Genomic DNA, 56,302 nt, shown 5'->3' on the forward strand with positions numbered 1-56,302 from the left:
CGCCCGGGCCGGGGCGGCGGCGCGCGCCGCAGCAGCGGCCTGCGGCACGTCGAACCCGCGCCGGGCGAGCAGCGCCTGCGCCGCGTCCTCGCCGCCGTGGAACTCGTCGGCGCCGGCGAGCCGCCCGGTCGCGAACCGGTGCGCGACCCCGAGGATCGCCGTCGCCGGGTAGGGGCGGTCCTCGTGGAGGAAGAAGCCGCCGCCGGCGGGGAAGCCGTAGACGCCGAGGAAGGCCTCGGCCCCGCGGGAGTCGTGCTCGGCGATGGCCTGGAGGATGTGCGCGCGCGTCACGGCGGAGAAGGTCGCCACGTCGCACGAGCCTACGTCGTCCGCCGGCACCGGACCCCGGCGGAGGGCCCAGGACCGCTGTGACGTCGCCCGCACCCGGCGGACGGCGACGCCCGCGCCGCCGGGGGACGGACGGCGCGGGCGTCGGGACCGCGGGGCTGGTGCGGCGTCAGCAGCCCGACGGCATCTCCGGGAAGTCGTCGGCCGGGACCTCGAAGTTCTTCTCGTAGAGCGCGGCGAGCCCCCCGCCCGTCTGCTGCTCGCAGAGAAAGCCGTCCAGCGCCTCGACGAGGGCGGTGTTGCCCTTCTGGACGGCCCAGGAGCCGTAGCCGATGTCGAGCGGCTCGGGCAGCTCCGCCTTCTGGACCTGGCCCGGGTTGGCCTTCATGTACTGGGCGAGGATGTAGTCCTCCAGCACGGACGCCTGCGCGCGGCCGGTGGCGACCTCGAGCAGAGCGGCGTTCTGGTCGGGGAAGCCGGACACGGTCGCGTTCGGGAACGTCGCCGTCGCCAGCTGCTCGCCGGAGCTGCCCTGCAGCGCGGTGATCACGGTCCCGCTGACGTCGACGTCCTCGACGGACGACACCGCGTCGTCGCCGTCCGCCACCGCGAGCACGCTGGTGTACGGCACGTACGCGCGGGAGAAGTCGACGACCTGCTTGCGCTCGTCGGTGGCGGTGAGGCCGACGGACACCAGGTCGAACTGCCGGCTCTGCAGGCCGGGGATCAACCCGTTGAAGTCCAGGTTCTGGATCTCGAGCTCGAGGCCGAGCTCGTCGGCCAGGGCGTTCAGCAGGTCGACGTCGTAGCCGGCGGGCTCGCCCTCCTCGTCGAGGTACATCTCCGGGGGGAACTGCAGGTTCATGCCCACGGTGAGCGTGCCGTCGGCGAGCAGGCCGAGGTCGTCGCCCGCGGCGGCGGACCCGCCGTCGGAGGACCCGGCGTCGGCGGTGCCGCCGCACGCGGCGAGCAGGCCGGCCAGGGCGAGCGCGGCACCGAGGGCGCCGGCGCGTCGGGTGTGGCGTGAGGTCGTCAGTCGCACGGAGGGGATCCCTTCTCGGCCCGGCGCCGCGGGGGTCGGCGCCGGATGGGGTCAGACCGTCGCGGGCTCGCGAGGGCCGGGGGTGGCGCTGGTGGTGGCGATGAGCTCCTCGACGCGGGCGCGCCGCCGGGCGCGCAGGGCGCGGGCGAGCCGGCCCTGGGGCGGGCTGGACAGCAGCTTCTCGACGAGGCGGAACAGGAAGTCGACGACGAAGGCCGCGACGACGTAGATGCCGGCGGCCGCGGTGTAGAGCACGAACGGCTGGAAGGTGGTGCTGACCAGGTTCTGCGTGACGCGGACGACCTCGAGCAGGCCGATGACGGTGAAGGTGGAGGTGTCCTTCACCATGCCGATGAACATGCTGCCGATGTTCGGCAGCGCGATCTTGCCGGCCTGCGGCAGCACGACGGAGAAGAAGATCCGGCTCGGCCGGAGCCCCAGCGCCTGGCCCGCCTCCCGCATGCCCGGCGGGACGGCGGTGAGGGCGGAGCGGAAGATCTCCGCGAGGAACGCGGAGTAGAGCAGCGACAGCGCGATGACGCCGGCCTGGTAGACGGTGAACGAGACGTCGAAGGCGAGCGAGACGCCGAAGTACACCCAGATGACGCTGACCAGCGCGGGGATGCCGCGGAAGACGTTGATGTACGTCGCGGCGATCCACGAGAACGGCGCCCGCGCCATGCGTAGCAGCGCCAGCAGCATGCCGAGCACCACGGAGACCACGAGCGCCGTCGCGGAGACCCGGATCGCGACGAGGAGCCCGTCGACGAGCTGCTGCCGGTACTCCCAGACGAGGGACCAGTCCATCACTTCACCGCCTGGAGGAAGTCACGTGCGCGCTGGCTGCGGCACTCGGTGTAGAACTCCCGGCCGCCGGTCTCGACGACCTGGCCGTGCTCCAGGAAGACCGTGTGGTCGCCGATCTCGCGGGCGAACCCGATCTCGTGCGTGACGACGACCATGGTCATGCCGGACTCGGCGACCTCGCGGATGGTGCGCAGCACCTCCCCGACGAGCTCGGGGTCGAGGGCGGAGGTGGGTTCGTCGAACAGCATCACCTGCGGGTCGAGCGCGAGGGCGCGGGCGATCGCGACCCGCTGCTGCTGCCCGCCGGACAGCTGCGCGGGGTAGTGCCCGGCGCGTGCCAGCAGGCCGACGCGGTCGAGGTCGCGCGCGGCGCGCTCCTCCGCCTCCCGGCGCCGCATGCCGCGGACGGAGCGCAGCGGCAGGGCGACGTTGTCGAGCGCCGTGAGGTGCGGGAACAGGTTGAACTGCTGGAACACCATGCCGACGGTGCGCCGGAGCTGCAGGGCGCTGCCCCGGGGGTGCGCGGCGCCGGGCAGGGCGGTCCCGTACTCGTGGCCGTCCACGACCAGCGACCCGCCGGTCGGGCGCTCGAGCAGGTTGATGCTGCGCAGCAGGGTCGACTTGCCGGACCCCGACGGGCCGAGCAGGACGACGTGCTCGCCGGGGTGCACGTCGAGGTCGATGCCGCCGAGCACCTCGAGCGGCCCGAAGGACTTGCGCAGGCCGCGCAAGGAGATGACCGGCGCGCGGCCGGGGTCGGTCGCGTGCGCGGCGGGCGCGGGACGGGTGTCGGTCACGGTGGCTCCCTGGGTCATCGCAGGCCTCCACCGGTCGCCGCGTGCCACGCGGCGAACCGGTCGACCCCGGCGGTCAGGTCCTCGGCCGAGGACGCGAGGGACAGCCGCAGGTGGCTGCGGGCGGTGCGGCCGAACGCGGTGCCGGGGGCGAGAGCCACGCCGTGGTCGACGAGGTCGAGCGCGGCGGCGCGCGCGTCGGCGCCCTCCGCGAGCGGCAGCATGAGGTAGAACGCGCCGGCAGGCGCGTCGACGGGGATGCCGGCCGCGGCGAGGCGGCCGACGACGAGGTCGCGCCGGTCGCGGTAGGTGGCGACCATGCGGCCGACGGCGTCCTGGGGGCCGCGCAGCGCGGCGAGCGCCGAGGCCTGGGAGGCGGCGGACACCGAGGACAGCAGCGGCTCCTGGACCCGGGCCAGGGTGGGCGCGAGCCAGGCGGGGGCGGTGAGGTAGCCGACGCGCGACCCGGTCATCGCGTAGGTCTTCGAGAAGCTGAAGACGCTCACCACGTCGTCCGGGGCCATCGCGGCGGCGTTCGCGTGCACGCCGTCGAAGACGATCTCGTCGTAGACCTCGTCGGCGACCACGGTGACGCCGTGCTCGACCGCGGCCTCGACCAGCGACCGGACGAGGACGGGCTCCAGCACCGCGCCGGTGGGGTTCGACGGGGTGTTCAGCACGAGGGCCCGGGTGCGCGGGGTGATCAGCGACGCGACCTCGGCCGGGTCGGGCCGGAAGCCGCGCTCGGGCCGCAGCGGGTAGTGCACCGGCACGCCGCCGAGCAGCAGGGTCTGCATCTCGTAGTTCGGCCACGCGGGGTCCGGGACGAGCACCTCGTCCCCCGGCTCCACGAGCACGGCGAGCACGGCGGCAAGCCCCTGGACCGCACCCTGGCTGACGATCACGCGCTCCGGGTCGTCGGTCACGCCGTACCGGCCGTGCAGCCGCTCGGCGATCGCGGCCCGCAGCGCCGGGACCCCGGCGCTCGGGGTGTAGCGGTTGGCGGTGGCGAGGGCCGCGTCGCCGGCCGCGACGACGTGCGACGGGGTCGCGAAGTCGGGCTCGCCGATCTCCAGGTGCACCACGTCGGTCCGCCCGTACGCGAGCATCACGATCTCGCGGATGCCCGAGCCCGGCACCGCCGCAGCGGTGGCGGCGAGCCGCCGCGCGCGGTCGAGCGTGGCGGCCGGCATGGTCGGCGTGGTCGGCGCGGTCACGACCGCGCTCCGTGCGAGTCCATCGGTTCTCTTCTCTCCCCCGGCGTGCGCCGGCCACCCGGTCCGGGCGGCGAGCGCGCTGTCGATCGCCCCGACGGTAGCCACGCCGCGTTACGTCGGAAGTCGTGGACTGTTACGGACCTGCTAAGTGCTAGCCGTTCGGCGGTTGAACCTGCCGAACGCAAGTTAGGGTCCGGTCATGGTCTTGCACGACGACTCTCCGACGATCGGCTTGTGGAGCTCCCTCGCCGACCCCGCGATCCTCCGGCTGCTCGCGGCGGCGGAGCCGGGGTGGCTGGTCCTCGACGCCCAGCACGGCACCTGGTCGGACGGCGACCTCGCCGCGGTCCTGCCGCTGCTCGGCACGCCCGTGCCGACGTGGGTGCGGGTGGCCGACGACCGCGCCGCCGGGATCGGCCGGGCGCTCGACGCCGGGGCCGACGGCGTGGTCGTGCCGCTGGTCGACTCGCCGGAGCAGGCCGCCGCGGCGGTGCGCGCGTGCCGGTACCCGCCGCTCGGGCAGCGGAGCTGGGGCCCCGCGGCACCGCTCGTGGGCCGGGCCGCCCCGACCCCGGACGAGGCGAACGCCCGCGTGCGGTGCGCGGTGATGGTCGAGACGGCCGCGGCGCTCGCCGCGGCGGGCCCGATCGCCGCGACCCCGGGGCTCGACATGGTGTTCGTGGGTCCGTTCGACCTGGCGCTCGCGCTCGGGCGGACCGTCGACGACCTGCTCGCCGACGACGCGCCCGGCGCGCCGCTCCCGGAGGTGGTGGCCGCCTGCCGGGCGGCCGGGGTGCGCTCGGGGGCGTTCGCCGGCGACCACGACCGGGCGGAGCGGCTCGTCGCCCTCGGGTTCACGGACGTGGTGGTCGGGACGGACGCCGGGCTGCTCGGCGGCGCCGCCCGGGGCGCGGTGGCGCGGTGGTCGCCCCGCGGGCCGGCCGACGGCGCGCCGGACGGGGCGCGGCGCGCCGGGTACTGACCGCTCGGCCCGTCAGGCCCCGGCCGCGCGCAGCACCGCGCAGTCCGCGGCGGGGTCGCCGTGCGGGTCCGTGTCCACCACGACCTCCTGGACGCCCGCCGCGCGCAGGTCGGCCACCCGGCCCGCCACCTCCGCGCACCGCCCCGCGGAGTCCGCGACGCGCAGCACGACCCGGAGCCCCGCGGGGTCGCGGCCGGCCTCCGCGGCGTGCCGGCGCACCTCGCGGATCTCGCGGGCCAGCGCGGCCGGGTCCAGGTCGGGCGCGGACTGCTGGGCGAGCCAGCCGTCGCCGAGGGCCCCCGCCCGGCGCAGCGCCGCGGGCGAGTGCCCGCCGACCAGCAGCGGGATCGGGCGCGCCGGGGCCGGCAGGACGAGCAGGCCGTCGGGCAGGGGGTGCTCGCCCGGGGCCCAGCCCTCGGGGCGCCCCGGCGGACGGCCGGTCCAGCAGTCCCGCAGCACGCCGATGGCCGCCGAGGTCAGCCGGCCCCGGCGGTCGAAGGGCGCGCCGAGCGCGGCGAACTCCTCGCGGAGCCAGCCGGTGCCGACGCCGAGCTCCAGCCGGCCGCCCGACAGCGCGTCCAGGCTCGCGGCCTGCTTGGCCAGCAGCACGGGCTGCCGCTGCGGCAGCACCAGCACGGCGGTGCCGAGCCGGACCCGGGTGGTCACCGCCGCCGCGGTGGTGAGCGTGAGCAGGGCCTCGAGGTAGGCGACGTCCGTGGCCCAGCGGGCGACGCCGTCGGCCGCGAACGGGTACGCGGACGAGACCGCACCGGGCAGCACGACGTGGTCGCTGACCCAGATCGAGTCGAAGCCGGCCTCTTCCAGCGCGACGGCCGCGGCGCGCACCGCCGTGCCGGTCGCCGCCCCGCCGGTGTGCGGGAGCTTCGCGCCGACCGCCCAGCCCGTCATCCCGCCGCCGACCAGCCGCCGTCGACCGGCAGGCAGACGCCGGTGACGTACCCGTTCTCCGGCGCCGACAGGAACGCCACCGCCTCCGCGACGTCCTCCGGTCGCCCCGGGCGCCGCATCGGCACCCGGACCAGCAGCGCCTCCCGGCGCGCGGGGTCCCCGAGCGACCCGGCGGACATCGCGGTGTCGGTGACCCCGGGCGCGACGACGTTGACCGTGATGCCGTCGAGCGCCCAGTCGACCGCGAGCGCCCGCGCGAGCATCAGCACCGCACCCTTCGACGTCGCGTAGGCGGCCTGCCCCGGGAGCGCGCGCAGCGAGTTCACCGAGCCGACCAGCACGACCCGGCCGCCCTCGCCCTGCTGCTGGAACCGGCGCCCCGCGGCGGTCGCGACGTCGTAGGAGCCGAGCACGTTGACGGCGAGCGAGTCCCGGACCGTCGCGGTCGGCAGCGTCGACGCCGGCCCGGTGCGCTCGATGCCGGCGCTGGTCACGACCACGTCGAGCCGGCCGAACCGCTCGACCGCGCGCGCCACGACCTCGTCGCCGACCCCGTCCGCGGCCACGTCGGCCGTGACCCCGAGCCCGCCCACCTCGGCGGCGACGGCCGCGGCCGCCGCGGCGTCGCGGTCCACGCAGACGACCCGGTCCCCACGGGCGGCGAGCCGCCGGGCGATCGCGGCGCCGATGCCCGCCCCGGCGCCGGTGACGAGCGCGACCCGCACCGCCGCGGTCACGCCAGCCACCCGCCGTCGACCACGAGCACGTGCCCGGTCAGGTAGGACGCCTCGGGCGAGGACGCGAACGCCACGGCGCCGGCCACCTCGGCCGGCAGCCCGAGCCGCCCGAGCGGGATCCGGGCCGCCGCGAGCGCCGCCATCCCCTCCTCGTCGGCGCCCAGCCCCCGCATCAGCGGCGTGTCCATGGTGCCGGGAGCGACGCCGTTGACCCGGACGCCGTGCGGACCCAGCTCGCGGGCGGCCGCCTGGGTCAGCAGCTTCACCGCCGCCTTCGACATGTCGTACGCGAGCATCGGCGTCGACGACGCGGTGAACGAGGAGGTCGATCCGATCGTCACGATGCTGCCCGCCCGCCGCGGCACCATCACGGCGGCAGCGGCCTGGACGACCACGTAGGTGCCGCGGACGTTGACGGCCATCGTGGCGTCGAAGGCCGCCAGGTCGTCGTCGAACGCGGAGGTCGGCCGGGCGATGCCGGCGCAGGCGACGACGGTGGTCAGCGGCGCGGCCTCGTCGGCGGCGCGCACCGCGGCCCGGACGGCCCCGGCGTCCGTCACGTCGAGCACGACGCCCTCCGCGGAGCCGCCCGCGGCGCGGACCAGGTCGACGGTGCCGGCTACGCCGTCGGCGTCGCGGTCGGCCACCGTGACGCGGTCCCCGCGGGCGGCGAGCCGGAGGCACACGGCGCGCCCGAGGCCGCTCGCGCCGCCGGTGACGAACGAGGCGTCGGTCGAGGTCGAAGATGTCACATGCCGATGGAACCAGGCGCACGCTACGCATATGTAAAGCGCAACCGACATCCGGACTCACATATGAAACACGCGCGCCCTACGCTGCCGAGCGCATCGACACCCAGGAGGCACCGTGAAGTTCGGCGTCGGGCTCTACTGCCTGCAGGCCACCGCGAGCACGCCCCGGCACCCCACCACCCCCTACCGCGAGCTCGTCGAGGACGCGCGGCTGCTGGAGGACCTCGGCTACGAGGGCATGTGGCTGTCGGAGCACCACTTCTTCTACGACGGGTACTGCCCGGCGCTGCTCCCGGTCGCGGCCGGCCTGCTCGCCGCCACGACCCGGCTCCGGGTGGGCACCGGCATGATGCTGCTGCCGCTCCAGGACCCCGGCCGCGTCGCCCGGCTGTCCGCCGACATCGCGCGGCGCTCCGGCGGCCGGCTCGACGTGGGCGTGGGTCTCGGCTACCGCGACGTCGAGTTCGACGGCAAGGGCGTGCGCCGCCAGGACCGGGTGCCCGCGCACCGCGCGGGCCTGGCCGAGCTCCAGCGCCTCGCCGTGCCCGCCGGGGCGACCGTCTGGAACGGGTCGGCCACGCCGAAGGGCGTCGCCCGGGCGGGTGCGCGCGGGCAGGGCGTGCTGCTCTCGGGTGCCAACCCGCTGTCGCTGGTGGCCGAGCTCGCGGCCGCGCACCGGGAGGGCTGGGAGCAGGCCGGCCGGCCGGGCGGGGTCCGCCCCCGGGTGGCGGCGCTGCGCAACGTCTGGCTGACCGAGGACCGGCACGAGGCCGAGGCCGTCCTGGACTGGCAGCGCGCGAGCTACGTGCTCTACGCGGGTCTGGGCTGGAGCGTGGCGCAGCAGGAGTCGACGGAGGCGATGGACTTCCGCGCGGACCTCGACAAGGCGGTCGGCCAGGCGGTCGCGACGTCGATCGTGGGCCCGGCGGCGCTGGTCGCCGACGGCCTGCACGAGGTGCACGCCGCGGGCGTCGACGACGTCGTGTTCCGGGTCATCATCGAGGGCGCCCCGGCGCCCGCGGTGCGCCGCATGCTCGGCCGGCTGGCCGACGAGGTGCTGCCGCAGCTGGAGAACGTGGAGGCAGCATGAGGATCGGCGCCCTGCTCAGCGACCCCGCCGACGTGGCCCCGGCCGCCGCGGCCGGCGTGTTCGGCGTGCTCCTGGAGCCGCCGGCCGGCGCCGAGCGCGCCGAGACCGGGCCCGCCGACACCGGCAGCGCCGCCGCGGCCGAGGTCGCGACGACGACTCGGGACGCGCGGGTCCTGGTCCGCCTGCTGCTCGGGACCGAGAACCCCGTGACCCTCGCCGAGGAGGTCGCCGTCCTCGACCACCTCAGCGCCGGTCGCGTCGTCGCCGTCGTGGACCCGGGCGGCCTGGACGACGCGGCCGCCGCCGAGGACCTGGCGCTGCTGCGCGCGTGCTGGTCCGGCCGGCCCGTGCGGCACCGCGGCTCGCGGTGGAGCGTGCCGAGCGGCGTGATGGGCGCGGGCATGCCGACGCACGTCGCCGTGACGCCGGTCCCCGCCCAGGTGGACGTGCCGGTGTGGCTGACCCGCCCGGTGCCGGGCGCGGGGGACGGGCTGCCGGTCCTGGTCGAGGAGGCCGGCCGGGCGCGCGCCGACGTCCAGGTCCAGCCGGGCGTCGCCGACCTCACCGGCGACCTCGACCGGGACCGCGCGCTGGTCACTGCCTGGTCCGACGCCGGCGCCACCCACCTGCTGCTGCGGCCGCCCGCACCGGCGGGTCGGGAGGCCGCGGGGGCCGCCGGTACGACATTCTTCGGGCTGTACGTCGCGCGCTACCTGCAACCGGAGGTGTCCATGCCCGGGTTCCCGCGGATCATGGCGGAGGCCGACCTGCCCGCCGCGTGGACCCCGTGACACCGCGCGGTCCGGGGTCCGGGTCGGAAGCCGGCTCCGGCGAGGCCCCGCGCCGCGCCGGTCGCCGCAGGACCGCCGCGCCCGCCCCGGCACGGCGCAACTCGATGTCCGGCCTCGCCGGGTTCATCGAGCGGCAGGGACCGCCGGTGCCGCTGGACGACATCGACCGGGAGCTGGTGCGCCGCCTCGCCGCGGATCCGCGGGCGTCGCAGCGCCAGCTCGCGCGCGAGATCAGGATGTCGGGCCCGGCCGTCGGCGAGCGCATCGCCCGGCTGGAGCGCGCCGGCGTCATCCGCGGCTACACGGTGTCGGTCGACTGGGCGGCCCTCGGCTTCCCGGTGCTCGCCTACATCCCGATCAGCATCGCGCCCGGCGCGGACCTCGCCCAGATCCTCACCGACCTGCACGAGGTCCCGGAGCTCGAGGAGCTGGTCGCCGTCACCGGCACCTACGACCTCATCGCCCGGTTCCGGCTGCGGGACCACGCGCACCTCCAGGCCCTGCTGCTCGAGTCGCTGTGGCAGATCGACGGCCTCCAGCGGATCGAGACGTTCCTCAGCCTGGGCGAGGTCCGGGGGGCGAGCCTGCTCGAGCGCCTGCTCGACGACGGCCACGACGCCGGCGGCGGTCCGGCCGAGGCGGGCTGAGCCGCCGGTCGGCGCGGCCCGGGCCCGGACGCCGGGCGCCCGCTCGCCGCGCGGACCGGCGCCGCAGCCGGTAGGAACAGGGGGCATGACCACCCGCGTCGGCTTCCACAGCTCGCACGAGCAGGTCCACCCGTCCGCACTCCTCGCGGCCGTCCAGCACGCGGAGGAGGCCGGCTTCGACGCCGCCATGTGCTCCGACCACTGGGCGCCGTGGGGCACGAACCAGGGCCACTCCGGGTTCGCCTGGACCTGGCTCGGCTCCGCGCTGGCCACCACCCGGCTGCCGTTCGGCACCGTCAACGCGCCGGGCCAGCGCTACCACCCGGCGATCATCGCCCAGGCGGCCGCCACCCTCGCCGCGATGTACCCGGGGCGGTTCTGGGTCGCGCTCGGCTCGGGCGAGAACATGAACGAGCACATCACCGGCGACCCGTGGCCGCCGAAGCCGGAGCGCGACGCCCGGCTGCGCGAGTGCGTGCAGATCATCCGCGCGCTGCTCGCCGGCGAGGATGTCACGCACCACGGGCTGGTCACGGTCGACCGCGCCCAGCTGTGGACGCTCCCCGAGGTGCCGCCCCGGCTGATCGGCCCCGCCGTGACGCCGGAGACAGCCCGGGCGCACGCCGACTGGGCCGACGGCCTCGTCACGGTCAACCAGGACCTCGAGACGATGCGTCGCGTCGTCGGGGAGTACCGGGACGCGGGCGGCCGCGGGCCCGTCGCGCTCCAGGTGCACGTGTCCTACGCGTCGGACCCCGACGAGGCCTGGCGGCTGGCGCGCGAGCAGTGGGCGGGCAACGCCGCCGGGCCGCCGGCCTCGTGGGACATCGCGACCCCCGAGGCGTTCGACGAGCTGGCCGCCACCGTGGACGACGACACGCTGAGCACCGGGGTGGTGATCGAGCACGACCCCGCCCGGCTCCGGGACCGCCTGGTCGAGCTGGTCGAGGTCGGCTTCGACGAGGTCTACCTGCACCAGGTGGCCACCGACGTCCGGCCCGACCACGGCAAGCACGACGACGCCGCGCCGACGGTGACGCACCCGCCGTCGTCGCTGGACGCGTTCATCGACCTCGCCGCCGAGCACCTGCTCCCCGCGCTGCGGGCCGTGGACGCCGGCACCGAGGGGACGGACGCCGCATGAGGATCCGCGACACCGGGGACCTGTGGTGGAAGAACGCCGTCGTCTACTGCCTCGACGTCGAGACGTTCATGGACTGGAACGACGACGGCGTCGGCGACCTCCCCGGGCTGGTGCAGCGGCTCGACCACCTGGCCGACCTCGGCGTCACCTGCCTGTGGCTGATGCCGTTCTACCCGACCGCCGACCGGGACGACGGCTACGACATCACCGACTTCTTCGGGGTCGACCCGCGGCTCGGTGACGCCGGCGACCTGGTCGAGCTCATCCGCACGGCGAAGGACCGGGGCATCCGGGTGATCGCCGACCTGGTCGTCAACCACACGTCCGACCGGCACCCGTGGTTCAAGGCCGCGCGGAGCAGCCCCGACAACCCGTTCCGGGACTTCTACGTCTGGCGCACGGACGAGCCGCCGCCCACGGCGGACGAGGTGGTGTTCCCGGACCAGGAGCAGGGCATCTGGACGTACGACGAGCAGGCCGGCGCCTGGTACCGGCACCGGTTCTACCGGCACCAGCCCGACCTCAACACGGCGAACCCGCAGGTCCGCGACGCGATCGCCAAGGTCGTCGGCTACTGGGCGGAGCTCGGCCTGTCGGGGTTCCGGGTGGACGCGGTGCCGTTCATGCTCGCCGACGCCGCGAACTCCCCGCACGACGACATCGAGCACCCGCACGAGTTCCTCAAGGCGCTGCGGTCGTTCCTGAGCCGGCGGACCGGCGACGCGATCCTCATGGGCGAGGTCAACCTGCCGTACGAGCAGCAGCGGATGTTCTTCGGCGACCGGGACGGCGACGGGTCGGCCGAGGGCGACGAGCTCAACCTCCAGTTCGACTTCGTGGCCATGCAGCAGATGTACCTGGCGCTGGCCCGGCAGGACGCCGGCCCGCTGGCGCAGGCCCTGCGCGACCGCCCGCACATCCCGCACGACGCGCAGTGGGCGACGTTCGTCCGGAACCACGACGAGCTCACCCTGGACAAGCTGTCCGACGACGAGCGCGCCGAGGTGTTCGCGGCGTTCGGCCCCGACGAGGACATGCAGCTCTACGGCCGCGGGCTGCGCCGCCGGCTGCCGCCGATGCTCGACGGGGACCCGCGCCGGATCCGGATGGTCTACTCCCTGCTGTTCACGCTGCCCGGCACGCCCGTGCTATTCTACGGCGAGGAGATCGGCATGGGCGAGAACCTCGCCGCCGACGGCCGGCTCGCCGTCCGCACGCCGATGCAGTGGACGTCCGGGCGCAACGGCGGGTTCTCAGCCGCGACCCCGCGCCGGCTCGCCGGCCCGGTCACCGACGGCGGGTACGCCCCCGCGCACGTCAACGTCGCGGACCAGCGGCGGGACCCGGACTCGCTGCTGTCGTTCGTGAAGACCCTCGTCCGCCGGTACCGGGAGTGCCCGGAGCTCGGCTGGGCGGAGCGGGCCGAGATCCTCGACCAGCCGCACCCTGCGGTGCTCGCGCACCGGTCGTCCTGGCAGGACGCGTCGATGATCGCGGTGCACAACCTCGGTCCGGAGGCGGTCACCGTGCCGCTGCGGCTGCGGGACCTGGTCCGCGAGCCCGGCGACGCGGGACCCGCGGACGGGACGGCGACCGAGCGCAGCGCGGCGGGCGACGACGACCCGGTCCGCCTGGTCGACCTGCTGGAGGACGGGGCGTGCGAGGTCGACCCCGACGGCCGGGTCGAGGTCGAGCTCCCCGCGTACGGCTACCGCTGGCTCCGGGTGGTGCGCCCGGGCTCCCGCCGCCTGCTCTGAGGCGGGGCCGGCCGAGCGCGGCGGGCGCAACCGCGCCGCCCCGCGGGTCAGGGGCGGGTGACCGTCCAGCGGCCCGCGGCCAGGTCCGTCAGGCGCGGCAGGATGACGTCGCCTGCGGCGCGGAGGCCGTCGTGCAGGTACTCGTTGGTCACCCAGACCTGCGCGTTCCCGACGCCGTCCGCGGTCGCCGTCGCCAGGTCGAGGTCCACGTACGGGTCGTCGGCGTACTGCACGGCGGCGACCGGCACCTCGTTGGCCGCGAGCCGCTCCGGGTCGTACAGGGCGGGCCAGGACGTGCGGGCCGCGAGCGCCTCCGCCGCGGCCCGGAACGGCCGCAGCGCCCGGATGTCGTCGAACATCCACGGGAACACCGCCTCGCCGGTCAGCGCGAGCGGCCGGGCGTCGGGCGCGTGGTCGGGCCGGCGGTCGAGCTCGGCCTGCACGGCCCAGCCGCCCTCCCGCTCGCCCTGGTGGTAGATGACCTCCTGCAGCACCGCGTACAGCGGGTTCGCGTCGAAGCCGGTCTGCGTCTGCACCGCGAGCGCGAACGCGTCGTCGGGCGCCCCGTCCGCGTCGAGGTCGACGGTGTCGAGCAGCCAGTGCAGCGCGTCCACCCCGGTGCTCATGCCGAGCGGCATGCCGAGGGTCTGCAGCCGCCGGACGGTGAACGGGTCGCCGTCGGGCAGGGCGACGTCGCCGGCGGCGAGCCGGTCCGCGAGCGCCCCGAGCAGCTGGACGTCCTCCGGGTACCGACGCGCGAACGCGGCGACCCGCGCGGCCTGCCGCGGGAACGTCCGGGCGTAGACGTCCTCGGCCGTCGCCGTGATGCCCGGCAGGCCGCCGGTCACGTAGCAGGCGGTCAGCGCCTCGGGGTGCCGGGACAGGTAGGTCAGCGTGAGGAAGCCGCCGTACGACTGGCCGAGCGTCGACCACCGCCGCCCGCCGTACACCGCACGGCGCACCGCCTCGGCGTCCTCGACGATCGCGTCCGCCCGGAAGCACGCCAGGTAGTCGGCCGCCTCCTCGCCCGAGCCGAACCGGGCGATCGTGCGGCCGTCGACCCGGGACGACCGCCCGGTTCCCCGCTGGTCGAGCAGCACCACCCGGTGCGTGCGCAGGGCCGTCGACCACCAGCCGCCGCCGAGCGGGCGCGGGCCCATGCCGCCGGGACCGCCCTGCAGGAACAGCAGCAGCGGCAGGTCCTCGCCGTCGCGGGCCGGGTCGACCAGCTCGCGCGCGAACACCTCGAGGGTCGGGTACCGGGACGGGTCCTCGCGGTCGACGGGCACCCGCACGCGGTGGTCCCGGACCAGCACCGGCGGCACCAGGCGGGGCTCGGAGGTGCGGACGGCGGACGTGCGGGCGCGACGGCGGGCGGCCGGGGAGGCGGGGGTCACGGCAGCACCCTAGGGTGTCGCGGACCGCTCCGGACCCGGGTCGGCACCCCGACGGCGGAGGACCCCGTGCCCGGACGGACGATCGTGATCACGGGCGCCAGCGACGGCATCGGTGCCGCCGCGGCGCGCCGGCTGGCAGCCGACGGCGAGCGGGTCGTGCTCGTCGGGCGGGACCCCGCGCGCACCACCGGCGTCGCCGCGGAGCTCGGTGCCCCGCACCACCTCGCCGACTTCGCCGAGCTCGACCAGGTGCGCCGCCTGGGCGCCGAGCTGCGCGAGGCCTACCCGCGGATCGACGTCCTGGCCAACAACGCCGGCGGCATCATGGGGCTGCGCGCGGTCACCGTCGACGGGTTCGAGCGCACCCTCCAGGTGAACCACCTCGCGCCGTTCCTGCTGACGCACCTCCTCCTCCCGACGCTCGTCGCGAGCCAGGCGTCCGTGATCGCGACGTCGAGCGTCGCGGCCGCGCGCTGGGGCCGGATCGACCTCGACGACCTCGGGAACGAGCGCGGCTACCGCCCCGAGCGCGCGTACGGCGACGCCAAGCTCGCGAACGTCCTGCACACCGTCGAGCTCCAGCGCCGGTACGGGCCCGAGGGCCTCGCCGCGGTCGCGTTCCACCCGGGCATCGTCGCCACCAGCTTCGCGAAGGAGACGAGCAGCCTGATGCGGTTCGTGTACCACACGCCTCTGCGCCGGCTGCTGACGATCACCCCGGAGCAGGGCGGCGGCTACCTGGCGGCGCTCGCGGCCGGCACCCCGGGCGTCGACTGGGAGCCCGGCGGGTACCTCGAGCAGGGCCGCGCCGCGGTGCCGCCCCCGCAGGCCGCGGACCCCGACCTCGCCCGACGGCTCTGGGACGTGAGCGCGTCGCTCGTCGGCGTCTGAGGCGGCCCGGGGACGGCGGTGTTTCCGCGGCGTCACCGCCGCCGGTCCCGGGTGACACCTGCGTGAAATCCCGGGCGGGCCCTGTCCCGGCGCGCCGCGGCCCCTCGACACTCGGCTCGGGCCGCACGGCCCGGCGACGACGCGAGCACCCGGGGGCAGACCATGACGACCGACGACACGCCCGGGAGCACCGGGCTCGCGGAGCCGGACCCGCCGTTCGGGCGGCTGGCGGTCGGCGCCCCCGCCCCACGGTGGCTGCACGCCGCCCTGTGCGCGGCGTGGGGGTGGGACCCGACCCGCACGACGATCGCCCTCCTGGCGCTCTCGCACAACGCGACGTTCCGGGTCTCGGTCGGCGGCCGGCCGGTCGCGGTCACCCGGGTCGCGCCGCCCGCCTACATGGAGGACACCGCGGCGGTCGAGTCGGAGGTGGCGTGGATGACCGCCCTGGGCGAGGCGGGCGCCGTCCGGGTGCCCGTCGTGGTCCCGCCGGTGGACGGCCGGGACGTCGCCGTGGTGCCCGACGACGAGGAGCGGCACTGGGTCTGCCTGACCTGGCGGTACGTGCCCGGGCCCTCGCTGGAGGACGCGCTCGCGGGCGCGGGGCCCGGCGCCGGGTCCGACGCGCGGCCCGGTGTCTCGGACCCGGCGGCGTGGCACCGCCGCGTCGGCACCACCGCCGCCCTGCTGCACGAGCACGCCCTGGGCTTCCACCGTCCCCGCGACTTCGTCCGGCCCACGTGGGAGCCCGCGGACCTGGTCGGACCCGGGAGCCGGTGGGGGGCGTGGGAGCAGGCCCGCCTGCCCGCCGCCGACCTCGCGCTGCTGGGCCGGGCGCGCGACGCCGCCCTCGGCACCCTCCGCGAGGCGTCGCGCGCGCCCGACTCCTGGGGCCTGGTGCACGCCGACCTGCGGCCCGGCAACCTGCTGCTCGACGGCGACGACGTCACGCTGATCGACTTCGACGACTGCGGGTTCTCCTGGTTCCTCCTCGACCTGGCCGCCGCGCTGTCGTACGTCGAGCACCTGCCCGACGCGCCCGGCCGCGCGCAGGCGTGGGTGTCCGGGTACCAGGAGGTGCGGCCGCTGACCCGGCAGGACGCCCGGAACGGCTGCGCGCTGTCGCTGCTGCGCCGGCTGCAGCTGCTGGGGAGGACCGTGACCGACCCCCGCGGCGGCCCGTCGGGCGCGCTCCGTGCGGAGCAGCCGGCGGGCTCGGTCCTGGTGGCCGAGCGCTACCTGCGTTCCCCGACCTGGCTCCTCGCGTGAGCCGCTGCGCGGGCGTGCCAGGCTGAGGGCGTGACCGACGCATCGACCACCGGGGGCGGGCCCGGCGACCTCGCCCGGCTGACCGCGCTCATCCGCGAGTTCAGCGACGAGCGCGACTGGGGGCAGTTCCACGACCCGAAGTCGCTCGTCCTCGCCCTGGTCGGGGAGGTCGGCGAGCTGGCCGAGCTCGTGCAGTGGCTGCCCGCCGGCGACGCGGTGGCGCACTTCGCCGACCCCGACCGCCGGCGGCGCGCGGGCGAGGAGATCGCCGACGTCCTGGTCTACCTGCTGCGGCTCGCGGACGTGCTCGGCGTCGACGTCCTGGCCGCGACGCTCGACAAGCAGGCCGAGGCGCGGCGGCGGTTCCCCGCGGACGACGTGCGCGGGGTGGCGCCGCGGCGGGACTGAGCCCGCGTCACGCGGTCGCGCGACGCCGGGGCAGGCCGAACCGGTCCAGGTCGTGCGCCACGTGCACCGCGGCCGACCCCGCCGCGGCCCGCGCCTGCGCCCCGAGCGGCTCGAGGTCCTCGTACCGCCCGGAGAAGTGGCTGAGCACCAGCGTGCGCGCGCCGGCCCGCGCCGCGAGCGCCCCCGCCTGCCCCGCGGTCAGGTGCCGGTACTCCGCGGCGAGCTCCGCGTCCTCGTCGGCGAACGTGCACTCCGCCAGCAGCAGGTCGGCCCCCGCCGCGAGCGCCTCGGCGCCCGGGCACGGGGCCGTGTCCATGACGACCGCCACCCGCGCCGAGCCGCCCCGCGCGCTGCAGCTCACCCACCGCCGGCCCGGTGATCCCCGCCGCTGCGAGCCGGTCCGGCAGGAGCGTGCGCCCGCCGGGCTCCGCCACCCGGTAGCCGAACGTCTGCACCCGGTGCCGCAGCGGCTCCACGGACACCCCCTCCGCGACGTCGCCCGCCGCCCCGTGCGGGTGCAGCCGGAGGTCGAGCCCCGGCGTCGCGAGCCCGACCAGAGCGCGCACCACCGCCTCGCCCTCCGCCGGGTAGTGCAGGTGCACCGGGTGCTCCACCCGGTCCAGCACTATCCGCGACAGCACGCCGGGCAGGCCGTAGCTGTGGTCGCCGTGCACGTGGGTGAGGCAGATCCGGGTGATCGACGGGGGCGCGACCCCGGCCAGCGTGAGCTGGCGCTGGGTGCCCTCGCCCGGGTCGAACAGGTACGCGTCCCGGTCCCAGCGGAGCAGGTAGCCGTTGTGGTTGCGCGTGCGGGTCGGGACCTGGGAGGCCGTCCCGAGGACGACGAGCTCGCGCACCACGCGGCCAGTCTGGCGGGGCGGGCGAGTGGGCGCGAGGCCGATCCCGCCTCGCGGCGCCGCTACGTCAGGTGCTGGCACCCCCCGGTCACCGACCGCGGGACCTGGGGCCCCTCAACCCGGGCCGCGCGCCGGCCGATGAGCACCTCGACGCGGCCGCGCAGGTGCGGCCCACGGACGCAGGGGGACCACGACATGGCACGCTCTTCCGACTTCCGGCCCGCCGGCCCGGCACCCGACGCCCGCCCGACGACCGCGATCCCCGCGATGCCGCCGGCGGGGCCGCCCCCCGGGCCCGCCGCGTGGGCGCCGACGCCGGGCGGCCCGCCCGCGCCGGCGCCCGTCCGCCCCGCCGGCCGGCGGCGTGCGGTCGTGCTCGGCGTCGCCGGGCTGGTCGTGGGACTCGTCACCGGCATCGGGGTGGGCGGGGGCAGCGTGTCCGCCGCCTCCTCCGACGAGCGGGCCGCAGTCGCCGCGGAGCAGGAGCGCCTGGACGGCGTGGCCGCCGACCTGGACGCCCGCGCCGCCGACCTGGACGCGCGCGAGGACGACGCGGCGGCCCGCGAGCAGGCGCTGACCGACGGCGAGACCGCCCAGCAGACCACCGCGGACGAGCAGACTGCCCGCGCCGACGAGCTCGCGGCGCTCCAGGCGCAGCTCGACCAGCGCGGTGCCGAGCTCGACGCCACCGCCGCAGACCTCGCGGCCCGGGAGGCGGCCGTCGCGGCCAGGGAGGCCGCCGCGGCGGCTGCGCCGAGGTCCACCGGCTCCGCCGGCGGGAGCACCACCGCGTCCTCCGGTAGCGGGGCCGTCTACTACCAGAACTGCGACGCCGCCCGGGCCGCGGGCGCGGCGCCCGTCCGCGCCGGCGACCCGGGGTACCGCGCCGCGCTCGACCGCGACGGGGACGGCGTGGGCTGCGAGTAGCCGTCGGGTCGGGGGCGCCGCGTCCCGCGCCCCCGGCCCGCTCCTGGACGCGGCGTCACCACGACGCCGCGGGCGCACCCGGATGACCACAGGTGCGCGGACGGCGCGTCGTCCCCAGGCTCTCGCTCGGGTCCCCCCCGCAGCGCGGCCCGTCCGCGTCAGCCTGGAGAGACCGCGGCGCGCCGGGCGCCGCCGACCCGGGAGGCGAGCGCCGTGCCGCACGAGGCGAGCAGCACCCCGACCGCGTACCAGAGCAGGTCCGTGGCCACGAACGTCGTGCCGAGCAGGTACCGCAGCGGCGGCCACGCATCCGCTGCCGCCGCGGGGACGCCGGTGAGCTGCGCCAGCTCGACCGCCCAGCACAGCCCGACCGAGAGGCCGGCCCGGGCCGGGGTCGACCACCGGGGCACGGCCAGCCCGACGAGCAGCGTCACGAGCGCCGCGTACAGGGCGTCCCCGAGCGCGTCGCCGACGGCCCCGGAGCCGTACCGCGCGGTCGCGAGCCCCGCCGCCACGACGAGCGCGGCCGCCGCCGCGGTTCCCGCCCACGGGCGTCCGCCCTGGTCACGCCTCGTGCGCACCGCGCCACCTCCCGCACCGACGCTAGGCCGCCCGCGTGGCTCCGGGGCGGCGCGCCGAGCCGGGTCGGGAGGAGGTGTCGTGTCGGTGCCGTGTGCGACCGTTCCGCGGTGACCAGCACCACCCGCACCTCCCGCACCACCCGCTCCGCGCTCCCCGCCTCGCCGCGACGCCGGCCGCCCGCGCGGGACCGGAGGGGCCGCGCCGGCGGGCGGCTGGGCTGGGTGTGGCTGGTGCTGGTCGTCGCGGTGGCCCTCGGCGCCGGGATCCCGGTGTGGTCGGACGCCCGCGAGTCCGCGCGGTTCCCGGTCACCGCCGCCGACCTCGACCGCGCCCGCGCCGAGCTCGCCGGGCTGGACGTCAAGGGCCGCGCCCCGAAGACCGGGTACGACCGCGAGCAGTTCGGCCCCGCGTGGGCGGACGTCGACCGCAACGGCTGCGACACCCGCAACGACGTGCTCGCCCGCGACCTCACGGACGTGACGTTCGAGGACGGGACGCACGACTGCGTGGTGCTCACCGGCACGCTGGCGGACCCGTACACCGACGAGGTGATCGAGTTCGAGCGCGGCCCCCGCAGCGCAGAGGTGCAGATCGACCACGTCGTCGCGCTGTCCGACGCCTGGCAGAAGGGCGCGCAGCAGTGGGACGCGGAGACCCGCCGCCAGTTCGCCAACGACCCGGCCAACCTGCTCGCGGTCGACGGCCCGGCCAACGGCGCGAAGGGCGACGGCGACGCGGCGACCTGGCTGCCGCCGAGCACGGGGTACCGGTGCGCGTACGTCGTCCGGCAGGTCCGGGTGAAGGCGGCGTACGGGTTGTGGGTGACGCAGGCGGAGCACGACGCGATGGGCCGGCAGCTCGACGGCTGCGCGGTGGCGGCCGACTCTTCGTCGTGAGGTCGTCACCAGCGCGTGAGGTCGTCACGCAGGAGTGACGACCTCAGCGGGATGTGACGACCTCACGGGTCGCCCCGGCCTCAGAGCAGCGGCCGCTCCAGGATCCACGACCCGCCCAGCACCAGAGCCCCGCCGCACACCAGCAGGAACACCGTCACCCACACGCCGCCCGGCACCCGGGTGAGCCGGGCCAGGACGTCCGCGTCCGAGGTCCCGCGGCCGCGCGCCCGCCGGCGCTGGGACTGCATCTCCAGCACCGCGCGCGGCGCTCCGAGCAGCAGGAACCAGGTCACCGCGTACGCGACCGCGACCTGCACCGCGGCGGTCCCCCACCACGAGACGCCCACCAGCACGACGCCCGTCGCGAGCACCGCCCACAGCCCGTACCAGTTCCGGATCTGGACCAGCACGAGCACCAGCACGACGAGCAGCGCCCACAGCAGCCCGACGGCGTACCCCCGGCCGAGCAGCCACGCCGCCCCGAGGCCGAGCACCGCGGGGCCGACGTAGCCGGCGAACGCCGTCGCCACCATGCCCGGACCGCGCGGCTTGCCCACGGACACCGTGAGGCCCGAGGTGTCCGAGTGCACCCGGATCCCGGACAGCCGCCGTCCGGACAGCACCGCGACCAGGCCGTGCGCCGCCTCGTGCACGATCGTCAGCAGGTGCCGGGAGACGTGCCAGAGCGTCGGGACGGCGAGGCAGAGCAGCGCGGCGGCCAGCGTCCCGAGCAGCACGGCCTGGCCCGGCGCGGGCTGGACGGTGGTCGCGCGGTCCCAGATCTCCCCGGGCAGCGTGCGCAGGGCGTCGAGGAACCCGCTCACAGGCTGTCGAGGGTCACGTCGGCGAGCTCGACGGTCAGGTGCAGGCCGTCCGCCTCGACCACGGCGCCGGTCACCTCGGCGCCGGCCGGCAGCTGGTCGGTCACGTCGACCTCGGCGATCCGCGAGGCCAGGCCGTCGGGGAGCAGCCCGGCGTCGATCGTGAACCCGCCCAGCGACGCGCTGGTGATGGTCGCGACGAGCCCGTCGGCACCCGCGGGCGCGAGGGTCAGCGTCACGCCGACCGGGACGCCGGCGACGGCACCGGTGGCCACGAGGGCCTCGCCGTCGACCGTGAGCGCCAGGTCCCAGCCGGTGCGCTCGCGGAGCAGGGACTCCAGCGCGGCGGTCGGCACGGTCGCGGTCGCGACCACGTGCTCGGCGCCGCGCGGCTCCCGCACCGCCACCCCGGTGGCGACGACGTCGAGGTCCGTGACGTCGAGCCCGCGCAGCGTCGCGCCGGTGGCGGTGAGGTGCACGTCGTCGAGCGTGCCGCGGGCGAGCTGGGTGAGGAACGGGAAGCCGGTGACGTCGACCTGCGGGTCGGTGGCGCCGAGCTGGGACCGCACCGCGTCGGCGGCGACGTCCTCGGCGATCGAGTGGGTGACGCGGTCGGCGAGCAGGGTCCCGCCGACGAGGACGAGCACGGCGGCGGTCAGGCCGACCACGCATCCGACGCGACGGCGGGGGCTGCGGGTGCGGGTCACGCCCCGAGGGTACGGGCAGGCCACGCCGGTCGGGGCTCCGGACGACGCCCGGCGCAGGACCTTCACCCCGCCGACGCACCCCGGGCCCGCTGCCGATCGATCCGGGGCGTCGCCGGCGCCCGGTCCCCGCCCGGTTGCGGGGGTCCGGGGCCCGACGTTGACTCGTGGCAGGCATCCACCTGCGCCACGACGGGAGCGGACATGGGCATCGGGGACTTCGTCGACAAGGCCAAGAAGGCCGTCGCCGGCAACGAGGACAAGATCGCGGGCGCGATCGACAAGGCCGCCGACGCGGTCAAGTCGCGCACCTCGGACTCCACCGACCGCAAGGTCGACCAGGCCACCGCGAAGGCGCGCGACTTCCTCGAGAAGCAGAAGCGCGAGGGCACGCACGAACCGCCGGTCCGGCACCCGGAGCGCACCGACCCGCCCGCCCTCTGAGCCGCGGCATGGCACCCACGACGCCGGTCGAGACGCCGGTCCTGTTCGTCCTGCACGGCGCCCGCGGCGACCTCGCGGAGCGCATGGTCTACCCGGGCCTGGCCCAGCTCGCCTCGCGCGGGCTGCTGCCCGAGCGCTGGGCGCTCATCGGCACGGGCCGCAAGCCGATCGGCGACGACGAGCTCGCCGACCTGGTCCGGTCCTCGCTCGAGGAGCACGGCGAGCCCGGGCACGCCGACGCCCTCGACGGCCACGTGTCCTACGCGCTGACGTTCACCGAGGACGACCCGGGCGAGCTCGTCGACGCGATCCGGGACGCGCGACGCGACCTGGCGGGCGGCGACGACCGGGACGTCACCGTCGTGCACTACCTCGCGGTCCCGCCGTCGGCGTTCGCCCCCACGACGCGGGCCCTGCGCGCGCACGGCATGGCCGAGGGCGTGCGCGTCGTCTACGAGAAGCCGTACGGCACCTCCCCGGAGTCGTTCGAGGAGCTCGACGCCCTGGTGCACGAGGTCCTCGACGAGGACCAGGTGTTCCGGATCGACCACTTCCTCGGCAAGGAGGCGACCCAGAACCTGCACGTGCTCCGGTTCGGCAACGAGCTGTTCGGCGGGGTGTGGAACCGGCGGCACGTGGCGCAGGTGCAGGTCGACGTGCCCGAGACGCTGGACGTGGCCGACCGCGCGGACTTCTACGACGAGACCGGCGCCGCCCTCGACATGCTGGTCACGCACCTGTTCCAGATCGCGGCCGAGGTCGCGATGGAGCCGCCGACCGCGCTCGACGCCGACCACCTGGCGTCGGCGCGCGAGGCCGTGATCGGCTGCTTCCGGCCGCTGGACCCCCGGGAGGTCGTGCTGGGCCAGTTCGACGGCTACCGGGACATCGACGGCATCGCCGACGACTCGACGACCGACACGTTCGTCGCGGCGCGGCTGTGGGTGGACAACGACCGCTGGCGCGGCGTGCCGTTCCTGCTGCGGACCGGCAAGCGCATGGCGGTGTCGGCGCAGCGGGTCACGCTGGTGCTGAAGACGCCGGACGAGCTGTTCGGCGAGCCGGCCGGCCCGGGCCGCATCAGCCTGTCGCTGGCGGGCGACGGCGCCATCGACATCACGACGACCGTGAAGCAGCCGGGGCCGGACCTGCGGCTCGCCACGGGGACCGCGTCGCTGGGGCTGGACGACGTCGAGCCCGGCGACCCGATCGCGCCGTACGCGTCGCTGCTGCACGACGTGCTCGTGGGCGACCAGACGCTGTTCACGACGCCGCACGGGCTGGAGGCGGCCTGGCGGGCATTCGCCCCGCTGCTCGGGCCGGACCGGCCCGAGCCCGAGCCGTACGCGCCCGGTTCGTGGGGCCCCGCCCGGGCCGACGACCTGGCCGGCCCGGACGGGTGGGTCCTCACTCGTAGCTGACGGCGTCCAGCACCCGCATCCGGGCCGCCCGGGTGCCGGGCCACAGCGCGGCCAGCACCCCGACGACGACGGCCAGCCCGAGCATGCCCGCCAGGTTCCCCCACGGGATCACCAGCTCGGACAGGCCGTCGTCGGCGTACACCGACGGCAGGGCGGAGGCGAGCGCCACCCCGACCACCAGGCCGACGACGGTGCCGAACACCGCCGTGAGCACGGACTCGACGGTCACGGTGCCCGCGAGCTGGAGCCGGCCCAGGCCGACGGCCCGGAGCAGCCCGATCTCCCGGGTGCGCTCGATGACGGACAGCGCCAGCGTGTTCACGATGCCCAGCACCGCGATCACCACGGACAGCCCGAGGAGCGCGTACAGGATGACCAGCACCTGGTTGACCTGGTCGGCGATGTTCGAGACGAACTCGTCCTGGGTCAGCACCGAGATCACGACGTAGGGCGCCACCGCCGCGGTCACGGCGTCCTTGAGCGCGTCGGCGCCGACCCCGGGGGCGGCGTCGACCGCCAGGAGGTCGACCATCTGCTGCTCGGGCGGGACCAGCGCGTCCAGGACCTGGGTGCCGACCACCACCGGGGCGCCGATCACGTTGCTGGTGAACACCGCGCCGATGGTGACGTCCCGCGGGCCGGTGGCGCCGGCGATGCGCAGGGTGTCGCCCACGGCCCACCCCTGGTCGTCCGCCGTCGACTCCTGGACCGCGGCGTCGCCGTCGGCGAGCGACGCCAGGTCGCCGTCGATCGTCTCCGCCTCGATGGTGCGGTCGAACAGGTCGTCCCGGACCCCGGCGACGTACTGCGTCCCGGTCGTCCCGTCGTCGGCGGCCACCTCGAGCGGGGCGAACGCGAAGGCCGCGCTGGCCCCGACCTCCGGGAGCGCGTCGACCTCGGCGATCGCGCCCTTCGGGAGGTCCCGGGTGGCGGACTGCAGCACCACGTCGGCGTGCAGCTGCGACTCGACGACCCCGGCGACCGAGGCCTGCGCGGAGGCCGCGATCACCGACACGCCGCCGACCAGCGCCATGCCGATCATCAGCGCACCCGCCGTGTTGGCGGTGCGGCGCGGGTTGCGCACGACGTTGCCGCGCGCCAGCCGGCCGACGGGCCGGAGCAGTCGCACGAACGGCCACGCGAGCGCCCCGACGACGGTCCGCGCGAGGCTCGGCGCCAGCATGAGCACGCCGACCAGGACCGCGGCGGCGCCCGCCCCGAGGGCGGCGTCCAGCGTGTCCTCGCCGGTGTTCAGGACGGCGGCGAGGACCGCCGCGGCGCCGAGGCCGGTCAGGAGCGTGCCGAGGACCGCGCGCACCCGGATCGAGCGCTCGGGCACCGCGACGTCGTCGCGCATCGCCTCGACCGGCGGCACCAGGGCGGCGCGGCGGGCCGGCACGGCGGCGGCGAGGACGCTGACCACGGTGCCGACGACCAGCGAGACGCCGATCGTCGCCCCGTCGACCGGGATGTCCCCGGCCAGGTCCATGCCCATCGCCTCGAACACGGACTTGAGCCCCTGCACCAGGCCGAGCCCGCCGGCGATGCCGAGGGCCGAGCCGATGAGGCCGACGACGGCCGCCTGGACGAGGATCGAGGCGAACACCTGCGCCGGCGACGCCCCGACCGCGCGGAGCAGCGCGAACTCGCGCATCCGCTGCCGGACCGACATCGCGAAGGTGTTGGAGATGATGAACGCGCCCACGAACAGCGCGATCGCCGCGAACACCAGCAGGAACGTCGTGATGAAGCCGAGCATCTCGCCGATGGCGTCCTTGTTCTCGTCCCGCAGCTCCTGCCCGGTGACGACCTGCAGGTCGCCGGGGACGAGCGGGGCGATGGCGTCCACGAGCTCGGCCGGCGTGGTGCCGTCCTCGGCGTAGACCGCGATGTCGGCCACGTCGCCGTCGGGCGCGAACAGCGCGTAGCCGGTGCCGGGGTCGACCACCACGAGCGTCGCGCCGGCCATGGGCGCGCCCATGTCGAACCGGCCCACCACCTCCGCGTCCGACAGCTGCCCGCCGAGGACGACCTGCGTGGTGTCGCCGACCTCGAGGCCCGAGGACGCCAGCGTGGCCGTCTCGAGCGCGATCTCGCCCGGGCGCTCCGGGCCGCGGCCCTCGACGACGTCGAGCGACGGGTCGTCCGGCAGGTAGGAGAACACCAGGCTGGGCGCCTGGGTGCTCTGCACGGCGGTGCCGTCCGCGCCGACCAGGACGATCGAGCCCTGCGCCTCGGGGATCGCGTGGGCGACCCCGTCGAGGGCGGCGATCTCGTCCGCGAGCGACATCGGGACCGCGGGCCCGGCCGTGGTGCCCTCGACCACCGACGAGCCCTCGGCGGGCTCCGCGCGGACGTAGGCGTCGCCGGGGGTGCCGGCGTCGACGATGCCGTCGAAGGTGCTCGACATCATCGTGCGGAGCGAGAACGTGCCCGCGACGAAGGCGACGCCGAGGGCGACCGCCAGCAGGGAGAGCAGGAACCGGACGAGGTGGGCCCGGATCCCGCGCAGCGCCACCCGCAGCATCAGCGCGGCCCGTCGGCGGCGGCGACGGCGACCGGGGCGGCGGCACCGGCCGGGGCCGGGCGCAGGGCCGCGAGCGCGGCGAGGACGGAGTCCGGGGTGGGGTCGGCGAGCTCGCCGACGAGGCGCCCGTCCGCGAGGAACAGCACCCGGTGCGCGTAGGACGCCGCGGTCGGGTCGTGGGTCACCATGACGACCGACTGGCCGAGGTCGTCGACCGAGCGGCGCAGGAAGCCCAGCACCTCGCCGGACGAGGTCGAGTCGAGGTTGCCGGTCGGCTCGTCCGCGAACACCACCGAGGGCCGCGACACCAGGGCGCGGGCGCAGGCCACGCGCTGCTGCTGGCCCCCGGAGAGCTCCGTCGGCTTGTGGCCGAGCCGGTCCGCCAGGCCCACGGCCTGCACGACGGCGTCCAGGTGCGCCCGGTCGACGGGGCGGCGCGCGATGTCCAGCGGCAGCGTGATGTTCTCCAGCGCCGTCAGGGTCGGGACCAGGTTGAACGCCTGGAACACGAAGCCCAGGTGGTCCCGGCGCAGCCGGGTCAGCTTCCGCTCGTTCATCGTGCTGACCTCGAGGCCGTCCACCACCACGGTGCCGGCGTCCCCGCGGTCCAGGCCCGCCATGCAGTGCATGAGGGTCGACTTGCCGGACCCCGACGGGCCCATGATCGCGGTGAGCTCCCCGCGTGCGAAGTCGACGTCGACGCCGTCGAGCGCCCGCACCGCCGCCTCGCCGGAGCCGTACGTCTTCACCAGACCGCGCGCGCTCGCGATCGGCGTGCCGTCGTTCGTGGCCATGATCCTCATCCCTGGTCGTGGTCGCTCCCCTGCCAACCTGTGGATCGTCCCGCCCTCCCCTCGCACGCGGGCATCCGGGAGCACCCTGGTCCGTCCCTGATCCCGCCCCCGAGGGACCGAGGTCCCGACGCCGCCCGACTGTGGCGCGGGTCACACCCGCGGCCTACGCTGGGGCCGAGGTGCTCCGATGGCGTGGTGGCTGGTGCTCTGGCTCGTGCTGCCGGCGCTGACGTTCGCCGTCGTGCTCAGGATGATCCCGGGGGCGGAGTCGTCGCCGCGGCGGCGCGCTGCGCGCGAGCGCCGCCGGGCCCGGGTCGCCGGGGTGCTCGACCGGGTCGCCACCCGGGTGCGGCACGGCCGGCACGGCGCGCCGCCCGCGCCCGACCCGTTCGATGCCCTGCACGTGCAGGTCCGGCTCGGCATCGTGGCCGACCACCTGCGCCGGCTCGAGGAGGACCCGCACGCCTGGGCGCGGGCGGAGCGGATCATCGCCAGCCAGCTCGCCTACGACGCACTGCTCGCCGAGGCGTGCCGGCTCGCGGGGGTGGAGGTGCTGCCGCGGGCGAAGGGCGACCCGTGGGAGCGGATGCGCGAGGAGGTGGAGCTGGCGTCGCGCGGGTGGACGTGGTGAGGCCTCAGCCCGCGACGACCGCGAGCGTGCTCGACCCGTCGGCCCGCCGGCGCACCTCGATCCGCTCGGCCACGGCCTGCTTGAGCGCCTCGACGTGCGACACCACCCCGACGACCCGTCCCCCGGCCCGGAGCCTCCCGAGCTCGCCGAGCACGGCGTCGAGGGTGTGCGGGTCGAGCGTGCCGAAGCCCTCGTCGATGAACAGCGTGCCCAGCTCGACGCCGCCCGCCTCCGCGGTGACGACGTCGGCCATGCCGAGCGCGAGGCACAGCGACACGTAGAACGTCTCGCCCCCCGAGAGCGTGCGCGGGTCGCGCGCCGCCCCGGTCGTGTGGTCGACGACCCGCATCGCCAGTCCCGTGCGGCGGGTGCGCACGTCCTCGCGCTCGTCGCTGCGCTCCAGCTCGTACCGGCCGTCGGACATCTCGCGCAGCCGGTCGTTCGCGGCGGCGACCACGTCCTCGAACCGGCGCACCAGCACGTACGTCGCGAGCGACAGCGCGCGGGCGTTGTCGGCGTCCGCGCCGCCCGCGAGCCGCGCCATGCGGGTCACGGGGGCGGCCCGCTGCTCGGCCGCGGCGAGCGCGGCGGCGGACTCCGTGACGTGGCGTGCCGCGTCCGCGGCCCGCGCCGCGCGGTCCCGGACCGAGCCCACGAGCGCACCGGCGGCGTCGGCGGCACCCACGGCGTCGGCCAGCGCCTGCTCCAGCTCCGCCACCTCGGCGGCGAGCGCGTGCGGGTCCCCGGCGGCGAGGTCGGCGAGCTCCGGGTCGGCCAGCCCCTGCTCCACGCGGGCCAGCGCGGTGCGGTACGCCTCCACCGCGCGCTCCACCGCGGCCACGTCGGCGGCCTCGGCGATCGCGGCGCGGGCGGCGTCCTCGTCGCCGAGCTCCTGCTCCGCGAGCACGCGGTCGACCTCGGCGACCCGGTCGGCCACGGCGCGGGCGGCGGCGGCGCGCCGGTCGAGCGCCGCGAGCAGGCCGTCGGCCGCGTCCACCCGGGCCTGCTCGGCGCCCTGGCGGGCGAGGACCGTCGGGTGCCCGTCCCGCGCGGCCCCGACCTCGGCGGTGTCGCGCGCGAGCTCGTCCTCGACCCGGGCGAGGGCGTGCCCGGCGGCGACGTGCTCCTCGCCGAGCGCGGCGCGCGTGAGCCGGAGGTCGTCGGTGACGCGGTCGTGCTCCGCGACGTCCGCGCGGAGCCGCTCCCGCGCGGCCTCGGCCGCCCGCGCGGCGGCCAGGGCCGCCCGTGCCGCGTCGACCGCCTCCGCGGCGACGACGCCCTGGTCGGCGCGCAGGCCGCCGGTCCGCTCGCGGAGCGCGGCGCAGCGCTCGGTCCGGCCCACGACGCGGGCCTCGGCGGCACGCACGGCGTCCTCCGCGGTGCGGCGCGCGTCCTCGGCGGCCGCGACGTCCTCCTCCGCCACCGGCTCGTCACCGGCAGGCGCGGGGTGCGGGTGCTCGGTGCCGCCGCAGACCGGGCACGGCTCCCCCGGCGCGAGGCCGGCGGCCAGCTCGCCCGCGAACCCGGCGAGGCGGGCGCGGCGCAGGCGCGACTCCTCCCCGACCGCGGCGGCGGCGGCGTGCGCGGCGGCGGTCCGCGCGTCGGTGGCGGCGGCGAGCTCGGCCTCGGCCGCACCCAGGTCCCGCACGGCCCCGGCCACGGCCTCGGCGTCGGCCAGGTCGCGCGCGCGGGTCGGGGCGGTGGCGGCGAGCGCGGCAGCCGCGTCGAGGTCGGCCACGAGCGCGGCCCGGCCCTCCGGGCGCACCGCGAGCAGGTCGTCGGCCTCCGCCATCGTGCGGGTCCGCACGGCCTGCACCTCCCGGAGCCGGTCGCGGTCGCGGGCGCGCTGGGGGAGCGCGCGCTCGAGCCCCACGACGCGGGTCAGGGTGGCGACCTGCGCGGCCGCCGCCTCCCGCACCCCGGCGAGCGCCGCGGGCAGGCCGGGGTCGGCGAGCGCGGCCTCGGGGTCGGCGGGGGCGAGCCCGGCCGGGGCGGCGTCGAGCGCGGCGCGCAGCTCCTTGTCCGCGCCGGCGAGGGCGCCGCGGGCGTCGTCGAGCCCGCGCAGGACCGGCCGCGCCACCGCGGCGCGGCGGGCGCGGTCCACCCGCGCGACGTCGGCGGCGTGCTGCTCCGCCGCCGCCGCGAGCCGGGTGCGCTCCTCCACCAGCGCCGCCCGGCGCCGGACGAGCCGCAGCCGGGCGCCCGCGCCGTCGGACGCGGCGCGGGCCTCGGTCGCCCGCCGGGCGCCGGCGTCGGCGGCCGCGCGGGCGGCGTCCTCGTGCGCGCGCAGGGCGGCGAGCCGGTCGGCGACCAGCGGGGCGAGGGCGGCGACGTCCTCCGCGGCGGCGACGCGCAGCGCGGCGACGCCGTCCTCGTCCGCGGCGGACGCGCCGGCGAACCGCGCGGTGCACTCCTGCACCTGGGTCCGCGCCTCGGTCACGGCGCGCTGGGCGTCGCGGCGGAGCTCGTCCAGGCGCTGCTGCACCCGCTCGTAGACCTCGGTGCCGAAGATGCGCTGCAGCAGGCCGCGACGCTGCTCGGGGTCGGCGCGCAGGAACGCGGCGAACTCGCCCTGGGGCAGCACCATCGTCTGCACGAACTGGGCGCGGTCCAGGCCCACGACGCGGGTCAGCTCGGCACCCGCCTCGTCGAGCCGGGTGGAGAGCAGCTCGCCGGGCGGGTCCCCGGCGTCGACGTCCTCCCGGTCCGGGGCGGGGCCCTCGGGTGCCGCGGTGAGCCGCCACAGCTTCACGGTCGCCTGCTGCTTGGCGCGGCCCGTCCCGCGCTTCTTCGCGCGCTCGTAGGCCGGCGTGCGCCGCACCCGGTACACGCCCGACCCGGTCTCGAACACCAGGTCGACGACCGTCTCGACGTCGTCCGCGGCGAACGCCGAGCGCAGCCGGTCCTCGCTCGCCGACGCCGACGCGACCTTGCCGTAGAGCGCGAACACCACGGCGTCGATGACCGTCGACTTGCCGGCGCCGGTCGGCCCCTCGAGCAGGAACAGCCCGCCGGCCGACAGGGCGGCGAAGTCGACGGTGTGCCGGCCGGCGAACGGGCCGACCGCCTGGATGGTCAGGGTGTGCAGCCGCATCAGGCGCTCCGCTCCGCCGCGACGACCTGCTCGTAGGCGCGGCGGAGCACCGCGGCCTCGGCGTCGGTCGGCCGCGACCCGCTGACGTGCTGGACGAATTCCGCGGCGACCTCCAGCGGGTCGCGCGCGGCCGTCACCTCGGCGGCCCGGGGACCGTCGTCGCGGGCCGGCGGCTGGTGCTGCACCACGAGCGCGTGCGGGAACCGGGCCCGCACCCGGCGGTACAGGTCGGCGGGCCGGTGCGCGTCGGTGACGGTCACGCGGACCCAGTCGTCGAGGTGCGGCTCACCGGCAGCGCCGAGCAGGTCGTCGAGCGGACCGGTCAGGTCGGTGAGGCGGCGCGGCACGGGGGCCGGGACCAGGCGGACGTCCGGCACCCCGGACGGGCCGAGGCCCACCAGCACCGTGGACTTGGCGTGCCGCGCCTCCGAGAACGAGTACGCGAGCGGCGAGCCGGAGTAGCGCAGCACCGTCGCGCCGGCGCCGTCACCGACCCGCTGCGGGCCGTGCAGGTGGCCGAGCGCGACGTAGTCGACGCCGTCGAACACGGAGGCCGGCGCGTGGTCGACCCCGCCGACCCGGATGTCCCGCTCCGACTCGCTGGCGGCGCCGCCCACGACGAACGCGTGCGCGAGCACCACGGAGCGGGGCGCGCCCCGGCCGGCGACGGCGGACTCGGTCGCGCGCGCGGCCAGGTCGGCCCGGACCCGGTCCATCGCGGCACCGAGCACGGCGGCGTGCGAGCGCGGCAGCGGCCCGTCGGCGTCGGGCGCCGCGAGCGCGTGCCGGGCCGCGTCGGGGTCGAGGTACGGCAGGCCGTAGACGAGGACGTCGTGCCCGTCGCCCGGCAGCACGACCGGCCGGGCCAGGTCGTCGACGCGCGCGAGGACCCGGACCCGGTCCTGCATGAGGTCCGCGCCGAAGCCCAGTCGGATCGCCGAGTCGTGGTTGCCCGGGGTCACGACGACCGCGGCGTGCTCGGACAGCCGCCGGAGTGCGTCGGACAGCTGGGCCACCGACTCGACCGGCGGGATCGCGCGGTCGTAGACGTCGCCCGCGACGAGCACCGCGTCCACGCGCTCCTCGCGGACCACCTCGACGAGGTGGTCGAGGAACGCCTGCTGGTGGGCCGTCAGGTCGACGCCGTGCAGGGTGCGGCCCAGGTGCCAGTCGGAGGTGTGCAGGAGCCGCATGCCTCGAAACTAGCCGCCACCACCGACATCCCCGCGCACGGCGGGCGTCGCCTGTGGACGACGGGCGTGGCGGCCGTCAGGCGATCGCGCGCTCCGGCGCGGCGTCGGGCTCGGGGGCGAACTCCCCGGCCATGCCGAGCATGTCGAGCTTCTCGAGCACCTGCCGCTGCGGGTCCCGCAGCGTCAGGCCCTGCGCCGTCTCGCCGGCGGCCAGGTTCAGCTGCAGCACGAACGCGAGACCGGACGAGTCGATGAACGTCACGTCGGTCGCGTCGACCACGATCGGCGCGGTGCTCGCGAGCGCCTGCGCCATCGAGGTGCTGGCCTCGGCCCGCAGCGCACCGTCGACCTCGCCCCACAGCCGGACCACCGTGCGCCCGTGCGCGGCGGTCACGTCGATCCCCCCGACGGGGGCGGGATCCTCGGTCAGGTTCATGTCCTCGTTCTCTCCAAGTCTGCGTGGGGCCGCCCGATCATGGACCCCCGGCGTCGCGCGCGCATGCCGAACGCCGCGTCCCGGGGACCGCGGGAGGCGTGACCAGCGCGTCCTCCGTCCGGGACAACGCATCCGTCGCCCGCTTCGTTCCCGGCGCCGGGACGCGGTCTTGACCGAACCTTGACCGTCCGGTCGGGATGGTGGCGCCGAGGGTCAGGCCGCGCCGTCCGGCATCGGCTCGGTGACGTCCGCCACGGTGGCGTCCAGCACCCGGACGAGGTCGTCGCCGTCCACGCGCGCGCCGACCCCGTGGCCGCCCCCGCCGATCGACGCGGGGCGCCCGAGCACCCGCTCGTCGGCCACCACCGGCCAGGCGCGCAGGGAGCCGAACGGCGTGATGGTGCCGCGCTCGTACCCGGTGACCTCCTTGGCGGTCGCCGCGTCCGGCATCGACATCCGGCTCACGCCCAGCAGCGTGCGCAGCTTGGGCCAGGAGATCGTGCGGTCGCCGGGCACGAGCACGAACAGGTAGTCGTCGTCACCGCGCCGCACGACCAGCGTCTTGACGATGCCCGACGGGTCGATGCCACGGGCCGCGGCCGCCTCGGCGAGGGAGCGCACCGGGCCGTGCCGGACGATCTCGTGCGCGATGCCCGCGTCCGCGAGCGCCTGCGCGGCGCGCCGCTCGCCCTCGGTGGCCGCGCCCTGGTCCTGCTCGCTCGTCATGCCCGCCACCCTACGAGGCGGGTCCGACAGGGGCGCGCGACCACGGCCACCGGGACGTCGGCGGCGTCCCGTCGACCGCGACCGACCGGGTGGGACCGCTCGGGCCGACCCCGGCCACCCATCCACATCGTGACCCCGGACCGACCGCCCTCCGGACACCGCCGGGGCGCCCGCGCACGGGCCTCCGCGCGGCCCGGTGCCGGCGCCACCCGCGACCCCCGTGGTCAGTCGCCCGCCGCCGCCCGGCACGCCCTCGACGCGCCCGGTTGCCCCCGGCACCCACCCCTTGACCCTCACCCGAACGGGTGACCTACTGGCGCGACCAGGCGACGTCGCCCGCGGGACGTGCGGGCGACCCGTGATCCAGGGGGTTCGACGATGCACCCACGTACCCGGCGCGCCAGCGTGCCCGCGCTCCTCGCGGCACTGGCGCTGACAGTCCCGGTCGGAGCCGCCGCGGCGGCCTCGCCCGACGACGACCCCGCGGTGGAGACCGCGGTCACCGAGGCCCTGCAGGAGGCGCAGTCGTTCCCGTCGGACTTCTGGTGGGACGAGTCGCCGGACGACACCGCCCGTGCGCGGGCGATCCTGCGGCGGATGACCCTCGACGAGAAGGTCAACATGATGCACGGGGAGCTGAACAACTTCTTCGGCTTCTACAACGCCCCGATCGAGCGGGTCGGGATCCCGGCCCTGACCATGGCCGACGGGACGGCGGGCGTGCGGATCGCCAACCCCGACGTGAACGGGAAGCTGTCGACGCAGCTGCCCTCACCGCTGGCCCTGGCCGCGACGTGGGACGCGTCGCTCGCGCAGGAGTACGGCCGGCTGGCCGGCGACGAGGCGCACCGCACGGGGCACAACGTGCTGCTGGGCCCGGCGCTCGACATCGGGCGCGTCCCGCAGGGCGGCCGCAACTTCGAGGGCTTCGGCGAGGACCCGCTGCTGTCCGGGGACATGGCCGCCGCCGAGGTGCGCGGCATCCAGTCGAACCCGGTGATCGCCGACCTCAAGCACTACAACGTCTACACGCAGGAGCAGAACCGGCTGATCGGCGGCAACGCCGTCCTCGACGAGCGGACGCTGCAGGAGATCTACACGCGGCCGTTCGCCATCGCGCAGGACGAGGGCCGCGCCGGGTCGGCGATGTGCTCGTTCAACGGCATCAACGGCGTCCGCGGCTGCGAGAACGACGAGACCCTCAACCAGATCCTCAAGCAGCAGCTCGGGTTCCAGGGCTGGGTGATGAGCGACTACGGCGCCACGCCGAGCACGGTGCAGGCGGTCCTGGCGGGCATGGACCAGGAGATGCCCGGGAACTTCACCCCCGAGGTGGGGCCCGGCGACTGCTTCTTCTGCGGGCCGCTGCTCGACGCGGTGCGCGCGGGTCAGGTCCCGACGTCGCGGATCGACGACGCGGTGCTGCGGATCCTGCGCCCGATGGTCGCGCTCGGGCTGTTCGACAACCCGCCGACCATCAGCCCGCTGCCCGAGGACGCCAACTCGGCGTTCGCGCGGCAGGTCTCCGAGCGGGCGTCGGTGCTGCTGAAGAACGACGGCGCGCTGCCGCTGGGGCCGGGCGTCGGGTCGATCGCCGTGATCGGTGCCGATGCCGACGTCGTCGTCCAGGGCGGCGGCTCCTCGCTGGTGAACCCGACGCGGACGATCAGCCCGCTGCAGGGCATCCAGGACCGCGTGGCCGCCGGCGTGACCGTCACGCACACGCCGGGCAACGACCCCGTCACCTCGACGTCGCTGCTCGCCGGGCCGGACCCGATCCCGTCCGACTTCCTCACCTCCGCCCTCGGCGACGGGGCCGGCGTCCGCGTCGAGTACTTCGACAGCGACGACCTGTCGGGCGCCCCCGCGGTGGACCGGACCGAGCCGTACGTCGGGATCAACGGCGGGTTCTACCTGTTCGAGGGGCTGAACTCGCAGTCGCCGCACTTCCCGCTGCAGGACAACGAGCACAACGCGTCGATCCGCTGGACCGGCACGCTCACCGCCCCGGTCACCGGCACGTACGAGCTCGCCGCCACCACCAACGGCACCAGCACCGTCTTCCTCGACGACCAGCCGGTGCTCACCACCGGGCCGTCCGGCGACCCCGCCGCCGTCACCACGGCGCCCGTGGAGCTCGTCGCCGGCCAGACCTACGCCCTGCGGGCCGAGTACACCAACGACTCCCCCGGCGGGACCGACGCCGGTGCCGCGTTCAAGCTGGGCTGGACCCCGCCGGAGCCGGTCGTCACCCCGAGCGTCCAGGCCGCCGCGCAGGCCGCGCGGTCCGCGCAGGCGGCGGTCGTCGTCGTGCGGGACTACTCCTCCGAGGGCGGCGACCGGCCGAGCCTCGACCTGCCGAACGGGCAGGCGGAGCTGATCCGCCAGGTCGCAGCGGCCAACCCGCGCACGATCGTCGTGCTCGAGGTGGGCAGCGTCGTGCAGACGTCCGACTGGGACGGCGGCGTGGGCGCCGTGCTGCACAACTGGTTCGGCGGGCAGGAGCAGGGGGCGGCGGTCGCCGGCATCCTGTTCGGCGACGTCAACCCGTCCGGCCGGCTGCCGGTGACCATCCCGGTCGACGAGGCCTCCACGCCGGTCAGCGACCCGTCGCAGTACCCGGGCGACGGGCTGGACCAGCAGTTCAGCGAGGGGATCTTCGTCGGGTACCGCGGGTACGCGGAGAACGGGATCACGCCGCAGTACGCCTTCGGGCACGGGCTGTCGTACACGACCTACCAGTACGCGAACCTGCGCACCGCGGTCGTCCCCGGCGCCGACGGCGGCTCGCAGCTGCAGGCCACGGTCGACGTGACCAACACCGGCGCGGTCGCCGGCACCGAGACCGTCCAGGTCTACGTCGGGAACCTGCCGACCCGCCGGGTCAGCAGCGCCCCGATCAGCCTGGCCGGGTTCGGCACCGCGACGCTCGCGCCGGGGCAGACGCAGACGGTCACCGTGACGCTCAGCCCGGAGTCGCTGTCCTACTGGGACGTCGACCTCGACGCGTGGCGCACCCCGACCGGCACCATCCCCGTGCTGGTGGGGGCGGCCTCGGACGACATCCGGCTCCGCGGCACCCTGGCGATCTCGGACGCGATCGTGCGCTGAGCCGCCTGCCGGTCGTCGAGATCGGTGCTCCCGCCCGAGATCGGTGCCTCCTGCCACCGATCTCGGCGCGGGGCACCGATCTCGGCGTCCGGGTGATCGCTCTCCGCGAATCGAGATCGCGTCACCGGGGGCGGTGCGGTGACAATGGACCGCCGATGACAGCCGCCGACCCCACCAGCCCCGCCCCCGCCCCCCGTCCCGCGAGCGGCGACGGCGGCGACGCCGCACCCGGGCGTCTCCGGCGGCGACGCGGCGGGCGCGGACGACGGCCCGCCGGCGACGGACGCGCGCCGGAGCAGCGCGGGTCCGACCAGCGCGGCCCCGACCAGCGCGCCCAGGACCCCCGCCGCGGCCGCGAGTCCCGCGCCCGGCGCCTGGCCGCCCTCGCCGACGCCCGCCGCGCGGTCGTCCTCCCGCCGGTCGTCTACCCCGAGCAGCTGCCGGTGTCGGCGCGCCGGGCCGAGATCGCCGCCGCGATCCGCGACCACCAGGTCGTCATCGTCGCCGGCGAGACCGGGTCCGGGAAGACCACCCAGCTGCCCAAGATCGCCCTGGAGCTCGGCCGCGGCCGGGACGGCCAGATCGGGCACACCCAGCCCCGCCGGATCGCCGCCCGCACGGTCGCGGAGCGGATCGCGGAGGAGCTGGGCACCACGATCGGCGAGCTCGTCGGCTACCAGGTGCGGTTCACCGACGAGTCGTCGGACCGCACGCTCGTGAAGGTCATGACCGACGGCATCCTGCTCGCGCAGATCCAGCGCGACCCGGAGCTGCGCGCCTACGACACGCTCATCATCGACGAGGCGCACGAGCGGTCGCTCAACATCGACTTCATCCTGGGCTACCTGGCCCAGCTGCTGCCGCGCCGCCCCGACCTCAAGGTCGTCATCACGTCGGCGACGATCGACTCGGCGCGGTTCGCGGCGCACTTCGCCGGCCCTGCGGACGCCGAGCACCCCGACGGCGTCCCGGCACCGGTCGTCGAGGTCACCGGGCGCACCTACCCCGTCGAGCTCCGGTACCGCCCGCTGTCCCCCGACCGCCCCACCGACGACCCGGACGACCTCGACGCGGACGACGGCACCCGGCCGCGCGCGGGCTCCCGCGGCGCCCCGGCGAAGGGCGCGCGGACGCCGCCGCCCGCCGAGGACCGCGACCTCATGACGGCGATCTGCGAGGCGGTCGACGAGCTCGCCGCCGAGGGCCCCGGCGACGTCCTGGTGTTCCTGTCCGGCGAGCGGGAGATCCGCGACGCCGAGGAGGCGCTGCGCGGCCACCTGGGCGTGCGGGTGCAGGACCAGCGCCGCCCCGACGCCGTCGAGCTGCTGCCGCTGTACGGCCGGCTGTCGGCCGCGGAGCAGCACCGGGTGTTCCAGCAGCACGGCACCCGCCGCGTCGTGCTGGCCACCAACGTCGCCGAGACCTCGCTGACGGTGCCGGGCATCCGGTACGTCGTCGACCCCGGCACCGCGCGCATCTCGCGGTACTCCAAGGCCACCAAGGTGCAGCGGCTGCCGATCGAGCCGATCTCGCAGGCGTCGGCGAACCAGCGGTCGGGCCGGTGCGGGCGCGTCGCCGACGGCATCGCGATCCGGCTGTACTCCGAGGACGACTTCGCGTCCCGGCCGCGGTTCACCGAGCCCGAGATCCTGCGCACCTCGCTCGCGTCGGTGATCCTGCAGATGGTCGCGGTCGGCGTCGCGACCGGGCCGGACGACGTGGCGTCGTTCCCGTTCGTCGACCCGCCGGACACCCGGGCCGTGCGCGACGGCGTTCAGCTGCTGACCGAGCTCGGCGCGCTGGAGACCGGCCCCTCCGGCACCCGGCTGACCGACACCGGCCGCGCGCTCGCCCAGCTGCCGATGGACCCGCGGCTGGCCAGGATGATCGTCGAGGGCGGTCGGCGGGGCGTCGCGCGCGAGGTGATGATCGTGGCCGCCGCCCTGTCGATCCAGGACCCCCGCGAGCGCCCGGTCGAGACGCGCGCCCAGGCCGACCAGCTGCACGCCCGGTTCGCCGACCCGACGTCCGACTTCCTGGCGTACCTCAACCTCTGGCAGTACGTCCGCGACGCGCAGCGCGACCTGTCGGGCTCGGCGTTCCGGCGGCTGTGCAAGGCCGAGTACCTCAACTACCTGCGGCTGCGCGAGTGGCAGGACGTCGTGACGCAGCTCAAGGAGCTCGCGAAGCCGCTCGGCATCACGATGAACCCGCCGCGGACGACCGACCGCGACCTGTCCGAGGAGCGCGACCCCGCGACCGAGGGCCGCGGCGCGCACCGGCTGGAGTGGGACGCCGACCGGGTGCACGTCGCGCTGCTGTCCGGCCTGCTGTCGCAGATCGGCATGCAGGAGGCGTCGGACCTGTCCGGCGGCGGCGCGCAGGCCCGGGGCAAGGGCCGTGGTGACGGCGGGCGCACCCCGGACCGGCGCGGCCGCAACGAGTACCTGGGCGCGCGCGGTGCCAAGTTCGCGATCTTCCCGGGCTCCGGGCTGGCCAAGAAGCCGCCGGCCTGGGTGATGGCGGGCGAGCTCGTCGAGACCTCCCGGCTGTGGGCCCGCGACGCCGCGCGCATCCAGCCCGAGTGGGCCGAGGACCTGGCCGGGCACCTGGTGAAGCGGTCGTACTCCGAGCCGTCCTGGTCGTCCAAGCAGGGCGCCGCCATGGCCCTGGAGCGGGTGATGCTCTACGGCGTCCCGATCGTCACCGGGCGGCGGGTGCTGTTCGGGAAGGTCGACGCCGAGCACGCGCGCGAGCTGTTCATCCGGCACGCGCTGGTCGAGGGCGACTGGACCACGCACCACGCGTTCTTCGCCGAGAACCGCCGGCTGCTGAAGGAGGCCGAGGACCTGGAGGCCCGGTCCCGGCGCCGCGGCCTGGTCGTCGACGACGACGCCCTGTTCGACTTCTACGACGAGCGGATCCCCGACGACGTCGTGTCCGCGCGGCACTTCGACCAGTGGTGGAAGGGCGCGCGCCGCCAGGACCCCGACCTGCTGACGTTCACCCGCGAGCTGCTGGTGACCGACGAGGGCGGCGTGGACGAGTCCTCGTTCCCGTCGACCTGGCCGCAGGGCGACCTCGCGCTGCCGCTGACCTACCAGTTCCAGCCCGGCGCGGACGCGGACGGCGTCACCGTGCACGTCCCGCTCGTCGCGCTGGCCCGGGTCCGGCCCGAGGGCTTCGACTGGATGGTGCCGGGGCTCCGCGAGGAGCTGGTGACGGCGACGATCCGCGCGCTGCCGAAGCCGGTCCGGGTGCAGCTGGTGCCCGCGCCGGACGTCGCGCGCGACGTGGTCGGCTGGCTCGACGCGCACACCGCCTCGTGGGAGGACACCGTGCGGGCGGCCGACGCCGCGCCGTCGTACGAGACCGCCTTCCGGCAGGCCGTCCGGGCGCTCCGCGACGTCGTCGTGCCCGACGGCGCGATCGACCTCGACCGGCTCCCCCCGCACCTGCGGATGACGTTCCGGGTCGTGGACGACCGCGGCCGGGTGCTCGACGAGGGCAAGGACCTCGCAGTGCTGCAGCGGACGCTCGCGGCGCGGACCCAGGACGCAGTGAGCACCGCCGTCCGGACCGCGGTGCGGGACGCGATGGCGGACGCGCGCGCCCGGTCGGGGGCGGTGGACGGCGACGGCGGCGGAGGCCCGGCGCCCGGCCGCGGCGGGTCGGCGGCCGTCCCCGGTCCCGGGGCCCGGGCCGCGACGCCCGCGCTGCCCGGCTTCGACGGCACCGACCTCGACACCTGGCCCGCCGACCTGCCCGGCGGCGCCCTCCCCGAGCGCGTCGAGACGCAGGACGCGAGCGGGCTCACGGTGCGCGGCTACCCGGCGCTCGTGGAGCACGGCTCCGGGCCAGCGGCGACCGTCCGGGTCGAGGTGCTGGCCGACGCCGGGGACCAGGCCGTCCGGCACCGCCGCGGCCTGCGCCGGCTGCTGGTCCGCGACGTCGGGCTCGCCGCGGGCCGGATCACCTCGCGGTGGTCGGGCACCCAGGCGCTCACGCTCGCGGCCAGCCCGTACCCGAGCACCGAGGCGCTGGTCGCCGACGTGCAGCTCGCCGCCGTCGACCGGCTGCTGACCGAGCACCTCGCCGGGCGCCCGGCGACGGCCGTCCGGTCCGCCGACGCCTACGCGGCGGCCCGCGGGTTCGTCCGGGACCGGCTCGAGGACGCCGTGCACCGGGTGGTGCAGGACCTGGTCGCGGTGCTGGCCGCGGCCCGGGACCTCGACGGCGCCGTCCGCGGCACCCGGTCGCTCGCCCTGCTCGGCACCGTGCGCGACGTGCAGGAGCAGGCCGAGCGCCTGGTGCACGACGGATTCGTCTCCGAGACCGGCGCGGACCGGCTGCCGCACCTGGCGCGCTACCTGCGCGCCGCGGCCTACCGGCTCGACAAGGCCGCCGGCAACCCCGCGCGGGACGAGCAGCTCGCCTGGCAGGTGCGCGACCTGGAGCAGCTGCTCGGGCAGACCCGGGCCCGCGTGACCAGCCGGACCCTGGTGCCCGCCGACCTGGCGGCGCTCGACGACGCCCGCTGGCTGCTCGAGGAGCTCCGCGTGAGCCTGTTCGCCCAGCAGCTCGGCACCCCGGTCCCGGTCAGCGAGAAGCGCATCCGCAAGGCCCTGGCGGCGCTGGCCTGACCCGCCGGCCTGACGGGCCTGCGGCCCGGCCTCCCTCACCCGGCCAGCACGCGCCGAGATAGGACCGCCGCGGCGAGATAGGACCATGGGCAGTCCTCTCTCGCGCGCGCGGTCCTATCTCGGCGCACGGGTGCGGTGGTCGCGGGGTCAGTCCGCGTGCGAGGACCTCGCGTAGTCCTGGTCCTTCGTCTCGCGGGAGAGGATCAGCGCGAGCAGGGTCAGCACGCCCATCGCCGACAGGTACACGCCGACGAGCCAGGTGCTGCCGTCCGCCGCCGCCCACAGCGCGAGCGCCACGATCGGGGCCAGCGCCGCACCGAGGATCGACGACACGTTGTAGGCGACCGCGGAGCCGGTGTACCGGACGTTCGTCGGGAACAGCTCGGGCAGCAGCGCGCCCATCGGGCCGAACGTGGCACCCATCAGCAGGAACCCGAGCACCAGGAACGCCTGCGTGAGCGCGCCGGTGAACACGAGGTCGTCGCGCACCGTGAGGAACAGCGGGAACGAGAACCCGAACACGATGATCGCCGACGTGACGCCGATGAGCAGGCGCCGGCGCCCCAGCCGGTCGGCCAGCGGGCCGGACAGCATCGTGAAGATGCCGAAGAACAGCACGCCGATGATCTGCATGAGCACGAAGTGCACGTACGGGATGCCCAGGCCGCCGGGCTCGCCGTCCTCCGGCGCGACCGCGCGGGTGCCGTAGGTCAGCGTGAAGTTCGTCATCAGGTAGAACAGCACGTAGGTCGCCAGCATGATGAACGTGCCGAGCAGGGTCTCGCGCCAGTGGAACTTCAGCGTCGTGCCGAGCGGCACCTTGGTGATGGTGCCCTTCTTCTCGGCCTGGGTGAACGCCTCGGACTCGACCAGCTTGAGCCGCACCCACAGGCCGATGATCACCATCACGGCGGAGAACAGGAACGGCACGCGCCAGCCCCAGGACATGAACGCGTCCGAGCCCTGGCCGAGGACGCCGTTGATGATGAGGAAGATCCCGTTGGCGATGATGAAGCCGAGCGGGGCGCCCAGCTGCGGGAACGTGCCGTACCAGGCGCGCTTCCCGGCCGGGGCGTTCTCGGTGGCGACCAGCGCTGCGCCCGACCACTCGCCGCCGAGCGCGAAGCCCTGCGCGAGCCGCAGCACCAGCAGCGCGACCGTGGCGCCGACGCCGATGTGGCCGAACGTCGGCAGCAGCCCGATGAGGAAGGTCGCGACGCCCATGGTGAGCAGCGAGTAGACCAGCGTGGTCTTGCGGCCGCGGCGGTCGCCGAGGTGGCCGAAGAAGATCGCGCCGATCGGGCGCGCCACCATCGCGGCGCCGAACACCGCGAACGACGCGAGCAGCGCCGTGGTGTCGTTCCCGGTCGGGAAGAACAGCTTCGGGAACACGAGAACGGCGGCCGTCGCGTACACGTAGAAGTCGTAGAACTCGATGGTGGTGCCCACGAGGCTCGCCGCGATGACACGGGACGGCGAGTTGAGCGGCCGGGGCTCGGCCGGCGGCGTGGTGGTGGGCACGGTGGTGGCTGACATGCGGGGCTCCTCGACGATCCGGGTGGCGCGGGCCACCGGCGGTCGTCGGGGTCGGCTCCAGGGTCGGCTCGCGGGACGGTCGGTGCTCCAGCGCTCGGGCGACCTTACGCCGTCTCACGTGGCAGACAAGTCGCGACCGCATGGTGGACGCCTGGGCCTGTCGTCCCCAGGCTCCGGGTGCGGTGCGGCCTGTGGAGGGCGGCGACCGGGTGTCGCACCGGTGCGGCAGAGTGGCGGCATGACGAGCAGCGACGCCCCGGACACCCTCCCCGCCCTCGCCGGCCGCCGCTGCTTCGGCGACGGCGACCCGCTCTACGAGCGCTACCACGACGAGGAGTGGGGCGTCCCCGTGCACGGCGAGCGGGAGCTGTTCGAGCGCATGACGCTCGAGGCGTTCCAGTCGGGCCTCGCGTGGATCACGATCCTCCGCCGCCGCGAGGGCTTCCGCGCGGCGTTCGCGGAGTTCGACCCGGCCGTCGTGGCGGGGTTCGACGAGCACGACGTCGAGCGGCTGATGGCGGACACCAGGATCATCCGGAACCGCGCCAAGATCACGGCGGCCGTCGCCAACGCCCGCGCCCTGCTCGACCTGCACGGCCGCGGGCTGAGCCTGGACGAGCTGTTCTGGTCCGCCGCGTCCGCCCCCGGCACCCGGCCCCGGCCGCGGACGTTCGCCGAGGTCCCGGCGACGACCCCGGAGTCGGCCGCGCTCGCGAAGGAGCTCAAGCGGCAGGGGTTCCGGTTCGTCGGGCCCACGACGGCGTACGCGGCGATGCAGGCGTGCGGGATCGTCGACGACCACCTGGCCGACTGCCCCGTCGTCCTGGCGCGCGCCGGGGGGTGAGGTCGTGGGCCACCGCGAGCACGGGCCGGCACCAACCGGAGAGGGCGGGCGGTGGCAGGTCGAGGTCTGGAGGGACGACCGGACGGGCACCGCACCGTTCGAGCGGTGGTTCCGGCGGGCGGATCCGTACGTCCAGGCCGTCGTCGACGCGGTGCTGACGGAGGTGGTCGAGCCGTACGGCATCGACCTTCTCGGCACGCCGTGGTGTCGCGCTCTGGGCGAGGGGCTGTTCGAGATCCGCGTCCGCCAGTCCCTGCGCGCGGTGCGATCGCGCCGGGCCGGACCGGCAGCACGCGCGGACGTGCCGGAGACCGCGGGGCACCGCACCGTGCTCCTCCGCCTGTTCGTGACGTTCCACGGCGCGCGGGTCGTGCTGCTGCTGCACGCGTACGACAAGGGCCGGGACACGTCCGAGCGCCGCCAGCGCCGCGAGATCGACCGCGCGCGACGCCATCTGGCGACGTGGCGTCGGACGGGTTGACGCGCGATGTGCCACGGCACATGATCAGAGGACACCGATCGGAGGAGCACCGTGGCGACCACCCCCTACCGCAGGATCGCCGACGAGGCGCGGTCCCACTGGGACGAGGACGTCCGCGACGTCGCCGCGGACCTCGCGGCGGGGCTCCGCGCGCAGCTCGCGGCCGAGGAGCTGCTCGGGGCGGAGATCGCGCACCTGCGACGGACCCACGGGCTGAGCCAGGCCGCGCTCGCCGCGCGCGCCTCGGTGCAGCAGGCCGACATCAGCCGGATCGAGCGCGGGCTCGGCAACCCGACGCGGGACACGCTCGTCCGGCTCGCCGCCGCGCTCGGCGCCCGGCTCACCCTGGAACGACGCGCCGACCTCGCAGAGTGAGGCCGAGGGCCGCTCACCCCTCCCCGAACGCCCGCACCCGCAGCCCGTCCACCGCCACCTCCGCGCCGAGCACCGCCCCCGCGAGCGGGTCCCCGTCGGCGTGCGCGGTCGTCACGTACGCCCGCCCCGACCCCGGCGCCCCGAACCCCAGGCAGGTCACCCGCTCCGTCGGGACCCGGATCGCCCCGAGCGGGGTCCCGTCCGGCGCGAACCGCAGCACCGCGCCGCCGCCGTACAGCGCGACCCACAGGCAGCCCTCCCCGTCGACCGTCGTGCCGTCCGGCTGCGGTCCGTCCGCGTCGAAGGACAGGAACGGCTCGGGGGCGCCGGCGGTGCCGGACGCCGTGTCGTACGGCAGCCGGTACACGGTCGCCGTGCTGGTGTCCGTGACGTAGAGCGTCGCGCCGTCGGGGCTCCACTGCAGGCCGTTGCCGACCCCCACCCCGGTGAGCACCGCGGCGACCTCGAGGCCCTCGTCCGTGGCGACCACCCGGTACACCGTCCCGTCGCCCGGCGAGCCGTCACGCGGCATCGTCGCGACCCACAGGCGCCCGTCGCCGTCGACACCGCCGTCGTTGAACCGGTAGTCCCGGGGCATGTCCGCCGGCCGGGTGAGCGGGCCGAGCGTGGTGCCGTCGTGCACGCCGAGGCCGTCCGCGGTCGCGAGCAGCAGCCCGCCCGCGGCGGCCGGCCAGGCCAGCGACACCGGCGACGGCACGCTGACCACGGCGTCCCGCGCGTGGTCGCCGCCGGCCCAGCGGTGCACGCTGCACGCGTCGATGTCCACCCACACGACGGAGCCGTCCCGCGCGTCGTGCACGGGCCGCTCCCCCAGCCGCGCGCGGGCCTCGCCGAGGACCACGGCCTCGGGGGCGTCCGGCGGGACCAGGTCCCGGGCGTGGATCCGGCGGGCGGGCAGCGGGACGGTGCGCAGGTCGGTCACCCCACGCAGCCTCGCACGGCGCCGCCGCACCCGCCCGCCGCCCGGGCGCACCCGTCCGCCACCCCGGACCCCTCCCGGCCACCGCCCGCGCGCGGCCCCACCCGGGGTGTGAACCGGGTCACGAGAAGATGACACGTCAGGGGCAGTGGACGGCGGCCGCCGCCGGGCCTAGTGTGGCGGCACCCATCCAGAGCGACCGAGAGACCTGGCTCGTCGACGTCGCAGCAACCCCCCTCCTCACCGAGGGTGCGGGTGCTTCCGCCAGGTTCGATGGAGCTGACGATGAGCAGTCACGACGTCCCTGCGCACCTGGCGGGCACCGCCGTGCCGGACGGCCTCGGGGCCGTCGACCGCCCGACCGTGTCGTTCGAGCTGTTCCCGCCGCGGAACCCGGACGCCGCGCCCCGGCTGTGGTCCACGGTCCAGCAGCTCGCCGCGGCCCGCCCCGACTTCGTCTCGGTCACGTACGGCGCCTCGGGCAGCACCCGGACCACGACCCGGCAGCTCGTCCGCCGGCTGCTGCGCGAGACGTCGCTGACGCCGATCGCGCACCTGACCTGCGTGGCCAGCTCGCGGGAGGACCTCGCCGCGACGATCGAGGAGTTCCTCGACGAGGGCGTGCGGTCGTTCCTGGCGCTGCGCGGCGACCCGCCGGCCGACCGGTCCTGGGAGCCGCACCCCGAGGGCCTGCCGACGGCGAGCGCCCTCGTGGAGCTGCTGCGCGACGTCGAGCGGCGGCGGTGCGCGAGCAGCCCCGCGCAGGCGGTCCGCGCCGCCACCCGGCCGCTGTCCGTCGCCGTGGCGGCGTTCCCCCGCGGCAACGCCGGCGCCGGCAGCACGCGGGAGCAGGACGTCGCGGCGCTGCTCGCCAAGCAGCGGGCCGGCGCGGACTTCGCGATCACCCAGGTGTTCTACGACGCCGGGTCGTACCTCGAGCTCGTGGCCCTGGCGCGGGACGCGGGCGTCACGATCCCGATCCTCCCGGGCGTCATCCCCACCACCGACCCCGCCCGGCTGCGCCGCGTGGCGCAGCTGACCGGCGTGCCCGTCCCGGAGGCCCTGCTCGCCCGGCTCGACGCCTTCGACGCCGACGACCCGGCGGAGGTCGCCGCGCGGCACCGCCTGGGCACGCGGCTGGGCGTCGACCTGGTGAACGCCGTCCTCGACGGCGGCGCGCCCGGCGTGCACCTCTACACGTTCAACGCCCACGGCCCCGCGCTCGACCTGCTGGACGGCGCGGGCCTGGGCGGCGACGCCCCGCGCGCGCACCTGCGGGTCGCACCGGCCGTCGCCCCCGAACCGGCGGCCGCCGCGGCCGCCCCCACGACCACCCCGACCCCCGTTCCCACCAGCTGAGGCGAGAGATGACCGACCTGACCCACCCCTTCCCCGCCGGCACCGTCCTGGGCTACCCCCGGATCGGCCCGCGCCGCGAGCTGAAGAAGGCCCTGGAGGCGTTCTGGGCCGGCCGCGCGAGCGCCGAGGAGGTCGAGGCCACCGCCGCCGACCTGCGCCGCCGCACCCGCACCCGCCTGGCGGAGCTCGGCCTGGACACCCGGCTGCCCGCGATCCCCAGCGCCTTCTCGTTCTACGACCACGTGCTCGACGCGGCCGCGGTGCTCGGCGCCGTGCCCGAGCGGTTCGCGGACCTGCTCGCCGCCGACGGCGGGCTCGACCTGGCCGGTTACTCGACCGTGGCCCGCGGCCGCGGCGACGACCTGCCGCTCGAGATGACCAAGTGGTTCGACTCGAACTACCACTACCTCGTCCCGGAGATCGGCCCGGCGACGCCGTTCCGGTACGCGAGCGACCGCCCGGTGCGGGAGCTCGCCGAAGGCCTGGCGGACGGCGTGCTGACCCGCCCGGTGCTGGTCGGCCCCGTGACGTTCCTCGCGCTGGCCAAGGCCGCGGAGGGCTCGCCGGAGGACTTCCTGCCGATCGACCGGCTCGCCGACGTGCTGCCGGTGTACGCCGCGCTGCTCCGCGACCTCGCCCGCGCCGGCGCCACCTGGGTGCAGCTCGACGAGCCCGCCCTGGTCTCCGACTCGACCGGCGTCCCGGCCGACCGGCTGCTCGCAGCCGCGGCCGAGGCGTACCGCGCCCTGGCGACCGAGCTGCCCGCGGCGGAGCGCCCGGCGATCCTGGTCGCCGCCCCGTACGGCGACCTCCAGGACGCGCTGCCGGTGCTGGCGGCCACGGACGTCGAGGGCCTGGCGCTCGACCTGGTCCGCGGCTCGCTCCCGGTGGCCCCCGTCGAGGGGCTGGCGTCGAAGGTGCTGGTCGGCGGGGTGGTCGACGGCCACAACATCTGGCGCGCGGACCTCGACGCGGCGCTCGGCTCGCTCGAGTCGCTCGAGGGCCTGGGCGCGCGGCAGGTGGCCGTCGGCACGTCGACGTCGCTGTTCCACGTCCCGCACGACGTCGAGGACGAGCCGCAGCTCGACCCGACGCTGCGCTCCTGGCTCGCGTTCGCCGACCAGAAGGTCGCCGAGGTGGTCACGCTGGCGACCGGCCTGACCGAGGGCCGCGAGGCCGTGCACGCCGAGCTGCTCGCCGCGGCCGACGCGCGCCGCTCGCGCGCTCAGGCCCCGGGCGTCGTGCGGCCCGAGGTCCGCGAGCGCCTCACCGGCCTGCCCGCCGACGCGTTCCACCGGGGCGACTTCGAGGACCGCCGGGTCGCGCAGGCCGAGCGGCTGCAGCTCCCCGCGCTGCCGACCACGACGATCGGCTCGTTCCCGCAGACGCCGGAGATCCGCGTGGCCCGCGCCGCGTTCGGCCGGGGCGAGCTCACCGCCGCGCAGTACGAGGACGAGATGAAGGCGGAGATCCGCCGGGTCGTCGAGCTGCAGGAGGAGATCGGCCTCGACGTGCTCGTGCACGGCGAGCCAGAGCGCAACGACATGGTGCAGTACTTCGCCGAGAACCTGGACGGGTTCGCGGTGACCGCCAACGGCTGGGTCCAGTCGTACGGCTCGCGCTGCACCCGCCCGTCGATCCTGTGGGGCGACGTGTCCCGGCCGGCGCCGATCACGGTGCCGTGGACGACCTACACGCAGTCGCTCACCGCCAAGCCGGTGAAGGGCATGCTGACCGGCCCGGTGACGATCCTGGCGTGGTCGTTCGTCCGCGACGACCAGCCGCTGGCCGACACCGCGAACCAGGTGGCGCTCGCCCTGCGGGACGAGATCGCCGACCTGGAGGCCGCCGGGACCGCGATCGTCCAGGTCGACGAGCCCGCGCTGCGCGAGCTGCTCCCGCTGCGCGCCGCGGACCACGACGCCTACCTCGACTGGTCGGTGCGCTCGTTCCGGCTCGCGACCTCGGGCGTGCGCCCCGACACCCAGATCCACACCCACCTCTGCTACTCGGAGTTCGGCGAGATCTTCGGGGCGATCGACGGCCTGGACGCCGACGTGACCTCGATCGAGGCCGCGCGGTCGAAGATGGAGATCCTGGGCGACATCGCCTCCGAGGGCTACCCCCGCGGGATCGGCCCGGGCGTGTACGACATCCACTCGCCACGCGTGCCGAGCGAGGCCGAGGTGACCGAGCTGCTGAGCGAGGCCGTCCGGGTCGTCGACCCGGCGCAGCTCTGGGTGAACCCCGACTGCGGCCTCAAGACCCGCCGGTACGCCGAGGTGACCCCGTCGCTCCAGCACGTGCTGGCCGCCACCCGCACGGTGCGCGCGTCGCTGGCGGTGCCGACGGCCTGACGCGCCGGCGCTCCGGCGCTCCGGACGCACGACCGCCCCGGTCCCCCGCGCGGGGGCCGGGGCGGTCGTCGTGCGGCCGCGTCGCCGGTCAGGCGCTCGCACGCTCCTGCGGAGCGGCGTCGGCGCCCGCCTCGATGGTCGCCGGCGTCCCACCGGTGCTGACCTCGATGCGGCGCGGCCTGGCCTCCTCGGCCACCGGGATGGTCAGCGACAGCACGCCGTCCGCGTACGACGCGGTGATGGCGTCCAGGTCGAGCCCGCGCCCGACGGTGAGCTGCCGCGCGTAGGTCCCGACCGGGCGCTCCTTGGCGAGCCACTGCACCCCGTCCTCCGTGCGCGCGGTGCGCTGCGCGCGGATCGTGAGGGTGCGGTCGTCGACGTTCACGTCGATCGAGCCGGGGTCGGCCCCCGGCAGGTCGACGTTCAGGACGTAGTGGTCGCCCGAGCGGAACAGGTCCATCGGCATGGTCGCCGACGCGCGCTGCTGGCCGAGGACCTGGTTCATCAGCCGGTCCATCTCCTGGAACGGGTCGAATCGCGTAGCCACAGCCCGTCACCTCCTCGAAGCGTCACGGCGGTCCGGACGGTCCGGGACCGCTGCTGCCCCGGCGCTGCCGCGCCAGGAGGGCTACGAGAGATGTTCTAGCACTCGCGGGGTGCGAGTGCCAGATCGAGCGGCGGCTTGTTCGCCGAGAGGTGAACCCGCAGGTCAGACCCTTCGCGGAGACGCGTCTGCCGGGTCCGTCGCCGCCGCCAGCGCCTCGACGATCCGCACGTCGGCGTCGAGCCAGGGGACGGTGAGCCACTGCCCGCGCGGCAGCCAGCGCAGGTCGTCGTGCTCGACCAGGGGCCGCGGCTCCCCCGCGGTGACGCGCGCCAGCCAGAGCCGCATCACGTAGCGCTCGCTCAGCCACCACGCGCCCGCGTCGGGTCCGGCGAGCTCGTCGCCGAGCTCCACCGCGACGCCGAGCTCCTCGCGGATCTCCCGGTGCACGGCGTCCTCCGGGGACTCGCCCGGCTCGACCTTGCCGCCGGGGAACTCCCAGCGACCCGCCAGGCTCACCGGCGAGCGGCGGCGCGCGGCCAGCAGGGCGCCCGGGGCGGCGAGGTCGTCGACCAGCGCGGCGGCGACGACGAGGACGGGGCGGGTCATGCCGCCCAGTCTCCCAGGCCCGCGTGTCGCGCGCGTGACGCGGCCCGCGGCCCGCCCGGTGGATCCACCCGCACCGGCACGCCCGGGCGTGTCCGTGCGGGTGGATCCACCGGCTGGGAGGTCAGTCCTGCCGCAGCTCGTTCTTGAGCTCGCGCTGCGCCTGCTCCAGCGCCTCGCGCGCCGGCACGCCGGACTCGTAGATCTCGGTGAGCGTCACCGTGCCGAACCGGCTGTTCACCGCCGGCAGGTCGGGGCTGGCGAACGACTCGAAGTGCCCGATGCCGTCCTTGACCTCGTTCAGCACGTCGAACAGGTTGGTCGTGAAGTACTGGTTGAACTGGTTCTCGGGGTTCCGGGTGACCTCCTCGTCGTCCCACACCGCCATGTTCACGGGGTCGAACCCGAGCACCTCCCAGACCGCCACGTTCGCCTCCGGGGAGAGCTTGGCGAACGCGAGCCACTCGGCCGCGAGGTCCCGCACCGGCGAGTCCGCCGCGACCGCGGTGCCGGTGCCGCCGCCGCCGATGGTCAGCGTGTCCGACCCGGGGACGACCGGCGCGGGCGCGATGGCGACCTTGCCCGCCAGGTCCGGCATGTAGTCGACGAACCGCGAGGTGTACCAGGCGGGGTAGACGATCGCGGCGAAGTCCCCGCGCGCGATGGCGCCGTACGCCTCCTCGTCGTCGGGGCTGGACCCCGGGATCGGCGAGATCGCGCCCGCGTCGACCATGGCCTGCATCATCTCGAAGGACTCGACCACGACCGGGTCGTCGACCTGGACCGTGCCGTCCTCGGCGAACAGCTCGCCGCCGTGCTGGGCGATCACCAGCGGCTCGACGAAGAACACGTCGGTGTTCGCCGTGCCGAACGCCCGGCCCGTGGCGGCGCTGTACTCCGCCCCCGCCTCGGCGAAGTCGTCCCAGGTGGTGATCGTCGTGTAGTCGATGCCCGCCTCGTCGAGCAGCTCGGTGTTGTAGAACGTGACGAACGCGCCGACGTGGGTCGGGAGCCCGTAGACCGCGTCGCCGCGGCTGTACAGGTCGAGCCGCGCCTCGACGACGTCCTCGCGGTACGGCTCCGCGACGGCGGACAGGTCCATGAGCGGCGGGTTGTCGCCGCGGACGAAGTTGGCGAACTTCGTCACCTCGATGTCGACCAGGTCCGGCATGCCGGTGCCGGAGTTCGCCGCGAGCTGCAGCTTGTTGTGCATGTCCTGGTAGGGGTACACGGTCAGGCGGAGGTCGATCGCGCGGTCCGGGTTCAGCTCGTTCCACCGGTCCGCCATCTGCTCGTACAGCACCCCGTGCAGCTCGCCGAAGATCCACATCTCCACCGGCGTCGAGCCGTCCGCGTCGCGGGGGGCGTCCCGCGGCGTGTCCGCCCCACCCCCGGAGCCGCACCCGAGGCACGCCGCCAGCACCATCGCCCCGGCGAGCACGGACGCCGTCGTCCTTGTTCGTGACATTCTGCTTCTCCTTTGTGTGCGTCGCACGGGTCAGCCCTTGACGGCGCCCGCGGTCATTCCCTCCACGAAAAAGCGCTGGAAGGCGAGGAAGAGGACCAGGATCGGGACGAGCGAGAAGAAGGACCCGACGATGAGGAGGCCGTAGTTGTTCGCGTACGGCGTGATCAGGGTGTTCAACCCGATCGGCAGCGTGAACTTCTCGGAGGAGCGCAGCACGAGGAGCGGCCACAGCAGGTTGTTCCAGCACATCATCCCGTTGAGGATCGCCATGGCGGCGATCGCGGGGCGCGCGATCGGCAGGACCAGCCGGAAGAAGATGCCGAACTCCGTGACGCCGTCCACCCGCCCGGCCTCGAGGATCTCCTTGGGCACCCCGAGGAAGTACTGCCGGAAGAAGAAGATCGTCACGGCCGCGGCCAGGAACGGGATGACGATGACCGCGTAGGTGTCGGCGAGCCCCATCTCGTTCACCTGGACGTACAGGGGCAGCATCACCATCTCGAACGGGACGGCCATGATGGCGAGCACCGCGATGAACAGCGGGGTGCGGCCGCGGAACTCGTACATCGCGAAGCCGTAGGCCACGAACGAGCTGACCAGCAGCGTCCCGACGACCTGGACCACCGTCACCACGAGCGAGTTGGCGAACCACCGGAAGTACGGCCCGGAGTCGGTGAACAGCATCGTCCAGTTGTCGAGGCTGAGGGTCGCCGGGTCGACGGCGAGCGTGATCCCGCCGCGCATGATGTCGGCGCCCGACTGGAACGTGGCCACGAGGATCGCGGCGAGCGGGACGAGCGCGACGAGCGCGATCGCGATCAGGGCGGCCGACTGCAGGGCCGACAGCGCCCGGACGCCGCGCGGGGCGGGCCGGCGGGGACCCGCGCCGGACGCGGGCGGGGCGGGGGACGCGGGGCGGGTGCGTGCGGGGGCCGCGGTCATCGCACGTGCTCCTTCCTGAACGTGCCGGAGAGGGTCAGCTGCGTGATGTTGATCGCCATGACCACGACGAGCAGCACGATCCCGACGGCGGACGCGAAGCCGAGGTCGTTCTGCTCGATGCCGCGGCGGTAGAGGTAGCCGACGACCGTCAGGCCCTGGTTGTTGGGGGACGCGTTCCCGCCGTAGAGCATGAAGCTCTCGAGGAACATCGCGAGGCCGCCGTACACGCTGATGGTGGTGACGTAGACCATCGTCGGGCGGAGGTTCGGCACCGTGATCCGCAGGAACTGCTGGCGCTTGTTCGCGCCGTCGATCGAGGCCGCCTCGTAGTACTCGCCGGGGATCGACTGCATCCCGGCGATGAAGTACATGGTGTTGACCCCGGTCCAGCGCCAGACGGCGAGCGCCAGGAGCGCCGCGAGCCCCGTGAGGTCCTCGCGCAGCCACCGGACGGGCCCGAGCCCGACCAGCTGCAGCACCTGGTTCATCACCGCGTTCTCCGACTCGGAGAACATGAGCCGGAACACCAGGCCGGCGACCACCACCGAGGTGAGGGCGGGCACGAACAACGACGCCTTGAAGAACGCCTTGACCCGCGGGCTCCCGATCCGGGAGTTCACGACGGCCGCGAGGAGCATCGGGATCGGGATGAGCAGCGCCAGCGTCAGGACCATGTACCGCGCGCTGTTGAACATCGCGGTCCAGAAGACGCTGTCGTTCCACAGGCGGGCGTAGTTGTCGAGCCCGACCGAGGTGGTCTGGCCGTACAGGACCTCCTGCGTCGACATCACGACGGAGCGGGCGACCGGGATGATCCAGAACAGCGCCAGCGTCGCGACGAACGGCAGGATGAACAGGTAGGGCGCGAGCCGCTGCGAGTACAGGAGCCGCCGCACGGGGGCGGCACCCCCTCGGCCGGACCGGCGGGCGGCGACGGGCATGACGGCAGGACCTCCTGGGCACGGGGCGTCAGGGGCGCGTCGGACGCGTCCCTCGGGCGCACCGCCCGGGCACGGCTGAGACCGTGAAACGGATGCCAGGACGGACATGCGGCGCACACCTGCGTGCGCCGTTCAGTCGGAAACTCTTTCGCTCTTTGTCGAGCTGTCGGCAACGTATCGACGGGCGCGTCGACCTGTCAATGCGCATTCTCATGCGGTTGTCGTACCGAGACCGAAGCGTGAAGTCGGGCGAAACTCTTTCTCGAGAACAGGGCCCCGGGCTCGGGGGCCGTCAGCCGATCGCGAGCAGCCCGACCAGGCTCACCGACATCGCCACCGCCGTCGCCGCCGCGCCGAGCGCCAGCGGGCGGCCGCCGGTGCGCACCAGCCGGCCGAGGTGGATCTGCGTCCCCAGGGCCGTCATCGCCGCCCCGAGGAGCAGGGTGGTGACCGGCTTGACCGCCGGCAGGACGGCCTCCGGGACGAGGCCGGCCGACCGCACCGCCACCGCGACGACGAACCCGACGACGAACAGCGGGACGAGCGGTGCCGCGCCGCGCCGTCGCCCGGAGGCGTCCCCCGCCCCGTCGCCGTCCCCGGCACGCGCGCCCGCCCGCCGCCGCACCAGCCCGACGCCGGCCACCAGCGGCGCGAGCAGCACGACCCGCGCGAGCTTCGCGACCACCGCGACCGACAGCGCCGCCGCCGAGACGGTCCCCGCCGCGGCGACCACCTGGGCGACCTCGTGCACGGACATCCCCGCCCACAGGCCGGCGGTCCGGTCGGTCAGGCCCAGGGCCCCCGCGGCGAGCGGCACCGCGAGGATCGCGACGCTGCCGTAGACCGTGACCAGCGCGACGGCGGTGGCGACCTCGTCCTCCTCGGCCTCCGCGACGGGGCTCATCGCCGCGACAGCCGCGGCCCCGCAGATCGAGAACCCGGTCGCGACCAGCAGCGTCAGGCGCCGCCCCACCCCGAGGACCCGGCCGAGCCACAGCGTCGCGGCGAACGTCGCGGACACCGTCGCCAGCAGCACGACCACCTCGCCCGCGCCGAGCCCGAGCAGGTCGCGGACGGACAGCTGCAGCCCGAGCAGGACCACCCCGGCGCGGAGCACCCGCCGGCCCGTCCACGCGAGACCGGGCTCGAGCACCGCCGGGACCAGCCCGGCGGACCGGGCCACGGCGCCGAGCACGATCGCGACGAGCAGGCCGGGCAGGACGGGGACGACGGCCGTCAGCGCGAGGCAGGCGGCGCCGACGAGGAGCGCGGCGACCGCCCCGGGCAGGACGGCGGGGTCGAGGCCGAGCACCCGGCGCCGGACTGCGGGCGGAGCGGACGGGGCGGGGGGCGGAGCGGGCAGCACCCTCCCAGGATCCGGCGTCCCGCGCCGCCCTGGAACGCCGACCTGCCTGCCTGGCTCTAGCCTGAGGCTATGGACACCGCCCCGCCCCGGCGCATCCCGCTCGGCGCGCTCGAGCTGCTGGACGCGGTCGACGCGCAGGGCTCGCTGTCCGGCGCCGCGCGGGCTCTCGGCCTCGCGCAGCCGTCGGTGAGCACCGGGCTGCGCCGGCTCGAGCGCCAGACCGGGCTGACGCTGGTGGCGCGCGCGGCGTCCGGCACGCGGCTCACGCCGTCGGGCCGGGCGCTGCTGGGGCGGGCCCGGGACGTCCTGGCCGCCTCGGACGCGCTCGAGCGCGAGGTGCAGGCGCTGCGCAGCGCCCAGCAGGGCCGGGTCCGGGTGGCCGCGAGCCTGAGCGTCGCGGAGTACCTCGTCCCCGGGTGGCTGGCGACCCTGCCCGCGGGCGCCGCCGTGGTCGACCTGGTCGTGGCCAACTCCCGCGACGTCATGGACGCGGTGCTGCACGGCCGCGCCGACCTGGGCTTCGTCGAGGGCCCGGGCGTCGCCGACGGCCTGGACGCCCGGCCGGTCGGCGACGACGAGCTGGTGGTCGTCGTCGCGCCCGGGCACCCGTGGGCGCGCCGGCGGCGGCCGGTCACCGCGGCCGAGCTCGCCGGCGCTCCCCTGGCCGTGCGCGAGGCCGGGTCCGGCACCCGGGCGGTGCTGGAGGAGGCGCTCGCCGCCGCGGGCCACCCGCTCGCCGGCTCGCCCGCGCAGCTCGGGTCGACCTCCGCGGTGAAGAACGTGGTCCGCGGCGGCGGCGCCGCGGCCGTGCTGTCCCGGCTCACCGTCGCCGACGAGATCGCCCGGGGCGACCTGGTCCGCGTCGCGGTCGAGGGGGTCGACCTCACCCGCACGCTCCGCATGGTCTGGGCGCGGTCCCGACGGCCGACCGCGTCCGCAGTGGGGCTCGCCGAGCACGTCGTGCGCGCGACGACGACGGGCTAGCCCCGGGGCGCCACCACCAGCAGGTCGCCGACCTGGCAGCCGAGCACGTCGCACACGGCGGTCAGGGTCGAGAACCGGATCGCGCGCGCCCGGTCGTTCTTCAGCACCGACAGGTTGACCACGGTCACCCCCACCAGCTCCGCGAGCCGGGCGAGCGTCATCCCGCGCTCCGCCAGCAGCTCGTCCAGCCGGCAGTGGATCCGCCCGGCGTCGTCCTCGGGCGGCATCAGACCAGGCCCTCCGTCTCGCGCTCCAGCCGCTCCCCCGCGTGGAAGGCGGCGGCGAGCGCGCCCACGGCCATGGACGCGAGGATCGGCGTCCACGACACCTCGAACGTGATCTGCTCCAGGACCGCCCGGTCGGCGACCTGCGCCAGGACCCCGTTCGACGCCAGCACCGAGCAGCCGAACCAGGCGACCCAGCCGCCGGCGATCAGCAGCGACACCGCCGTGATGAGCCGGGTCGTCGTCCCGGAGAAGAACTGCCCGGCCAGCATCCGCCGGGACAGCAGCAGCACGCAGACGGTGACGCCGATGGTCGCGAGCGGCGGCACCGCGGCCGCACCGAGCGCCGCCACGTACGTGGCGACCGGCAGGTCCGACACCGTGAGCGTCGCCGTGTCCACCGTCGCGGCGACCGCGGCGCCGTCCGGGCCCAGCGGGAGGTCGACGGTCGCGCCCATGATCATCACGTCCACGGGGGCGTCCCGGTTCGGCAGGATCCGCGCCACCGACGCGACGAGGCCGATCGCCTGCCAGACGATCACGGCGGCGCCCACCACCAGGAGGGACAGCAGGTCGGACCGGCTGGTGAACCAGGGTGTCCGGGTC

51 protein-coding genes, 1 pseudogene and 1 riboswitch (1 of these 53 cut by a window edge) are annotated in these 56,302 nt (G+C 75.9%); of the genes and pseudogenes, 22 read left to right on the forward strand and 30 right to left on the reverse strand.

The genetic code is table 11. The features are described from left to right. From AC3WUG_RS04115 to AC3WUG_RS04135, 5 genes are all read right to left on the reverse strand, one after another. A partial coding sequence (locus AC3WUG_RS04115) for a ScoMcrA-related endonuclease (RefSeq protein ID WP_492326486.1) occupies nt 1-309 on the reverse strand: 309 nt, incomplete at its 3' end. Nucleotides 310-457: 148 nt separating this feature from the next. Next, nucleotides 458-1,330 carry a substrate-binding periplasmic protein gene (locus AC3WUG_RS04120; protein ID WP_492326487.1) on the reverse strand — a complete coding sequence of 291 codons (873 nt, stop codon included), beginning with the start codon at nt 1,328-1,330 and terminating at the stop codon, nt 458-460. A gap of 51 nt (nt 1,331-1,381) precedes the next feature. Further along, a complete protein-coding gene (locus tag AC3WUG_RS04125) occupies nt 1,382-2,137 on the reverse strand; it encodes an amino acid ABC transporter permease (protein ID WP_492326488.1) in 756 nt (251 codons plus the stop codon). Further along, nucleotides 2,137-2,952: an amino acid ABC transporter ATP-binding protein gene (locus tag AC3WUG_RS04130; protein ID WP_492326489.1), complete on the reverse strand. Its 816-nt coding sequence runs from the start codon at nt 2,950-2,952 to the stop codon at nt 2,137-2,139. The genes AC3WUG_RS04125 and AC3WUG_RS04130 overlap by 1 nt, the downstream gene beginning before the upstream one ends. Further along, nucleotides 2,949-4,148: a pyridoxal phosphate-dependent aminotransferase gene (locus tag AC3WUG_RS04135; RefSeq protein ID WP_492326490.1), complete on the reverse strand. Its 1,200-nt coding sequence runs from the start codon at nt 4,146-4,148 to the stop codon at nt 2,949-2,951. The genes AC3WUG_RS04130 and AC3WUG_RS04135 overlap by 4 nt, the downstream gene beginning before the upstream one ends. A 199-nt stretch (nt 4,149-4,347) precedes the next feature. Here AC3WUG_RS04135 and AC3WUG_RS04140 point away from each other — a divergent pair, with 199 nt between their 5' ends. Further along, a complete protein-coding gene (locus AC3WUG_RS04140; protein ID WP_492326491.1) occupies nt 4,348-5,130 on the forward strand; it encodes an HpcH/HpaI aldolase family protein in 783 nt (260 codons plus the stop codon). Nucleotides 5,131-5,142: 12 nt separating this feature from the next. Here the strand turns inward: AC3WUG_RS04140 and AC3WUG_RS04145 are convergent, their stop codons facing one another. Genes AC3WUG_RS04145 through AC3WUG_RS04155 form a run of 3 tightly spaced genes read right to left on the reverse strand, consistent with a single transcriptional unit; the run spans nt 5,143 to nt 7,528 of the window. Then, on the reverse strand, nt 5,143-6,039 hold the full coding sequence (locus tag AC3WUG_RS04145) for a TIGR03619 family F420-dependent LLM class oxidoreductase (RefSeq protein WP_492326492.1): 897 nt from the start codon (nt 6,037-6,039) through the stop codon (nt 5,143-5,145). Then, nucleotides 6,036-6,776, reverse strand: a complete 741-nt coding sequence (locus AC3WUG_RS04150; RefSeq protein ID WP_492326493.1) for an SDR family NAD(P)-dependent oxidoreductase — start codon at nt 6,774-6,776, stop codon at nt 6,036-6,038. Before AC3WUG_RS04150 ends, AC3WUG_RS04145 begins: the two co-directional genes overlap by 4 nt. Beyond that, nucleotides 6,773-7,528, reverse strand: coding sequence for an SDR family NAD(P)-dependent oxidoreductase (locus tag AC3WUG_RS04155; protein ID WP_492326494.1), 756 nt, complete (start codon nt 7,526-7,528; stop codon nt 6,773-6,775). The genes AC3WUG_RS04150 and AC3WUG_RS04155 overlap by 4 nt, the downstream gene beginning before the upstream one ends. 115 nt (nt 7,529-7,643) lie before the next feature. Between AC3WUG_RS04155 and AC3WUG_RS04160 the strand changes: the two genes are divergently transcribed. The 5 genes from AC3WUG_RS04160 to AC3WUG_RS04180 all read left to right on the forward strand — a co-directional run bounded on the left by AC3WUG_RS04160 (nt 7,644) and on the right by AC3WUG_RS04180 (nt 12,957). Continuing rightward, nucleotides 7,644-8,618, forward strand: coding sequence for an LLM class flavin-dependent oxidoreductase (locus AC3WUG_RS04160; protein ID WP_492326495.1), 975 nt, complete (start codon nt 7,644-7,646; stop codon nt 8,616-8,618). After that, entirely contained in the window at nt 8,615-9,409 is a 795-nt protein-coding gene (locus AC3WUG_RS04165) for a hypothetical protein (protein WP_492326496.1), read from the forward strand. The genes AC3WUG_RS04160 and AC3WUG_RS04165 overlap by 4 nt, the downstream gene beginning before the upstream one ends. Before the next feature lie 104 nt (nt 9,410-9,513). After that, a complete protein-coding gene (locus AC3WUG_RS04170; protein WP_492326497.1) occupies nt 9,514-10,056 on the forward strand; it encodes an Lrp/AsnC family transcriptional regulator in 543 nt (180 codons plus the stop codon). A gap of 85 nt (nt 10,057-10,141) precedes the next feature. Further along, entirely contained in the window at nt 10,142-11,200 is a 1,059-nt protein-coding gene (locus AC3WUG_RS04175) for a TIGR03885 family FMN-dependent LLM class oxidoreductase (protein WP_492326498.1), read from the forward strand. Next, nucleotides 11,197-12,957, forward strand: coding sequence for an alpha-amylase family protein (locus AC3WUG_RS04180; protein ID WP_492326499.1), 1,761 nt, complete (start codon nt 11,197-11,199; stop codon nt 12,955-12,957). Before AC3WUG_RS04175 ends, AC3WUG_RS04180 begins: the two co-directional genes overlap by 4 nt. A 47-nt stretch (nt 12,958-13,004) precedes the next feature. Here the strand turns inward: AC3WUG_RS04180 and AC3WUG_RS04185 are convergent, their stop codons facing one another. Then, on the reverse strand, nt 13,005-14,282 hold the full coding sequence (locus AC3WUG_RS04185) for an alpha/beta fold hydrolase (protein WP_492326594.1): 1,278 nt from the start codon (nt 14,280-14,282) through the stop codon (nt 13,005-13,007). 138 nt (nt 14,283-14,420) lie between these two features. Between AC3WUG_RS04185 and AC3WUG_RS04190 the strand changes: the two genes are divergently transcribed. The 3 genes from AC3WUG_RS04190 (at nt 14,421) to AC3WUG_RS04200 (ending at nt 16,922) form a co-directional block, all read left to right on the forward strand. Beyond that, nucleotides 14,421-15,245: an SDR family NAD(P)-dependent oxidoreductase gene (locus AC3WUG_RS04190; protein ID WP_492326500.1), complete on the forward strand. Its 825-nt coding sequence runs from the start codon at nt 14,421-14,423 to the stop codon at nt 15,243-15,245. A 162-nt stretch (nt 15,246-15,407) separates the two neighbouring features. Next, on the forward strand, nt 15,408-16,514 hold the full coding sequence (locus AC3WUG_RS04195; RefSeq protein ID WP_492326501.1) for a phosphotransferase enzyme family protein: 1,107 nt from the start codon (nt 15,408-15,410) through the stop codon (nt 16,512-16,514). A gap of 30 nt (nt 16,515-16,544) precedes the next feature. After that, complete coding sequence (locus AC3WUG_RS04200; RefSeq protein ID WP_492326502.1) at nt 16,545-16,922, forward strand: nucleotide pyrophosphohydrolase; 378 nt, start codon at nt 16,545-16,547, stop codon at nt 16,920-16,922. Nucleotides 16,923-16,929: 7 nt separating this feature from the next. Here the strand turns inward: AC3WUG_RS04200 and AC3WUG_RS04205 are convergent, their stop codons facing one another. Both AC3WUG_RS04205 and AC3WUG_RS04210 read right to left on the reverse strand, forming a co-directional pair. Beyond that, nucleotides 16,930-17,283, reverse strand: coding sequence for an MBL fold metallo-hydrolase (locus AC3WUG_RS04205; RefSeq protein ID WP_492326503.1), 354 nt, complete (start codon nt 17,281-17,283; stop codon nt 16,930-16,932). 235 nt (nt 17,284-17,518) lie between these two features. Further along, nucleotides 17,519-17,860: pseudogene (locus AC3WUG_RS04210) on the reverse strand (MBL fold metallo-hydrolase); the annotation flags it as partial. Nucleotides 17,861-17,974: 114 nt separating this feature from the next. Here AC3WUG_RS04210 and AC3WUG_RS04215 point away from each other — a divergent pair. Then, nucleotides 17,975-18,706: an excalibur calcium-binding domain-containing protein gene (locus AC3WUG_RS04215; RefSeq protein WP_492326504.1), complete on the forward strand. Its 732-nt coding sequence runs from the start codon at nt 17,975-17,977 to the stop codon at nt 18,704-18,706. Between the two features lie 158 nt (nt 18,707-18,864). Here the strand turns inward: AC3WUG_RS04215 and AC3WUG_RS04220 are convergent, their stop codons facing one another. Continuing rightward, nucleotides 18,865-19,287, reverse strand: a complete 423-nt coding sequence (locus AC3WUG_RS04220; RefSeq protein WP_492326505.1) for a ribosomal maturation YjgA family protein — start codon at nt 19,285-19,287, stop codon at nt 18,865-18,867. 108 nt (nt 19,288-19,395) lie between these two features. Between AC3WUG_RS04220 and AC3WUG_RS04225 the strand changes: the two genes are divergently transcribed. Continuing rightward, the gene (locus AC3WUG_RS04225; protein ID WP_492326506.1) at nt 19,396-20,184 is read left to right on the forward strand and encodes an HNH endonuclease family protein; all 789 of its coding nucleotides are present in this window, start codon (nt 19,396-19,398) and stop codon (nt 20,182-20,184) included. An 80-nt stretch (nt 20,185-20,264) separates the two neighbouring features. Here AC3WUG_RS04225 and AC3WUG_RS04230 read toward each other — a convergent pair whose 3' ends face one another. Then, nucleotides 20,265-21,008, reverse strand: coding sequence for a M50 family metallopeptidase (locus AC3WUG_RS04230; RefSeq protein ID WP_492326507.1), 744 nt, complete (start codon nt 21,006-21,008; stop codon nt 20,265-20,267). Further along, on the reverse strand, nt 21,005-21,712 hold the full coding sequence (locus AC3WUG_RS04235; protein WP_492326508.1) for an LmeA family phospholipid-binding protein: 708 nt from the start codon (nt 21,710-21,712) through the stop codon (nt 21,005-21,007). The genes AC3WUG_RS04230 and AC3WUG_RS04235 overlap by 4 nt, the downstream gene beginning before the upstream one ends. Nucleotides 21,713-21,913: 201 nt before the next feature. Between AC3WUG_RS04235 and AC3WUG_RS04240 the strand changes: the two genes are divergently transcribed. After that, nucleotides 21,914-22,153 carry an antitoxin gene (locus AC3WUG_RS04240; protein ID WP_147795162.1) on the forward strand — a complete coding sequence of 80 codons (240 nt, stop codon included), beginning with the start codon at nt 21,914-21,916 and terminating at the stop codon, nt 22,151-22,153. 8 nt (nt 22,154-22,161) lie between these two features. Next, nucleotides 22,162-23,574 carry a glucose-6-phosphate dehydrogenase gene (locus tag AC3WUG_RS04245; RefSeq protein WP_492326509.1) on the forward strand — a complete coding sequence of 471 codons (1,413 nt, stop codon included), beginning with the start codon at nt 22,162-22,164 and terminating at the stop codon, nt 23,572-23,574. Here the strand turns inward: AC3WUG_RS04245 and AC3WUG_RS04250 are convergent. Continuing rightward, nucleotides 23,561-26,101, reverse strand: coding sequence for an ABC transporter permease (locus AC3WUG_RS04250; RefSeq protein WP_492326510.1), 2,541 nt, complete (start codon nt 26,099-26,101; stop codon nt 23,561-23,563). The genes AC3WUG_RS04245 and AC3WUG_RS04250 overlap by 14 nt on opposite strands. Next, nucleotides 26,101-26,895, reverse strand: coding sequence for an ABC transporter ATP-binding protein (locus AC3WUG_RS04255; RefSeq protein ID WP_492326511.1), 795 nt, complete (start codon nt 26,893-26,895; stop codon nt 26,101-26,103). The genes AC3WUG_RS04250 and AC3WUG_RS04255 overlap by 1 nt, the downstream gene beginning before the upstream one ends. Nucleotides 26,896-27,082: 187 nt before the next feature. Between AC3WUG_RS04255 and AC3WUG_RS04260 the strand changes: the two genes are divergently transcribed. Further along, nucleotides 27,083-27,526, forward strand: a complete 444-nt coding sequence (locus AC3WUG_RS04260; protein WP_492326512.1) for a hypothetical protein — start codon at nt 27,083-27,085, stop codon at nt 27,524-27,526. A 4-nt stretch (nt 27,527-27,530) separates the two neighbouring features. On the opposite strand, the gene AC3WUG_RS04265 is transcribed toward AC3WUG_RS04260, so the two are convergent. The 4 genes from AC3WUG_RS04265 to AC3WUG_RS04280 form a co-directional block, all read right to left on the reverse strand. Beyond that, a complete protein-coding gene (locus AC3WUG_RS04265) occupies nt 27,531-30,620 on the reverse strand; it encodes an AAA family ATPase (protein ID WP_492326513.1) in 3,090 nt (1,029 codons plus the stop codon). Beyond that, nucleotides 30,620-31,813, reverse strand: a complete 1,194-nt coding sequence (locus tag AC3WUG_RS04270) for an exonuclease SbcCD subunit D (RefSeq protein WP_492326514.1) — start codon at nt 31,811-31,813, stop codon at nt 30,620-30,622. The genes AC3WUG_RS04265 and AC3WUG_RS04270 overlap by 1 nt, the downstream gene beginning before the upstream one ends. Nucleotides 31,814-31,889: 76 nt before the next feature. After that, on the reverse strand, nt 31,890-32,249 hold the full coding sequence (locus AC3WUG_RS04275; protein WP_492326515.1) for an STAS domain-containing protein: 360 nt from the start codon (nt 32,247-32,249) through the stop codon (nt 31,890-31,892). Between the two features lie 213 nt (nt 32,250-32,462). Then, nucleotides 32,463-32,975, reverse strand: coding sequence for an aminoacyl-tRNA deacylase (locus tag AC3WUG_RS04280; protein WP_492326516.1), 513 nt, complete (start codon nt 32,973-32,975; stop codon nt 32,463-32,465). Nucleotides 32,976-33,380: 405 nt separating this feature from the next. Here AC3WUG_RS04280 and AC3WUG_RS04285 point away from each other — a divergent pair, with 405 nt between their 5' ends. Together AC3WUG_RS04285 and hrpA are read left to right on the forward strand one after the other, a co-directional pair. Further along, nucleotides 33,381-36,086, forward strand: coding sequence for a glycoside hydrolase family 3 C-terminal domain-containing protein (locus AC3WUG_RS04285; RefSeq protein ID WP_492326517.1), 2,706 nt, complete (start codon nt 33,381-33,383; stop codon nt 36,084-36,086). Nucleotides 36,087-36,241: 155 nt separating this feature from the next. Next, nucleotides 36,242-40,729, forward strand: coding sequence for an ATP-dependent RNA helicase HrpA (hrpA, locus tag AC3WUG_RS04290; protein ID WP_492326518.1), 4,488 nt, complete (start codon nt 36,242-36,244; stop codon nt 40,727-40,729). 147 nt (nt 40,730-40,876) lie between these two features. Here the strand turns inward: hrpA and AC3WUG_RS04295 are convergent, their stop codons facing one another. Then, on the reverse strand, nt 40,877-42,265 hold the full coding sequence (locus tag AC3WUG_RS04295; RefSeq protein WP_492326519.1) for an MFS transporter: 1,389 nt from the start codon (nt 42,263-42,265) through the stop codon (nt 40,877-40,879). A 238-nt stretch (nt 42,266-42,503) separates the two neighbouring features. Between AC3WUG_RS04295 and AC3WUG_RS04300 the strand changes: the two genes are divergently transcribed. From AC3WUG_RS04300 to AC3WUG_RS04310, 3 genes are read left to right on the forward strand one after another with little or no spacing between them, the layout of a single operon-like run. Further along, nucleotides 42,504-43,109 (forward strand): DNA-3-methyladenine glycosylase I, encoded by a 606-nt coding sequence (locus AC3WUG_RS04300; RefSeq protein ID WP_492326520.1) that lies wholly within the window; start codon nt 42,504-42,506, stop codon nt 43,107-43,109. A 4-nt stretch (nt 43,110-43,113) separates the two neighbouring features. After that, on the forward strand, nt 43,114-43,590 hold the full coding sequence (locus AC3WUG_RS04305; protein ID WP_492326521.1) for a hypothetical protein: 477 nt from the start codon (nt 43,114-43,116) through the stop codon (nt 43,588-43,590). 51 nt (nt 43,591-43,641) lie between these two features. Further along, complete coding sequence (locus AC3WUG_RS04310) at nt 43,642-43,965, forward strand: helix-turn-helix domain-containing protein (RefSeq protein ID WP_492326522.1); 324 nt, start codon at nt 43,642-43,644, stop codon at nt 43,963-43,965. Between the two features lie 13 nt (nt 43,966-43,978). Here the strand turns inward: AC3WUG_RS04310 and AC3WUG_RS04315 are convergent, their stop codons facing one another. Next, on the reverse strand, nt 43,979-44,908 hold the full coding sequence (locus tag AC3WUG_RS04315) for an SMP-30/gluconolactonase/LRE family protein (RefSeq protein ID WP_492326523.1): 930 nt from the start codon (nt 44,906-44,908) through the stop codon (nt 43,979-43,981). A 180-nt stretch (nt 44,909-45,088) separates the two neighbouring features. Then, a riboswitch (SAM riboswitch) is annotated at nt 45,089-45,197 on the forward strand. On the opposite strand from AC3WUG_RS04315, the gene AC3WUG_RS04320 reads away from it, so the two are divergent. Further along, on the forward strand, nt 45,191-46,264 hold the full coding sequence (locus AC3WUG_RS04320; protein WP_492326524.1) for a methylenetetrahydrofolate reductase: 1,074 nt from the start codon (nt 45,191-45,193) through the stop codon (nt 46,262-46,264). It overlaps the preceding riboswitch by 7 nt. Nucleotides 46,265-46,272: 8 nt before the next feature. Next, nucleotides 46,273-48,621: a 5-methyltetrahydropteroyltriglutamate--homocysteine S-methyltransferase gene (gene metE / locus AC3WUG_RS04325; protein WP_492326525.1), complete on the forward strand. Its 2,349-nt coding sequence runs from the start codon at nt 46,273-46,275 to the stop codon at nt 48,619-48,621. Nucleotides 48,622-48,709: 88 nt separating this feature from the next. Here the strand turns inward: metE and AC3WUG_RS04330 are convergent, their stop codons facing one another. From AC3WUG_RS04330 to AC3WUG_RS04355, 6 genes are all read right to left on the reverse strand, one after another. Then, entirely contained in the window at nt 48,710-49,168 is a 459-nt protein-coding gene (locus AC3WUG_RS04330; protein WP_492326526.1) for an Hsp20/alpha crystallin family protein, read from the reverse strand. Nucleotides 49,169-49,330: 162 nt separating this feature from the next. Next, on the reverse strand, nt 49,331-49,774 hold the full coding sequence (locus tag AC3WUG_RS04335) for a (deoxy)nucleoside triphosphate pyrophosphohydrolase (protein WP_492326527.1): 444 nt from the start codon (nt 49,772-49,774) through the stop codon (nt 49,331-49,333). A 121-nt stretch (nt 49,775-49,895) separates the two neighbouring features. Further along, nucleotides 49,896-51,239, reverse strand: a complete 1,344-nt coding sequence (locus tag AC3WUG_RS04340; protein ID WP_492326528.1) for an ABC transporter substrate-binding protein — start codon at nt 51,237-51,239, stop codon at nt 49,896-49,898. A gap of 30 nt (nt 51,240-51,269) precedes the next feature. Further along, nucleotides 51,270-52,181 (reverse strand): carbohydrate ABC transporter permease, encoded by a 912-nt coding sequence (locus AC3WUG_RS04345; protein WP_492326529.1) that lies wholly within the window; start codon nt 52,179-52,181, stop codon nt 51,270-51,272. Beyond that, entirely contained in the window at nt 52,178-53,122 is a 945-nt protein-coding gene (locus tag AC3WUG_RS04350; protein WP_492326530.1) for a carbohydrate ABC transporter permease, read from the reverse strand. The genes AC3WUG_RS04345 and AC3WUG_RS04350 overlap by 4 nt, the downstream gene beginning before the upstream one ends. 292 nt (nt 53,123-53,414) lie before the next feature. Next, complete coding sequence (locus AC3WUG_RS04355; RefSeq protein WP_492326531.1) at nt 53,415-54,434, reverse strand: YeiH family protein; 1,020 nt, start codon at nt 54,432-54,434, stop codon at nt 53,415-53,417. Nucleotides 54,435-54,557: 123 nt separating this feature from the next. Here AC3WUG_RS04355 and AC3WUG_RS04360 point away from each other — a divergent pair, with 123 nt between their 5' ends. After that, on the forward strand, nt 54,558-55,472 hold the full coding sequence (locus tag AC3WUG_RS04360) for a LysR family transcriptional regulator (RefSeq protein ID WP_492326532.1): 915 nt from the start codon (nt 54,558-54,560) through the stop codon (nt 55,470-55,472). Here AC3WUG_RS04360 and AC3WUG_RS04365 read toward each other — a convergent pair. After that, nucleotides 55,469-55,699, reverse strand: a complete 231-nt coding sequence (locus tag AC3WUG_RS04365) for a helix-turn-helix domain-containing protein (protein ID WP_203666895.1) — start codon at nt 55,697-55,699, stop codon at nt 55,469-55,471. The two genes, AC3WUG_RS04360 and AC3WUG_RS04365, sit on opposite strands and share 4 nt — an antisense overlap. Next, nucleotides 55,699-56,302, reverse strand: partial view of a hypothetical protein gene (locus AC3WUG_RS04370; protein ID WP_492326533.1) — the 3' portion only. 5 nt of this gene lie beyond the right edge of the window; 604 of the gene's 609 nt are visible here — the last part of the coding sequence; its start codon lies off the right edge, out of view — the gene reads right to left on this strand; its stop codon occupies nt 55,699-55,701. The genes AC3WUG_RS04365 and AC3WUG_RS04370 overlap by 1 nt, the downstream gene beginning before the upstream one ends.

It is taken from the genome of Cellulomonas sp. EB106-03-03-XG116, from assembly GCF_058792015.1.

Coding starts and splice junctions, on each gene's coding strand:
- AC3WUG_RS04125 (WP_492326488.1), bottom strand. CDS start 2,137: ATGGACTGGTCCCTCGTCTGGGAGTACCGGCAGCAGCTCGTCGACGGG.
- AC3WUG_RS04130 (WP_492326489.1), bottom strand. CDS start 2,952: ATGACCCAGGGAGCCACCGTGACCGACACCCGTCCCGCGCCCGCCGCG.
- AC3WUG_RS04140 (WP_492326491.1), top strand. CDS start 4,348: ATGGTCTTGCACGACGACTCTCCGACGATCGGCTTGTGGAGCTCCCTC.
- AC3WUG_RS04145 (WP_492326492.1), bottom strand. CDS start 6,039: ATGACGGGCTGGGCGGTCGGCGCGAAGCTCCCGCACACCGGCGGGGCG.
- AC3WUG_RS04165 (WP_492326496.1), top strand. CDS start 8,615: ATGAGGATCGGCGCCCTGCTCAGCGACCCCGCCGACGTGGCCCCGGCC.
- AC3WUG_RS04170 (WP_492326497.1), top strand. CDS start 9,514: ATGTCCGGCCTCGCCGGGTTCATCGAGCGGCAGGGACCGCCGGTGCCG.
- AC3WUG_RS04175 (WP_492326498.1), top strand. CDS start 10,142: ATGACCACCCGCGTCGGCTTCCACAGCTCGCACGAGCAGGTCCACCCG.
- AC3WUG_RS04180 (WP_492326499.1), top strand. CDS start 11,197: ATGAGGATCCGCGACACCGGGGACCTGTGGTGGAAGAACGCCGTCGTC.
- AC3WUG_RS04195 (WP_492326501.1), top strand. CDS start 15,408: ATGACGACCGACGACACGCCCGGGAGCACCGGGCTCGCGGAGCCGGAC.
- AC3WUG_RS04215 (WP_492326504.1), top strand. CDS start 17,975: ATGGCACGCTCTTCCGACTTCCGGCCCGCCGGCCCGGCACCCGACGCC.
- AC3WUG_RS04240 (WP_147795162.1), top strand. CDS start 21,914: ATGGGCATCGGGGACTTCGTCGACAAGGCCAAGAAGGCCGTCGCCGGC.
- AC3WUG_RS04245 (WP_492326509.1), top strand. CDS start 22,162: ATGGCACCCACGACGCCGGTCGAGACGCCGGTCCTGTTCGTCCTGCAC.
- AC3WUG_RS04250 (WP_492326510.1), bottom strand. CDS start 26,101: ATGCTGCGGGTGGCGCTGCGCGGGATCCGGGCCCACCTCGTCCGGTTC.
- AC3WUG_RS04255 (WP_492326511.1), bottom strand. CDS start 26,895: ATGGCCACGAACGACGGCACGCCGATCGCGAGCGCGCGCGGTCTGGTG.
- AC3WUG_RS04260 (WP_492326512.1), top strand. CDS start 27,083: ATGGCGTGGTGGCTGGTGCTCTGGCTCGTGCTGCCGGCGCTGACGTTC.
- AC3WUG_RS04265 (WP_492326513.1), bottom strand. CDS start 30,620: ATGCGGCTGCACACCCTGACCATCCAGGCGGTCGGCCCGTTCGCCGGC.
- AC3WUG_RS04270 (WP_492326514.1), bottom strand. CDS start 31,813: ATGCGGCTCCTGCACACCTCCGACTGGCACCTGGGCCGCACCCTGCAC.
- AC3WUG_RS04275 (WP_492326515.1), bottom strand. CDS start 32,249: ATGAACCTGACCGAGGATCCCGCCCCCGTCGGGGGGATCGACGTGACC.
- AC3WUG_RS04280 (WP_492326516.1), bottom strand. CDS start 32,975: ATGACGAGCGAGCAGGACCAGGGCGCGGCCACCGAGGGCGAGCGGCGC.
- hrpA (WP_492326518.1), top strand. CDS start 36,242: ATGACAGCCGCCGACCCCACCAGCCCCGCCCCCGCCCCCCGTCCCGCG.
- AC3WUG_RS04295 (WP_492326519.1), bottom strand. CDS start 42,265: ATGTCAGCCACCACCGTGCCCACCACCACGCCGCCGGCCGAGCCCCGG.
- AC3WUG_RS04300 (WP_492326520.1), top strand. CDS start 42,504: ATGACGAGCAGCGACGCCCCGGACACCCTCCCCGCCCTCGCCGGCCGC.
- AC3WUG_RS04320 (WP_492326524.1), top strand. CDS start 45,191: ATGAGCAGTCACGACGTCCCTGCGCACCTGGCGGGCACCGCCGTGCCG.
- metE (WP_492326525.1), top strand. CDS start 46,273: ATGACCGACCTGACCCACCCCTTCCCCGCCGGCACCGTCCTGGGCTAC.
- AC3WUG_RS04335 (WP_492326527.1), bottom strand. CDS start 49,774: ATGACCCGCCCCGTCCTCGTCGTCGCCGCCGCGCTGGTCGACGACCTC.
- AC3WUG_RS04340 (WP_492326528.1), bottom strand. CDS start 51,239: ATGTCACGAACAAGGACGACGGCGTCCGTGCTCGCCGGGGCGATGGTG.
- AC3WUG_RS04345 (WP_492326529.1), bottom strand. CDS start 52,181: ATGACCGCGGCCCCCGCACGCACCCGCCCCGCGTCCCCCGCCCCGCCC.
- AC3WUG_RS04350 (WP_492326530.1), bottom strand. CDS start 53,122: ATGCCCGTCGCCGCCCGCCGGTCCGGCCGAGGGGGTGCCGCCCCCGTG.
- AC3WUG_RS04360 (WP_492326532.1), top strand. CDS start 54,558: ATGGACACCGCCCCGCCCCGGCGCATCCCGCTCGGCGCGCTCGAGCTG.
- AC3WUG_RS04365 (WP_203666895.1), bottom strand. CDS start 55,699: ATGCCGCCCGAGGACGACGCCGGGCGGATCCACTGCCGGCTGGACGAG.